At 52.6% G+C, this 57,188-nt stretch carries 57 protein-coding genes (1 of these 57 running past the window's edge); 21 read left to right on the top strand and 36 right to left on the bottom strand.

Annotation, left to right across the window (positions count from 1 at the left end; all coding sequences use genetic code 11):
* The 10 genes from dgoD to dnaA form a co-directional block, all read right to left on the bottom strand.
* Positions 1–1,054, bottom strand: partial view of a galactonate dehydratase gene (dgoD, locus tag MUA00_RS02215; protein ID WP_271121474.1) — the 5' portion only. 95 nt of this gene lie to the left of the window's left edge; 1,054 of the gene's 1,149 nt are visible here — the first part of the coding sequence; the start codon lies at positions 1,052–1,054; its stop codon lies beyond the left edge, outside the window.
* Positions 1,051–1,671 (bottom strand): 2-dehydro-3-deoxy-6-phosphogalactonate aldolase, encoded by a 621-nt coding sequence (locus MUA00_RS02210; RefSeq protein WP_271121475.1) that lies wholly within the window; start codon positions 1,669–1,671, stop codon positions 1,051–1,053. Before MUA00_RS02210 ends, dgoD begins: the two co-directional genes overlap by 4 nt.
* Positions 1,655–2,539 (bottom strand): 2-dehydro-3-deoxygalactonokinase, encoded by an 885-nt coding sequence (locus MUA00_RS02205; protein ID WP_271121476.1) that lies wholly within the window; start codon positions 2,537–2,539, stop codon positions 1,655–1,657. The genes MUA00_RS02210 and MUA00_RS02205 overlap by 17 nt, the downstream gene beginning before the upstream one ends.
* On the bottom strand, positions 2,536–3,219 hold the full coding sequence (gene dgoR, locus MUA00_RS02200; protein WP_271121477.1) for a D-galactonate utilization transcriptional regulator DgoR: 684 nt from the start codon (positions 3,217–3,219) through the stop codon (positions 2,536–2,538). Before dgoR ends, MUA00_RS02205 begins: the two co-directional genes overlap by 4 nt.
* 225 nt (positions 3,220–3,444) lie before the next feature.
* The gene (yidA, locus tag MUA00_RS02195; protein WP_271121478.1) at positions 3,445–4,257 is read right to left on the bottom strand and encodes a sugar-phosphatase; all 813 of its coding nucleotides are present in this window, start codon (positions 4,255–4,257) and stop codon (positions 3,445–3,447) included.
* A 124-nt stretch (positions 4,258–4,381) separates the two neighbouring features.
* Complete coding sequence (locus MUA00_RS02190; RefSeq protein WP_271121479.1) at positions 4,382–4,774, bottom strand: YidB family protein; 393 nt, start codon at positions 4,772–4,774, stop codon at positions 4,382–4,384.
* A 231-nt stretch (positions 4,775–5,005) separates the two neighbouring features.
* Positions 5,006–7,420, bottom strand: coding sequence for a DNA topoisomerase (ATP-hydrolyzing) subunit B (gene gyrB, locus MUA00_RS02185; RefSeq protein WP_271121480.1), 2,415 nt, complete (start codon positions 7,418–7,420; stop codon positions 5,006–5,008).
* 28 nt (positions 7,421–7,448) lie between these two features.
* Complete coding sequence (gene recF, locus MUA00_RS02180; RefSeq protein ID WP_271121481.1) at positions 7,449–8,522, bottom strand: DNA replication/repair protein RecF; 1,074 nt, start codon at positions 8,520–8,522, stop codon at positions 7,449–7,451.
* Positions 8,523–9,623 (bottom strand): DNA polymerase III subunit beta, encoded by a 1,101-nt coding sequence (gene dnaN, locus MUA00_RS02175; protein WP_271121482.1) that lies wholly within the window; start codon positions 9,621–9,623, stop codon positions 8,523–8,525.
* Positions 9,624–9,627: 4 nt separating this feature from the next.
* Complete coding sequence (dnaA, locus tag MUA00_RS02170; protein WP_271121483.1) at positions 9,628–11,013, bottom strand: chromosomal replication initiator protein DnaA; 1,386 nt, start codon at positions 11,011–11,013, stop codon at positions 9,628–9,630.
* A gap of 626 nt (positions 11,014–11,639) precedes the next feature.
* Here dnaA and rpmH point away from each other — a divergent pair.
* The 7 genes from rpmH (at position 11,640) to MUA00_RS02135 (ending at position 17,051) form a co-directional block, all read left to right on the top strand.
* A complete protein-coding gene (rpmH, locus tag MUA00_RS02165) occupies positions 11,640–11,780 on the top strand; it encodes a 50S ribosomal protein L34 (protein ID WP_003849659.1) in 141 nt (46 codons plus the stop codon).
* Positions 11,781–11,797: 17 nt separating this feature from the next.
* The gene (gene rnpA, locus MUA00_RS02160; RefSeq protein WP_121267533.1) at positions 11,798–12,157 is read left to right on the top strand and encodes a ribonuclease P protein component; all 360 of its coding nucleotides are present in this window, start codon (positions 11,798–11,800) and stop codon (positions 12,155–12,157) included.
* Positions 12,121–12,378: a membrane protein insertion efficiency factor YidD gene (gene yidD, locus MUA00_RS02155; RefSeq protein ID WP_074388504.1), complete on the top strand. Its 258-nt coding sequence runs from the start codon at positions 12,121–12,123 to the stop codon at positions 12,376–12,378. The genes rnpA and yidD overlap by 37 nt, the downstream gene beginning before the upstream one ends.
* 2 nt (positions 12,379–12,380) lie before the next feature.
* Positions 12,381–14,027 (top strand): membrane protein insertase YidC, encoded by a 1,647-nt coding sequence (gene yidC, locus MUA00_RS02150; RefSeq protein WP_271121484.1) that lies wholly within the window; start codon positions 12,381–12,383, stop codon positions 14,025–14,027.
* Positions 14,028–14,139: 112 nt separating this feature from the next.
* Positions 14,140–15,504, top strand: coding sequence for a tRNA uridine-5-carboxymethylaminomethyl(34) synthesis GTPase MnmE (mnmE, locus tag MUA00_RS02145; RefSeq protein ID WP_271121485.1), 1,365 nt, complete (start codon positions 14,140–14,142; stop codon positions 15,502–15,504).
* A 221-nt stretch (positions 15,505–15,725) separates the two neighbouring features.
* Positions 15,726–16,451 (top strand): 4'-phosphopantetheinyl transferase family protein, encoded by a 726-nt coding sequence (locus tag MUA00_RS02140; protein WP_271121486.1) that lies wholly within the window; start codon positions 15,726–15,728, stop codon positions 16,449–16,451.
* Between the two features lie 33 nt (positions 16,452–16,484).
* Positions 16,485–17,051: an NADPH-dependent FMN reductase gene (locus MUA00_RS02135; RefSeq protein ID WP_271121487.1), complete on the top strand. Its 567-nt coding sequence runs from the start codon at positions 16,485–16,487 to the stop codon at positions 17,049–17,051.
* A gap of 96 nt (positions 17,052–17,147) precedes the next feature.
* On the opposite strand, the gene MUA00_RS02130 is transcribed toward MUA00_RS02135, so the two are convergent.
* Positions 17,148–18,479: an NCS2 family permease gene (locus tag MUA00_RS02130; protein ID WP_271121488.1), complete on the bottom strand. Its 1,332-nt coding sequence runs from the start codon at positions 18,477–18,479 to the stop codon at positions 17,148–17,150.
* 180 nt (positions 18,480–18,659) lie between these two features.
* Here MUA00_RS02130 and yieH point away from each other — a divergent pair, with 180 nt between their 5' ends.
* A complete protein-coding gene (yieH, locus tag MUA00_RS02125; RefSeq protein ID WP_271121489.1) occupies positions 18,660–19,325 on the top strand; it encodes a 6-phosphogluconate phosphatase in 666 nt (221 codons plus the stop codon).
* Between the two features lie 48 nt (positions 19,326–19,373).
* Here yieH and MUA00_RS02120 read toward each other — a convergent pair whose 3' ends face one another.
* A complete protein-coding gene (locus MUA00_RS02120) occupies positions 19,374–20,402 on the bottom strand; it encodes a LacI family DNA-binding transcriptional regulator (protein ID WP_271121490.1) in 1,029 nt (342 codons plus the stop codon).
* Positions 20,403–20,674: 272 nt separating this feature from the next.
* Between MUA00_RS02120 and MUA00_RS02115 the strand changes: the two genes are divergently transcribed.
* The 3 genes from MUA00_RS02115 to MUA00_RS02105 are packed head-to-tail and all read left to right on the top strand — an operon-like array spanning position 20,675 to position 22,724.
* Positions 20,675–21,118 (top strand): PTS sugar transporter subunit IIA, encoded by a 444-nt coding sequence (locus MUA00_RS02115; protein WP_271121491.1) that lies wholly within the window; start codon positions 20,675–20,677, stop codon positions 21,116–21,118.
* A gap of 49 nt (positions 21,119–21,167) precedes the next feature.
* Positions 21,168–21,455 (top strand): PTS sugar transporter subunit IIB, encoded by a 288-nt coding sequence (locus MUA00_RS02110; RefSeq protein WP_271121492.1) that lies wholly within the window; start codon positions 21,168–21,170, stop codon positions 21,453–21,455.
* A 12-nt stretch (positions 21,456–21,467) separates the two neighbouring features.
* Positions 21,468–22,724 carry a PTS ascorbate transporter subunit IIC gene (locus MUA00_RS02105; RefSeq protein WP_271121493.1) on the top strand — a complete coding sequence of 419 codons (1,257 nt, stop codon included), beginning with the start codon at positions 21,468–21,470 and terminating at the stop codon, positions 22,722–22,724.
* A gap of 58 nt (positions 22,725–22,782) precedes the next feature.
* On the opposite strand, the gene phoU is transcribed toward MUA00_RS02105, so the two are convergent.
* The 7 genes from phoU to glmU form a co-directional block, all read right to left on the bottom strand.
* Positions 22,783–23,508 (bottom strand): phosphate signaling complex protein PhoU, encoded by a 726-nt coding sequence (phoU, locus tag MUA00_RS02100; RefSeq protein WP_271121494.1) that lies wholly within the window; start codon positions 23,506–23,508, stop codon positions 22,783–22,785.
* Positions 23,509–23,521: 13 nt separating this feature from the next.
* Positions 23,522–24,295: a phosphate ABC transporter ATP-binding protein PstB gene (pstB, locus tag MUA00_RS02095; protein WP_121267545.1), complete on the bottom strand. Its 774-nt coding sequence runs from the start codon at positions 24,293–24,295 to the stop codon at positions 23,522–23,524.
* A 47-nt stretch (positions 24,296–24,342) separates the two neighbouring features.
* Positions 24,343–25,233, bottom strand: coding sequence for a phosphate ABC transporter permease PstA (gene pstA / locus MUA00_RS02090; RefSeq protein WP_271121495.1), 891 nt, complete (start codon positions 25,231–25,233; stop codon positions 24,343–24,345).
* Positions 25,230–26,192, bottom strand: a complete 963-nt coding sequence (gene pstC / locus MUA00_RS02085) for a phosphate ABC transporter permease PstC (protein WP_271121496.1) — start codon at positions 26,190–26,192, stop codon at positions 25,230–25,232. The genes pstA and pstC overlap by 4 nt, the downstream gene beginning before the upstream one ends.
* A 127-nt stretch (positions 26,193–26,319) precedes the next feature.
* Positions 26,320–27,360: a phosphate ABC transporter substrate-binding protein PstS gene (gene pstS / locus MUA00_RS02080; protein WP_271121497.1), complete on the bottom strand. Its 1,041-nt coding sequence runs from the start codon at positions 27,358–27,360 to the stop codon at positions 26,320–26,322.
* A 241-nt stretch (positions 27,361–27,601) separates the two neighbouring features.
* On the bottom strand, positions 27,602–29,431 hold the full coding sequence (gene glmS, locus MUA00_RS02075) for a glutamine--fructose-6-phosphate transaminase (isomerizing) (protein ID WP_271121498.1): 1,830 nt from the start codon (positions 29,429–29,431) through the stop codon (positions 27,602–27,604).
* A gap of 239 nt (positions 29,432–29,670) precedes the next feature.
* On the bottom strand, positions 29,671–31,041 hold the full coding sequence (gene glmU, locus MUA00_RS02070; protein WP_271121499.1) for a bifunctional UDP-N-acetylglucosamine diphosphorylase/glucosamine-1-phosphate N-acetyltransferase GlmU: 1,371 nt from the start codon (positions 31,039–31,041) through the stop codon (positions 29,671–29,673).
* A 337-nt stretch (positions 31,042–31,378) separates the two neighbouring features.
* Here glmU and MUA00_RS02065 point away from each other — a divergent pair, with 337 nt between their 5' ends.
* A complete protein-coding gene (locus tag MUA00_RS02065; RefSeq protein WP_271121500.1) occupies positions 31,379–31,825 on the top strand; it encodes a type VI secretion system amidase effector protein Tae4 in 447 nt (148 codons plus the stop codon).
* A complete protein-coding gene (locus tag MUA00_RS02060) occupies positions 31,810–32,163 on the top strand; it encodes a T6SS amidase immunity protein Tai4 family protein (RefSeq protein WP_271121501.1) in 354 nt (117 codons plus the stop codon). The genes MUA00_RS02065 and MUA00_RS02060 overlap by 16 nt, the downstream gene beginning before the upstream one ends.
* 107 nt (positions 32,164–32,270) lie before the next feature.
* On the opposite strand, the gene MUA00_RS02055 is transcribed toward MUA00_RS02060, so the two are convergent.
* From MUA00_RS02055 to asnC, 13 genes are all read right to left on the bottom strand, one after another.
* Complete coding sequence (locus MUA00_RS02055) at positions 32,271–32,690, bottom strand: F0F1 ATP synthase subunit epsilon (RefSeq protein ID WP_271121502.1); 420 nt, start codon at positions 32,688–32,690, stop codon at positions 32,271–32,273.
* A gap of 20 nt (positions 32,691–32,710) precedes the next feature.
* Entirely contained in the window at positions 32,711–34,093 is a 1,383-nt protein-coding gene (gene atpD / locus MUA00_RS02050; protein ID WP_271121503.1) for a F0F1 ATP synthase subunit beta, read from the bottom strand.
* Positions 34,094–34,252: 159 nt separating this feature from the next.
* On the bottom strand, positions 34,253–35,116 hold the full coding sequence (gene atpG / locus MUA00_RS02045; RefSeq protein ID WP_271121504.1) for a F0F1 ATP synthase subunit gamma: 864 nt from the start codon (positions 35,114–35,116) through the stop codon (positions 34,253–34,255).
* Positions 35,117–35,166: 50 nt separating this feature from the next.
* Complete coding sequence (gene atpA, locus MUA00_RS02040; protein WP_121263712.1) at positions 35,167–36,708, bottom strand: F0F1 ATP synthase subunit alpha; 1,542 nt, start codon at positions 36,706–36,708, stop codon at positions 35,167–35,169.
* 12 nt (positions 36,709–36,720) lie between these two features.
* Positions 36,721–37,254: a F0F1 ATP synthase subunit delta gene (gene atpH / locus MUA00_RS02035; protein ID WP_271121505.1), complete on the bottom strand. Its 534-nt coding sequence runs from the start codon at positions 37,252–37,254 to the stop codon at positions 36,721–36,723.
* Positions 37,255–37,268: 14 nt separating this feature from the next.
* Positions 37,269–37,739, bottom strand: coding sequence for a F0F1 ATP synthase subunit B (atpF, locus tag MUA00_RS02030; RefSeq protein WP_271121506.1), 471 nt, complete (start codon positions 37,737–37,739; stop codon positions 37,269–37,271).
* A gap of 61 nt (positions 37,740–37,800) precedes the next feature.
* The gene (atpE, locus tag MUA00_RS02025) at positions 37,801–38,040 is read right to left on the bottom strand and encodes a F0F1 ATP synthase subunit C (protein ID WP_000429386.1); all 240 of its coding nucleotides are present in this window, start codon (positions 38,038–38,040) and stop codon (positions 37,801–37,803) included.
* 48 nt (positions 38,041–38,088) lie between these two features.
* A complete protein-coding gene (atpB, locus tag MUA00_RS02020) occupies positions 38,089–38,907 on the bottom strand; it encodes a F0F1 ATP synthase subunit A (protein ID WP_271121507.1) in 819 nt (272 codons plus the stop codon).
* Positions 38,908–38,915: 8 nt separating this feature from the next.
* Positions 38,916–39,296, bottom strand: coding sequence for a F0F1 ATP synthase subunit I (gene atpI, locus MUA00_RS02015; protein ID WP_271121508.1), 381 nt, complete (start codon positions 39,294–39,296; stop codon positions 38,916–38,918).
* 618 nt (positions 39,297–39,914) lie between these two features.
* Positions 39,915–40,538 (bottom strand): 16S rRNA (guanine(527)-N(7))-methyltransferase RsmG, encoded by a 624-nt coding sequence (rsmG, locus tag MUA00_RS02010; RefSeq protein WP_271121509.1) that lies wholly within the window; start codon positions 40,536–40,538, stop codon positions 39,915–39,917.
* Positions 40,539–40,595: 57 nt separating this feature from the next.
* Entirely contained in the window at positions 40,596–42,485 is a 1,890-nt protein-coding gene (gene mnmG, locus MUA00_RS02005; protein ID WP_271121510.1) for a tRNA uridine-5-carboxymethylaminomethyl(34) synthesis enzyme MnmG, read from the bottom strand.
* Between the two features lie 369 nt (positions 42,486–42,854).
* On the bottom strand, positions 42,855–43,304 hold the full coding sequence (gene mioC / locus MUA00_RS02000; protein WP_271121511.1) for an FMN-binding protein MioC: 450 nt from the start codon (positions 43,302–43,304) through the stop codon (positions 42,855–42,857).
* Positions 43,305–43,410: 106 nt separating this feature from the next.
* Complete coding sequence (asnC, locus tag MUA00_RS01995) at positions 43,411–43,869, bottom strand: transcriptional regulator AsnC (protein WP_271121512.1); 459 nt, start codon at positions 43,867–43,869, stop codon at positions 43,411–43,413.
* 158 nt (positions 43,870–44,027) lie between these two features.
* Between asnC and asnA the strand changes: the two genes are divergently transcribed.
* Positions 44,028–45,020, top strand: coding sequence for an aspartate--ammonia ligase (gene asnA, locus MUA00_RS01990; protein ID WP_271121513.1), 993 nt, complete (start codon positions 44,028–44,030; stop codon positions 45,018–45,020).
* 3 nt (positions 45,021–45,023) lie between these two features.
* Here the strand turns inward: asnA and viaA are convergent, their stop codons facing one another.
* Together viaA and ravA are read right to left on the bottom strand one after the other, a co-directional pair.
* Complete coding sequence (gene viaA / locus MUA00_RS01985) at positions 45,024–46,475, bottom strand: ATPase RavA stimulator ViaA (protein ID WP_271121514.1); 1,452 nt, start codon at positions 46,473–46,475, stop codon at positions 45,024–45,026.
* Positions 46,475–47,968, bottom strand: a complete 1,494-nt coding sequence (gene ravA, locus MUA00_RS01980) for an ATPase RavA (RefSeq protein ID WP_271121515.1) — start codon at positions 47,966–47,968, stop codon at positions 46,475–46,477. The genes viaA and ravA overlap by 1 nt, the downstream gene beginning before the upstream one ends.
* A 225-nt stretch (positions 47,969–48,193) precedes the next feature.
* Here ravA and kup point away from each other — a divergent pair, with 225 nt between their 5' ends.
* The 7 genes from kup (at position 48,194) to rbsR (ending at position 56,175) form a co-directional block, all read left to right on the top strand.
* Positions 48,194–50,062 (top strand): low affinity potassium transporter Kup, encoded by a 1,869-nt coding sequence (gene kup, locus MUA00_RS01975; RefSeq protein ID WP_271121516.1) that lies wholly within the window; start codon positions 48,194–48,196, stop codon positions 50,060–50,062.
* A gap of 295 nt (positions 50,063–50,357) precedes the next feature.
* On the top strand, positions 50,358–50,777 hold the full coding sequence (rbsD, locus tag MUA00_RS01970; protein WP_271121517.1) for a D-ribose pyranase: 420 nt from the start codon (positions 50,358–50,360) through the stop codon (positions 50,775–50,777).
* Positions 50,778–50,784: 7 nt separating this feature from the next.
* Positions 50,785–52,296, top strand: coding sequence for a ribose ABC transporter ATP-binding protein RbsA (gene rbsA, locus MUA00_RS01965; protein WP_271121518.1), 1,512 nt, complete (start codon positions 50,785–50,787; stop codon positions 52,294–52,296).
* Positions 52,297–53,262 carry a ribose ABC transporter permease gene (gene rbsC, locus MUA00_RS01960; protein WP_271121519.1) on the top strand — a complete coding sequence of 322 codons (966 nt, stop codon included), beginning with the start codon at positions 52,297–52,299 and terminating at the stop codon, positions 53,260–53,262.
* A gap of 28 nt (positions 53,263–53,290) precedes the next feature.
* Positions 53,291–54,178 (top strand): ribose ABC transporter substrate-binding protein RbsB, encoded by an 888-nt coding sequence (gene rbsB, locus MUA00_RS01955; protein WP_271121520.1) that lies wholly within the window; start codon positions 53,291–53,293, stop codon positions 54,176–54,178.
* Positions 54,179–54,250: 72 nt separating this feature from the next.
* The gene (rbsK, locus tag MUA00_RS01950; protein ID WP_271121521.1) at positions 54,251–55,180 is read left to right on the top strand and encodes a ribokinase; all 930 of its coding nucleotides are present in this window, start codon (positions 54,251–54,253) and stop codon (positions 55,178–55,180) included.
* A 2-nt stretch (positions 55,181–55,182) separates the two neighbouring features.
* A complete protein-coding gene (gene rbsR, locus MUA00_RS01945) occupies positions 55,183–56,175 on the top strand; it encodes a ribose operon transcriptional repressor RbsR (protein ID WP_271121522.1) in 993 nt (330 codons plus the stop codon).
* Positions 56,176–56,188: 13 nt separating this feature from the next.
* Here rbsR and MUA00_RS01940 read toward each other — a convergent pair whose 3' ends face one another.
* Positions 56,189–56,896 carry a FadR/GntR family transcriptional regulator gene (locus tag MUA00_RS01940; RefSeq protein ID WP_271121523.1) on the bottom strand — a complete coding sequence of 236 codons (708 nt, stop codon included), beginning with the start codon at positions 56,894–56,896 and terminating at the stop codon, positions 56,189–56,191.
* A gap of 96 nt (positions 56,897–56,992) precedes the next feature.
* A partial coding sequence (locus MUA00_RS01935; protein WP_271121524.1) for a hypothetical protein occupies positions 56,993–57,188 on the bottom strand: 196 nt, incomplete at its 5' end.

Raw genomic sequence — 57,188 nt, 5'->3', positions numbered from 1 at the left:
TTTCCACGCCGAGCCCCGGCTTCATTAATGGCATAAAGTGACCGCCATCCATTTTGAAATCGTCCTTATTTTTTACAAAATCGAGCAGTTCTGCGCCTTTATTATAATGAATGCCCATGCTCTGCTCCTGGAATACGGCGTTGCGGGACACAAAGTCAATATGCAAGCAGGCAGCAAGCGCAATCGGTCCTAACGGGCAGTGCGGCGCCAGCGCGACGTCATAAGCTTCTGCCATTCCGGCAATTTTGTAGCATTCAGTGATCCCGCCCGCGTGGGACAGGTCGGGTTGCAGAATCGCCAGTCCGCCTGCTTCCAGCACGCGTTTAAACTCAAAGCGTGAGAACATGCGCTCACCGGCGGCGATAGGAATATGAGTCTGAGCGGCCAGGCGAGGATAATATTCCGCCTGCTCTGCCAGCACCGGCTCTTCAATAAACAAAGGGCGATATTGTTCCAGCTCTTTAATCAGCACTTTCGCCATCGGGGCGCTGACGCGGCCGTGGAAATCCAGGCCAAACTCGATCTCATTGCCAAACGCTTCGCGGATCTGGGCAACAGTATTTACGGCGGCGTCAACTTTGCGGGAGTTATCAATAACCCCCATTTCTTCGCAGCCATTTAATTTAAAGGTATCAAAGCCAATCTGGCGCAACGATTTAATACCATCGATTACTTCAGCCGGGCGATCGCCGCCGACCCAACTGTAGGCCTTGATTTTATCGCGAACTAAACCACCCATTAATTGCCAGACAGGGGCGTTTAATACTTTACCTTTAATATCCCATAGCGCCTGGTCGATGCCGGAAATGGCGCTCATTAATATTGGTCCGCCGCGATAAAAACCGCCACGATACATCACCTGCCATAAATCATTAATACGCGCCGGCTCCTGACCAATTAATAACTCACCTAATTCATGTACAGCCGCTTCAACGCTTTTCGCTCGTCCTTCGATCACCGGCTCCCCCCAGCCGACAATTCCTTCATCGGTTTCGATTTTCAGGAACATCCAGCGCGGGGGTAAACGGTAGGTGGTCAGTTTAGTAATTTTCATGATTGCACAGCCTCTTGATACGCTTTAACAAATGCTTTCGCTTTCTCAATGGTGCGGGCTACGGGTTGTCCGGCACGGTATAAATCGCTGCCAAGCCCGGCGCCGGCACAACCGGCTTTTAGCCAGAGCGCCAGGTTTTCCGGCGTGACGCCCCCGACGGCGAAGACGGGTACATCCGGCGGGAGTACTGCTTTTAACGCTTTGATGTAGTCCGGGCCGAAAGAGGAAGAGGGGAATATTTTCAGCGCCTGAGCGCCCGCATCCAGTGCGGTAAAAGCTTCTGAGGCTGTGGCGCAGCCCGCGCATACGGTCATACCATTCGCGACCGCACGACGAATAACGTCCGGCTGCGTGTTCGGCGTCACCACCAGCTTGCCGCCCATTCTGGCAAGCTCATCCACCTGCGCGGGCTTAAGCACGGTGCCGGCGCCGATCAACGCCTGATGTCCAAAAGCTTCAACCATCGCCGGGATACTTCTTTGCCACTCTGGCGAGTTGAGCGGAATTTCAATCGCGTCGAATCCCGCGTCCAGCAACGCTGCAACATGAGCATGCGCTTCATCCGGAGTGATTCCGCGTAAAATAGCGATGAGCGGAAGATTAGTTTGCCACTGCATTTGCAATACTCCTTATTCCTGCCTGAAATGCTTCGTCGCCGTCCAGTACTTTCGTCCGGAAGCCCAGCAGCGACAGCGCGGTAACATAGCGCCGGCTAAGTGATGGGTTAGCAACGAGGGTGACGGGTTGCTGATTGTCCAACGCATAATGGCGGGTCATTGCCGCCGCTTCGTTGCCAATCAGCAGCCCGGAAAGAAACTCACTGACTTCTTCGCGAGGAAGTCCGCCAAGAACATGGGCGGCCCGTACTTCAAACAGGCGAGGCAGCAAGTCGCGGTCGTTGATGCCGCGTTCCAGTCCAGCGTTAAAAGCGCTAAAACTTTCTTTTTGTTCCGGCAGGCCTGCACCGATCAGCGAATAATTCAGCAGGAGGTGGTGCAGCTCGCCGGTCATTACGGTGCGAAAGTCCTGCACCGTGCGCTCATCGGCATGTACCCATTTGCAGTGGGTTCCCGGCATGATGTAAAGCGGCGCCGGACTTAAGGTTTTAGCGCCCAGCAGTTGGGTTTCTTCGCCGCGCATCACGTTGCAGTTATCATCATGCTGCACGCTCAGGCCGGGAATAATCCAGACTTTGTCCAGTACTGGCGTAAGCTGCTGGCTAAGGCTTGCGAATGGTGCCGGGCAAGGCAGATAAGGGGCGATTTTCCAGCCCGCGTTGCTGCCGACCATACCGGCCATCAGAACCGGCGTGTCCTGCTCGCGCCAGCCATGGGTGACTTCATCGAACACCGCCTGCGGGGATTTGCCGTTCAGCCGGGTGACCCCAGCCGCGGTTTGTCGGCTGTCAACGCAAACGCCGTCCCGGTAGTGCCAGGCGCGGAGGTTGGTCGATCCCCAGTCAATAGCGATGTAGCCTGATGTCATGTGATGTCCTTTAGTCGTTTGGTGGAGCTTGCGATCATGGTGAGCGCCGCCTGCTCCGCGGCCTGGCTGTCCTGGTGCCGTATCGCATCAAACAGCGCTTTATGTTCCTGCAGCGTTTTTGGCATGTTGGCCTCATCGCCCATCCAGGTACGCTCGAAGACGGCACGCTGTAGCGAACTTATCGCCACGCTTAGCTGCTGGAGCACCGGGTTATGCACCGATTCCAGCACCGCTTCGTGGTAGCGAATATCCGCTTCGTTAAAAGCATCCCGATCCTGGTTATGCGCCACCATGTCGTTGAGCGCGGCTTCAATTTTTGCCAGGTCGCTCGACGTGGCGCGTTCCGCAGCCCAGCGGGCAATGGCCGGTTCGACCAGGTTGCGCACCTCGCTCATCGCGCTAATCAGGCGTGGGTCATAGTCATTTTCCAACACCCACTGCAACACCTCGGTATCGAGGTAGTTCCACTGATTACGCGGCGAGACAAAAGCCCCGCGGTAACGCTTCATCTCGATAAGCCTTTTCGCCATCAGCGAGCGATATACTTCGCGGATGATGTTGCGCGAAGTCTCGAACTCTTCGCAAAGCTCAGCCTCTGCCGGTAACGCGGCGCCCGGCGTGTACTTGCCTTCAATAATTTGCTTACCCAGCGTCACGATAATGCGGTCTGTCTTGGTCATGGTTAATCCTGTTATCAAAGGGGAAATAACCACTACTTTACCGTGAGCGTCGAAAATCGCCGCTATTTTGAAGTACAAATGTGAAGCACATACTCTTGTCTATGCGCACAATGTAGTACAACAAACATATGTTGTACTACAATTTGGATCACAAAACAGACAATTCACTTTATAAAAGGCAAAAAAAACCCCGGCGTGGGCCAGGGCTTTCTCATTACCGGGAAATCAGTTCAGCACAAACTTCTCAATGGCGTACGCTACGCCGTCTTCAAGGTTGGATTTGGTGACGAAGTTGCTCACTTCTTTCACTTTGTCGATAGCGTTGCCCATCGCAACGCCCATGCCAGCATATTCCAGCATGGCGATATCGTTTTCCTGATCGCCAAGCGTCATGATTTCTTCCTGCTTAATGCCCAGCGCTTCTGCCAGCGCCTTCACGCCCGTGCCTTTATTCACGCGCTTATCGAGGATTTCCAGGAAGTAAGGCGAACTTTTAAGCAGCGTGTAGCGTTCCCGGGCTTCATCCGGGATTTTGGCGATGGCTTTATCCAGCACGACCGGATCGTCGATCATCATCACCTTGAGGAATTCGCCGTTTTTATCCATATTCTCCGCTTCGCAGAACACCAGTGGGATATTGGCGATAAAGGATTCATGGACGGTGTAATAGCTGATATCGCGGTTAGCGGTATAAAGCGTGTAGCGATCGAGGGCATGGAAGTGAGAGCCCACCTCGCGGGAAAGCTGCTCCAGGTAACGGTAGTCATCGTAATTCAGCGCGGTTTGCGCAACGCTGCTGCCGTCGTGCGCTTTCTGCACCAGCGCGCCGTTGTAGGTGATGCAGTAGTCGTTCGGTTTATCCATATGCAGCTCTTTGAGGTAGTTCTCAACGCCAGCAAAAGGGCGGCCGGTGCACAGCACTACGTTTACGCCGCGTTCGCGAGCGGCTGCAATGGCATTTTTAACCGCAGGAGAAATGGTGTGATCCGGCAGCAGGAGAGTGCCATCCATATCGATCGCAATAAGTTTTATAGGCATGGTATTTTCTGAGGTGATGAGTTTATTTCATGCTAACGCGATTCCGCGCACAAAAATAGAGCTACGTTTCGTTTGAAACAGGTCCCTTTTTATAAGAAACGCCGCCCGCAGGCGGCGTTATTGATTAGCTGAAGAATTTATCACGCAGGATGTGATAACCCCTGGTCAGCAGATCCTCTTCGTCATGCTTAACTTCGCCATCGGGCGAAAGCGCATCGACAATTTTCGGAAATTGCTCTGACAACAGAATTGCGGCACTTCCCACATCAATACCGAGTTTTTCAGCAAGGTTGCTGATTGCCGGCGTGCCCAGCACGTCCTGTATCTGTTCAGGATTAACGCTCTGGTTGTGCGCGCCGCTCAACCACGAGGTGACGACTTCTCCAAAGCCCTTTTGCCGGAACTGCTCAAGTATTGCCTGTATGCCGCCCTGCTCATTTATCCAGTTGAGGATGACTTTGAATTTCCCTGCATCGCCACCTCCCAACATGCCGGTAACCTGATCGAATAGACCCATGATTCTGTCCTCTTGCGATTACGACGTGTGCTTTAAAAGTGTAGTCACTTCCGGCCGTTACCGTCTTTTTAATCAGGCTGTTCAAGGGAGGGCAAAACGATTTTCCCGAAGGCGGGTTGATCGGGAGAATATCTATCAAACCCATGCGCTATGGGCACATTCGCGGCATATGCCGTTAAAGGTCGACATGCTGGTGAGTAAATTCCCCGCCAGCATGTCGCTGACTAACGATTAGATATCGATGTTCGCCGCTTTCAGGGCATTTTCTTCGATAAAGGCGCGACGCGGCTCAACGGCGTCACCCATCAGGGTGGTGAATAGCTGATCGGCTGCAATCGCATCTTTTACGGTAACGCGCAGCATGCGGCGGCTTTCCGGATCCATGGTGGTTTCCCAAAGCTGATCCGGGTTCATTTCGCCCAGACCTTTGTAGCGCTGAATAGAAAGACCGCGACGGGATTCTTTCACCAGCCACTCCAGCGCCTGTTCGAAGCTGGCAATCGGCTGTCGACGCTCGCCACGTTCGATAAACGCATCTTCTTCGATAAGACCGCGCAGCTTCTCGCCGAGCGCGCACAGACGGCGGTATTCGCCACCCACAACAAACTCGTGCTCCAGCGGGTAATCGGTATCGACACCGTGGGTACGCACGCGAATGATCGGCTCGAAAAGGTTCAGCTCGCGGTTTTCACGCACGATGGAGTTCCAGGTGCTGCCGTGCTGCTCTTTTTCGTTAAGTTGGGTAACCAGCGCGGAAACCCAGTCTGCCACTTTGCTTTCGTCTGCCAGATCGGCTTCCGCAAGCGTTGGATGATAAACCAGGTTATTCAGCAGATTGCGCGGATAACGACGCTCCATGCGGCCAATCATTTTCTGGGATGCGTTATATTCAGAGACCAGTTTTTCCAACGCTTCGCCTGCCAGGGCAGGAGCGTGGGCATTGGCATGCAGCGTTGCGCCATCCAGAGCGATAGAGATCTGATACTGATCCATCGCTTCGTCATCTTTGATGTACTGCTCCTGCTTGCCTTTCTTCACTTTGTAAAGCGGCGGCTGGGCGATGTACACGTGACCGCGCTCAACGATTTCCGGCATCTGACGGTAGAAGAAGGTCAGCAGCAGGGTACGGATGTGAGAACCATCGACGTCCGCATCCGTCATGATGATGATGCTGTGGTAGCGCAGCTTGTCCGGGTTGTATTCGTCACGGCCGATGCCGCAGCCCAGCGCGGTGATAAGCGTTGCCACTTCCTGAGAGGCGAGCATTTTGTCAAAGCGCGCTTTCTCAACGTTGAGGATTTTACCTTTCAGCGGCAGGATCGCCTGGTTCTTACGGTTACGCCCCTGTTTTGCAGAGCCGCCCGCAGAGTCCCCTTCCACAAGGTACAGTTCGGAGTGAGCCGGGTCGCGTTCCTGACAGTCCGCCAGTTTGCCCGGCAGGCCAGCCAGGTCCAGCGCGCCTTTACGGCGAGTCATTTCACGTGCGCGACGCGCCGCTTCACGGGCACGAGCCGCATCGATAATTTTGCCGACGACGATTTTCGCGTCGCTTGGGTTTTCCAGCAGGTATTCAGCCAGCAGTTCGTTCATCTGCTGTTCAACCGCAGATTTCACTTCTGAAGAAACCAGCTTGTCTTTGGTCTGAGAAGAGAATTTCGGATCCGGCACTTTTACAGAAACCACGGCAATCAGGCCTTCACGGGCATCGTCGCCGGTGGCGCTGACTTTCGCTTTCTTGCTGTAGCCTTCTTTATCCATGTACGCGTTCAGAGTACGCGTCATCGCCGCGCGGAAACCGGCCAGGTGAGTACCACCGTCGCGCTGCGGGATATTGTTGGTAAAGCAGTAGATGTTTTCCTGGAAACCGTCGTTCCACTGTAGCGCCACTTCCACGCCGATACCGTCTTTTTCAGTGCTGAAATAGAACACGGTTGGGTGGATTGGGGTTTTGTTTTTGTTGAGATACTCAACAAACGCGCGTATGCCGCCTTCGTAATGGAAGTGGTCCTGACGGCCGTCGCGTTTGTCGATCAGGCGGATAGACACGCCGGAGTTCAGGAAAGACAGCTCGCGCAGGCGTTTTGCCAGGATATCGTATTCAAACTCGATAACGTTGGTGAAGGTTTCGTGGCTTGGCCAGAAACGCACCTGCGTGCCGGTGACATCAGTATCGCCAGTAACCGCCAGCGGCGCCTGCGGCACGCCGTGCACGTAGGTCTGCTGATGGATTTTGCCTTCGCGGCGAATCAGCAGTTCCAGTTTCTGGGACAGGGCGTTAACTACCGATACGCCTACGCCGTGCAGACCACCGGAAACTTTATAGGAGTTATCGTCAAATTTACCGCCTGCGTGCAGCACGGTCATGATGACTTCGGCCGCAGATACGCCCTCTTCCGGGTGAATACCGGTAGGGATACCACGGCCATCATCCGTTACGGAAACGGAGTTATCAGCATGGATGGTGACAACGATATCTTTACAGTGGCCAGCAAGAGCTTCGTCGATAGCGTTATCCACGACCTCAAATACCATGTGGTGCAGACCGGTGCCGTCGTCCGTATCGCCGATATACATGCCCGGGCGCTTACGTACCGCATCCAGCCCCTTAAGGACTTTGATACTGGAGGAGTCATAAGAATTCGACATCAACGTTTCTCGCTCATTTATTCTTGGGTTAATCCGCTATTTTACCCTGATCCACGGCGAACATCTTTGAATTTTTGTCCGCCATATCCATCACATGCTCAGCGCTTATCGCGCTGACGAAAACCTGTGATTCCGTGGCCTTTAACCGGCTGGCTAATAGACCACGACGTGCATCATCAAGTTCAGAGGCAAAATCATCTATCAGATACAGGCAACGCCGCCCGTTCTGTCGGGTGAGAAACTCACCCTGCGCCAGTCTTAAGGCGCACATCAGTAATTTAAGCTGTCCGCGAGACAGCGTGTCCTCGACGGGCGCGCCATCGGCACGAATCCGAAAATCAGCTTTGTGAGGGCCATGAGCGGTATAGGTCAGCATGCGATCGCGTTCGAAGCTGCGTTCCAGTACCTCACTGTAATCGCTCTCTTTTTCCCAGCCGCGCTGGAAAGAGAAGCTCAGTGAAAACTCCGGCAAAAATTGCGCGCAGGTATCGGCCATGTCATCCGCAATGGCGGCGCTGTACTCAGCGCGCCAGCGGCTGATTTGTTCCGCCAGAGGAATAAGTTCTTTATCCCACGGTCGCAACTGCGCGTAACGTGTCACCTGCCGCAACGCGGCGTTGCGTTGCTTAAGCAGGCGTTTGAGGTTGCTCCAGGCGACAAAAAAGCCCGGTTCGTTATGAAAACAGCCCCAGTCGAGGAAAGCTCTACGGTATTTGGGGCCGCCATTGAGCAAAGTAAACCCCTCCGGGGTAATTAGCTGCATCGGCATTAGCAGGGCCAGTTCCGCTACTTTATGACCATCGCTGCCGTCGATGCGTACTTTGCTGTCGCCCGCACGGTCTTTTGTCAGGCCGACGGAGGATTCTCTTTCGCCATCCTGTAACCGGCCGTGCAACACAAAAGAGTCCTGCTCGTGGCGAATAACGCGCTCAATCTTCACGCTGCGAAAAGCGCGGCCGTGCCCAAGGGTATAAATCGCCTCAAGCACGCTGGTTTTACCGCTACCGTTGGCGCCGACCAGGAAATTAAAACCAGGGCAGAGCGCCAGATCTGCGTTTTCAATATTACGAAAATCTTTAATTAACAGCCGGGTGAGCGACATCTACAGTCTCATTGGCATCACAACGTAGGCAGCCGCCTGAGAAGCCGCATCTTCAATCTGCACGCTGGAAACGGAGTCGGTCAGCAGGATGCGAACATTTTCGCACTTCAGCGCGTTAAGCACATCCAGCACGTAACTGACGTTAAAGCCGATTTCCAAATCAGAACCGTCGTAGGAGACATCCAGAATTTCTTCTGCTTCTTCCTGCTCCGGGTTATTAGCGGTGATTTTTATCTGATTCTGGCTAACATACAGGCGCACGCCGCGGAACTTCTCGTTGGAGAGAATCGCCGCACGGGCAAATGCCTGTTTAAGCAGATCGCAGCCAGCATCAAGATGTTTATCAGGATTCTTCGGCAATACGCGGCGATAATCCGGGAAACGACCGTCAACCAGCTTCGAGGTGAAGATAAAATCGCCGACGTGCGCACGGATATTGTTGCTGCCGATTTGCACGCGCAGAGGGTTTTCGCCGCCGTCCAGCATACGCATCAGTTCAATCACGCCTTTACGCGGCACGATCACCGAATGGTTTGGCAGCGCCTGGCCAATCGGCATCGAGCAAACGGCAAGACGATGCCCGTCGGTGGCAACGGTGCGCAGCTCTTCCCCTTCGGTTTCAAACAGCATGCCGTTGAGGTAATAACGCACGTCCTGATGGGCCATAGAAAACTGCGTGGCTTCGATCAGGCGTTTCATCGTCGCCTGGGGGAGCGTGAATTCAACTTCGCTCTGCCAGTCGTCAAGGTTCGGGAAATCGGTCGCCGGCAATGTGGACAGCGAGAAACGGCTGCGGCCGGAGCGCACCAGCATGCGGTCACCCTCAAGCTGCACGGCGATTTCAGCCCCTTCCGGCAGGCCACGGCAAATATCGAAGAATTTGCGGGCAGGCACGGTGGTTGCGCCCGGCTCATGCGGTTGTACCAGCGCCACGCGCGCGACCATCTCCATTTCCAGATCGGTCCCGGTTAAAGAGAGCGCACCCTCCGCGACTTGCAACAGCAGGTTGCCGAGAATCGGTAACGTCGGACGGCCACCAAGCGGGCCACTCACCTGTTGCAGCGGTTTTAATAAAGTTTCACGTTCAACGGTAAATTTCATAGCGTCACGAAGATAATGTTCTGATTAGGTTGGAGAAATCTTCTTTGATGTCGTGGCTTTCTTCACGCAACTGCTCGATTTTACGGCAGGCGTGCAGCACGGTGGTATGGTCGCGGCCACCAAATGCATCGCCGATTTCCGGCAAGCTATGGTTCGTCAGTTCTTTCGCCAGCGCCATCGCCATTTGACGCGGGCGGGCGACGGATCGGGAACGACGTTTGGACAGCAGGTCAGCAACCTTAATTTTATAATACTCGGCCACCGTTTTTTGAATATTGTCGATGGTGACGAGCTTCTCCTGCAGCGCCAGCAAATCACGCAGCGCTTCACGCACGAAGTCGATGGTAATCGCGCGTCCGGTAAAGTTGGCGTTAGCGATTACGCGGTTCAGCGCCCCTTCCAGCTCACGCACGTTGGAGCGAAGGCGCTTGGCAATAAAGAAGGCGACTTCGCCCGGCAGGCGAATATCATTCTCGTCGGCTTTTTTCATCAGGATCGCCACGCGAGTTTCTAACTCAGGCGGTTCGATCGCAACGGTCAACCCCCAGCCGAAGCGGGATTTCAGACGATCCTCAACGCCGTTGATCTCTTTTGGATAACGATCTGAGGTGAGAATGATCTGCTGATTGCCTTCCAGCAACGCGTTGAAGGTATGGAAAAATTCTTCCTGTGAACGCTCTTTATTGGCAAAAAACTGAATGTCATCGATAAGCAGCGCATCAACCGAGCGGTAATAGCGTTTGAACTCTTCAATCGCATTGTTCTGCAGGGCTTTGACCATGTCCTGAACGAAGCGCTCGGAATGCATATACACCACTTTGGCATTGGGTTTGCGGGCAATAATGCCGTTACCCACCGCGTGCAACAGGTGAGTTTTACCTAAGCCGGTTCCGCCATACAGGAAGAGAGGGTTATACGCGCCGCCCGGGTTATCGGCCACCTGACGTGCCGCCGCGCGTGCAAGCTGGTTCGACTTACCTTCAACGAAGTTATCGAAGGTGTGCTTCAGGTTAACGTTAGAACGATAAGACTGCTCCGCGGGCGCCGGGAGGTTGTCCCAGCTCGGGCGCATGGGTGCTGCCGCCCGTACAGTTTGCGCGGGGGCCGCTGTAGCAACGGTTTGCTGATTGAGGTTCTGGCTAACGGGTTTACTGCCTACTTCAAAACGCAGTAATGGCGCGTCGTTGCCGCAAAAATCATTGAGCAATCCGTTGATATTATTTAGGTACTTATCCCTTACCCAATCGAGCACAAACCGGTTTGGCGCATAAAGGGCCAGCGTGTTATCACTCAGTTCCGCCTGTAGGGGGCGTATCCACATACTGAATTCTGTGGCTGGTAACTCATCCTGCAATCGGGCAAGACACTGCTGCCAAAGCGAAAGTGACACGGCGGACTCCACTCGAACAAAGTCGATAAAAAGACGAAGACTGAAAGTTTTACATTCATGATTGTTGACACACGCCGACTCTCCCGCAAGGGATCCCGGTACGGGAAGCGTGCGAACCGCTATCTGCGGTTTACCCTCAATGTGAACGATCTTGGATCACGATCGGGACCGCGGATCATAGCCTAAAGCGCGCCAGAGATCTTCTGTTTCTCACAGTTTCTTCCCGATTTATCCACAGGGCAGTTTTGAACCGTCTAAGTGTAAACGATCCTGTCGGGCATGCTGCCGTTTACGCTCGCATATTGGAAAATTTAATGACCGCCGCGCAAAATTGATTTAAGAGATCTAACGAAGATCCCCGACGATCCTTGCGCTTTCATCGGGAGGCCGTATAATTCCCCACCCGTCGCGTATCGTCACTGTGTTTGACTTGCCAGATCCTGGGTAATTTTAGGGTCGGAAGAGGGATTCAGGCGCGGGAATTAAGGAAAGAGAATTGACTCCGGAGTGTACAATTATTACAATCCGGCCTCTTTAATCAGCCACACTGAGGCGTAAGTCCGGCACTTTCTGCGAGACGTTATGCTAACCCAGTGAAATTTATCCAAGTTTAGGTAGAAATCGCCATGAAACGCACTTTTCAACCGTCCGTACTGAAGCGCAACCGTTCACACGGCTTCCGTGCTCGTATGGCAACTAAAAATGGTCGTCAGGTTCTGGCACGTCGTCGTGCTAAAGGCCGTTCTCGTCTGACCGTTTCTAAGTAATAAAAGCTAACCCCTGAGTGGTTAAGCTCGCATTTCCCAGGGAGTTACGTTTGTTAACTCCCACTCATTTCACTTTCGTCTTCCAGCAACCTCAAAGAGCCGGCACGCCGCAAATCACCATCCTCGGCCGCCTGAATTCGCTGGGGCATCCCCGCATCGGTCTTACAGTCGCTAAGAAAAACGTCAAACGCGCGCATGAACGCAATCGGATTAAACGTCTGACGCGTGAAAGCTTTCGTTTACGTCAGCACGAACTGCCTCCAATGGATTTCGTGGTAGTGGCTAAGAAAGGGGTGGGTGACCTGGATAACCGGGCTTTATCGGAAGCATTGGAAAAATTATGGCGCCGTCACTGTCGCCTGTCTCACGGCTCCTGATTGGCCTGATAAAGGTCTATCAGCGCCTGATAAGCCCACTTCTTGGGCCGCATTGCCGTTTCACGCCGACCTGTTCTCACTACGGAATTGAGGCATTGCGCAGGTTTGGGGTGTTAAAAGGCAGTTGGTTGACGGTGAAACGCGTATTAAAATGCCACCCTTTAAACCCCGGTGGAGACGATCCCGTCCCACCTGGACCATTTGATACCAGAGAACACTAACGATGGATTCGCAACGCAATCTCTTTCTCATCGCTTTGTTGTTCGTGTCTTTCATGATCTGGCAAGCCTGGGAGCAGGACCACGCTCCTCAACCTCAGGTGCAGCAGACCACGCAGACTACGACTACCGCCACGGGTAATGCAGCAAGCCAGGGCGTGCCGGCCAGTGGCCAGGGAAAAATCATCACGGTTAAAACTGACGTCCTCGAACTTTCCATCAACACCCGTGGTGGTGATGTTGAGCAGGCGCTGCTGTTAACCTATCCGAAAGAGCTCAAATCAACTGAGCCATTCCAGTTACTGGAAACAACGCCGCAGTTTATCTATCAGGCGCAAAGCGGCCTGACGGGTCGTGACGGACCGGATAATCCGGCTAACGGCGCTCGCCCGCTGTATAACACAGATAAAGATACCTTTGTGATGGCCGACGGCCAGAACGAACTGGTTATTCCAATGACCTATACCGATGCGGCTGGCAACGCCTTCACCAAGTCCTTCACCCTCAAACGCGGCGAGTTCGCGGTGAGCGTGGATTACAACGTGAAGAACGCCGGTGAGAAACCGCTGGAGCTTGCGACCTTCGGTCAGTTGAAGCAGTCCATCAACCTGCCGTCTCATCGTGATACCGGAAGCAATAACTTTGCGTTGCATACCTTCCGCGGCGCTGCGTACTCCACGCCAGATGCGAAATACGAAAAATATAAATTCGATACCATCGCAGACGGTGAGAACCTGAGCGTCAACGCCAGCAATGGCTGGGTGGCGATGCTGCAGCAGTATTTCGCAACGGCATGGGTTCCGCGTAACGAAGGCACCAACAACTTCTACACCACCAAACTGAACAACGACGTGGCGGCTATCGGTTATAAATCCGCACCGCAACTGGTTCAGCCTGGTCAAACCGCGCAACTGGGCAGCACCCTGTGGGTTGGTCCGGAAATTCAGGACAAAATGGCGGCCGTAGCGCCTCATCTTGACCTGACTGTGGATTACGGTTGGTTGTGGTTTATCTCTCAGCCGTTGTTCAAGCTGCTGAAATTTATCCACAGCTTCATCGGTAACTGGGGCTTCTCCATTATCGTTATCACCTTTATCGTTCGTGGCATCATGTACCCGCTGACCAAAGCGCAGTACACCTCCATGGCGAAAATGCGTATGTTGCAGCCAAAACTGGCGGCCATGCGTGAGCGTATCGGTGACGATAAGCAGCGTCAGAGCCAGGAAATGATGGCGCTGTACAAAGCTGAGAAGGTTAACCCGCTGGGTGGTTGTCTGCCGCTGGTTATCCAGATGCCAATCTTCCTGGCGTTGTACTACATGCTGATGGGCTCTGTTGAACTGCGTCATGCGCCGTTCGCACTGTGGATCCATGACCTGTCCGCACAAGACCCGTACTACATCCTGCCGATCCTGATGGGTATTACGATGTTCTTCATTCAGAAGATGTCGCCTACCACCGTGACCGACCCGATGCAGCAGAAGATCATGACCTTTATGCCGGTCATCTTCACGGTGTTCTTCCTGTGGTTCCCGTCAGGCCTGGTGCTGTACTATATCGTCAGTAACCTGGTGACCATCATTCAGCAGCAGCTAATTTATCGCGGTCTGGAAAAACGTGGCTTACACAGCCGCGACAAGAAAAAGACCTGATAGCGTTTAAATTAAGTTAATGCACACGGAAGGCGGTCAATTGACCGCCTTCTTTTTTTCGTAGGGTGGATAAGCGAAGCGTCATCCACCAGCCATCTCGAAAGGGAAAATAATGAGCCATAACGAGACAATCGTTGCCCAGGCGACGCCGCCGGGACGTGGCGGGGTCGGTATCCTGCGCGTTTCCGGCCTCCATGCTCGCGACGTTGCACAGGCTATTCTGGGCAAGCTTCCAAAACCACGTTACGCCGATTATCTGCCGTTTCGCGATAGTGATGGGGCCACGCTTGATCAGGGCATTGCGCTGTGGTTCCCCGGCCCAAACTCTTTTACCGGCGAGGACGTTCTGGAACTGCAGGGTCACGGCGGCCCGGTCATTCTCGACCTGCTGTTAAAGCGCATTCTGGCTATTCCCGGCGTGCGCATCGCAAGGCCCGGCGAATTCTCAGAACGAGCATTCCTTAACGATAAGCTGGATCTGGCGCAGGCTGAGGCCATCGCCGATTTGATTGACGCAAGCTCAGAGCAGGCCGCCCGTTCGGCGCTTAACTCGCTGCAGGGCGTGTTTTCCGCCCGCGTAAATCATCTGGTGGAAGCGCTGACCCACCTGCGAATTTACGTTGAGGCCGCCATTGATTTTCCGGATGAAGAAATCGATTTTCTGTCTGACGGCAAAATCGAAGCACAGCTTAATCAGGTCATTAACGATCTGGACGCCGTGCGTGCGGAAGCACGCCAGGGGAGCCTGCTGCGCGAAGGGATGAAGGTGGTTATCGCCGGGCGACCAAACGCCGGTAAATCGAGCCTGCTAAACGCTCTTGCAGGGCGTGAAGCCGCAATCGTCACCGATATCGCCGGAACAACCCGCGATGTATTGCGCGAGCATATTCATATCGACGGCATGCCGCTGCATATCATCGATACCGCAGGTCTTCGTGAAGCAAGCGATGAAGTTGAACGTATTGGTATTGAGCGCGCGTGGAACGAGATTGAACAGGCCGACCGCGTGCTCTTTATGGTCGACGGTACGACAACCGATGCCACCGACCCGGCGGCAATCTGGCCGGACTTTATAGCCCGTCTGCCGGAACGTTTGCCGATTACCGTGGTGCGCAACAAAGCAGATGTCACAGGCGAGACGCTGGGTCTCAGCAATGTGAATGGTCACTCACTTGTGCGCCTCTCCGCGCGTACAGGTGAAGGCGTAGATGTGCTGCGCGATCACCTGAAACAAAGCATGGGTTTTGAAACCAACATGGAAGGGGGTTTCCTCGCGCGTCGCCGTCACCTGCAGGCGCTGGAACAGGCGGCCACGCATCTGCAGCAGGGCAAAGCCCAACTGTTAGGCGCATGGGCCGGGGAATTACTGGCAGAAGAGCTGCGTCTTTCTCAGCAGAGCCTGAGTGAAATCACCGGGGAATTTACCTCTGATGATTTACTGGGCAGGATTTTCTCTAGCTTCTGCATCGGTAAGTAATCGCTGAAAGTGAGCACACGCTGACTCTGATATCATCCCGCAATGCCGCCGCGTTGCGGGATTTTTTTTACCAGATAAACCGCACGGAAGCATAAGCATTCACTATACAAACAGAAGGATCATCCTTTGACGCACTTTTACAGCCTCAGGCCGTGCGTTTAAGGGGTAAAAATCCTACAATCGACCCTACAGTCCCTTTGACCATTATCATGGAGCGAAAAATGGCAACGCATTTTGCACGATGGACAATCAATTCAAGCTACCCGTCTTCATCGCGTCTGGACCCTGAGTGTTTTAGCTACGCACGGACCCTTCCGGAACGCCGCCGCGCAAGGTTTCTGGCCTCGCGTACGCTGCTGGCCGAACTGCTCTTTATGCTTTACGGCATAAAAAAGCTGCCAAAAATCATCACCACCGTGGCAGGAAGACCGCATTTTGCCGATCACACATTTACGGATTTCAGTATCGCTTATGCAGGGAATAGCGTGGGTGTTCTGGTGACGACGGAGGGGCGATGTGGTCTCGATATGGAACTACCGCGTTCGTTTGGCGCCATTCCTTCCTCTCTTCCCACTCCCGCTTTCAGCAGTAATGAATCCACCTGGATAAACAACCAAAACGATCCTACTGAAGCCCGTTCGCAGTTGCGCACGCTGCGCCAGAGCGTATTTAAAGTTACCGGCAGCGATGAAGCGCTACAGTTGATCCCGGGAGCTGGACGTTTACGTGTCATGAACCAGTCGCATATTGAAGCAATAAGCGATGTGGAAGACATACTGGTCTGGTCATGTACCGTTTCACCCGCGATTGAGAAGCTAAGCTTGTGGGAGTTTGACGGGCAGGGCTGGATGAGCCTGAAAGATGTGCCCTCTCGCCGTAGCGATCCGGACGGGCGCATTATACGTTTTACCAGTCAGCCCTATGAGAAAGCCTTATTTCCAAACTGATCTTTCCTGAACGTCCCGACAAAAGGAGTGTTTATGTCCGACACGTTAAAGATAGTTACGTTACTGGGGAGCCTGCGTAAAGGCTCATTCAACGCCATGGTCGCCCGTACGCTGCCGAAAATCGCCCCGGCAGGCATGAGCATTGATGCGCTGCCGTCCATCGCGGATATTCCTCTGTACGACGCGGACATGCAGCAGGAAGAGGGTTTCCCGCAGACGGTTGAAGCTATTGCCGAACAAATCCGCAGCGCGGACGGCGTCGTTATCGTCACGCCAGAATACAACTATTCGGTGCCGGGCGGTCTGAAGAACGCCATCGACTGGTTATCACGCCTTCCTGAACAGCCGCTGGCGGGCAAGCCCGTGCTGATTCAGACCAGCTCAATGGGCGCGATTGGCGGCGCTCGCTGCCAGTATCATCTGCGTCAAATTCTGGTGTTCCTGGATGCGATGGTAATGAACAAGCCTGAGTTTATGGGCGGAGTCATTCAGAACAAAGTGGATACGCAGACGGGTGAAGTTGTCGATCAAAGCACGCTTGATCATCTTACCGGCCAGTTGACGGCTTTTGGCGACTATATTAAGCGGGTAAAAAACTAAGGCAGCGCATTTTGCTGTAGGGTGGATAAGCGCAAGCGCCATCCACCATTCCATACGGCGGATGGCGCGTTGCTTACCCGCCCTACAAATTATCGATCAGTCGATAAACGCAATCTTCAGTATGAAAAGTAGCGCCACAACAATTACGCATGGGCTGAGCTCACGCCAGCGGCCAGTCCCCAGTTTCATCACGCAATAAGAGATAAAGCCAAGCGCGATACCTTCGGTTATTGAGAAGCTAAACGGCATCATAACGGCGGTAACAAACGCAGGTACGGCTTCGGTCAGGTCTTCCCACTTCACACGCGAAAGGCTGGACGTCATCAGCACGCCGACATAAATCAGCGCGCCTGCTGCAGCGTAACCCGGCACCATTCCGGCCAGCGGCGACAGGAAGATAACCAGCAGGAACAGCAGGCCAACGATGACCGCCGTCAGGCCGGTGCGGCCGCCCACGGAAACGCCGGAAGAGCTTTCAATATAAGCGGTAACGGAAGAGGTGCCGATGAAAGAACCCGCCACGGAAGAGATGCTGTCTACGTACAGCGCCTGCTTCATGCGTGGGAATTTGCCTTTTTCATCGGTCAGCCCGGCTTTGTCAGTTACACCAATCAGCGTGCCGGAGGAGTCGAACAGGTTGACCAGCATGAACGAGAAAATCACGCCCGCCAGCCCAATATTCAGCGAACCGGCTAAATCTACCTGACCCACAACGGACATTACGCTCGGCGGCGTTGAAACAATGCCGTTGTACTGTACATCGCCCAGCATCCAGCCCAGCAGCGTGGTGACAACGATAGAAACCAGCACGGCGGCATGAATGTTACGGGAAGCCAGAATCGCGATGATAAAGAAACCCAGCGCGCCCAGCAGAACGCTGTGCGAAGTCAGATTGCCAATGCTCACCAGGGTGTCTTTGTTCGCCACGATAATACCGGCGTTCTTCAGACCCATCATGCCGATAAACAGACCGATGCCGCTGGTGATGCCCACGCGCAGGCTCACCGGGATGTTAGCAATCATCCAGTAGCGCACGCGGAAAATGGTCAGCAGCAGAAGGCCAACGGCGCCCCAGAAGATAGCGCCCATGCCTACTTGCCAGGACAGACCCATTGCGCCAACAACCACAAAGGCGAAGAAAGCATTCAGCCCCATTGCTGGCGCGAGCGCCACCGGCAGATTGGCGAAAATCCCCATCAGGATGCTCCCCAATGCGGCAATTAAACAGGTGGTGACGAATACGGCCTGGGTATCCATACCCGCGGCGCCAAGGATCTGCGGGTTAACAAAGACGATATACACCATCGTCAGGAAGGTTGTAAGACCGGCGATCACTTCGGTGCGTGCCGTGGTGCCGTGCTCACGCAGTTTAAACACGCGCTCGAGCAGCCCCGGATTTGCAGCCGGAGTAGATTGTGGTTGGCTCATTAGTCTTGTTTCCGAACATGAGAGGGAAAAATCCGTCGTTATCCTATACCAAAATGCCGAAATGTTGATGGTCGATGTGGACTTTTTTTCATTCAATTTGTTTATACGGCAACGATTGCGTACCGCATTAATTGCGTAAATTGGGTAAAATGTTTTTTCACTTTTATAAAAGGAAGCGGCATGTCCCGGATAGATGCGGTGTTCTTCGACTGCGATGGCACGCTGGTCGACAGCGAAGTAATTTGCTCCAGAGCCTACGTACACATGTTTGCGCAATACGGCATCGAACTTGCGCTCGAAGAGGTTCACAAGACCTTTAAAGGCATCAAGCTTTACGAAATTATCGATACCATAAGCCAACAATATGACGTGGTCCTGTCCAAAACCGAGCTAGAGCCAATTTATCGCGCCGAGGTCGCAAGGCTCTTCGACAGCGAGCTACAGGAAATTTTGGGCGCAGCGGCGCTGATTGAACGAATAAAAGTCCCGATGTGTATCGTTTCCAACGGGCCGGTCGGCAAAATGCAGCACTCGCTGGGCAAAACCGGCATGCTCGCATATTTCCCGGATAAGCTGTTTAGCGGCTACGATATCCAGTGCTGGAAGCCGGACCCTGCGCTCATGTTGCACGCTGCCGATAAGATGCAGGTTGATGTGAAAAACTGCGTGCTGGTGGACGATTCAATGGCGGGCGCGCAATCGGGTATTGCGGCAGGCATGGAGGTGTTTTATTTCTGCGCCGATCCGCATAACAAACCTATCGACCATCCGAAGGTCACGACCTTTACCGATCTGGCGCAGTTGCCCGAACTGTGGCGGGCGCGTGGCTGGGATATTACTCGTTAAAATTAACGCCAGCGCTGTGCTGGCGTTTTTGTTTATAAACCTGCGCAGTCAGGTGCTTTGCCGTAGTTCAATCTGGTAGCTGAACAGCTCAATGCGCGGCTCATCCTCATCCCTTTCTTCATTTAACAGTTCAATCAGCAGCTTACCGGCCTCTTTGCCCATTTTTTTATAATCTATGCGCACCGAGGTCAGCGTGGGATGCGTCTGGTCGCAGCTATCCGAACCGTCAAGGCAGGCTATCGCTATGTTGCCGGGAATTTTCAGCAGCCTTCTCTGGCATTCAAACATGATGCCCAGCGCAATTTCTTCGTGGCTGCAAATCACCGCATCCAGCTCCGGCTGGCGTAATAACATTTCCGTCAGCGCATAGCGTCCGAACTGCAGACTGGCCGCTTCCGGCGTGGTGATTATCTGATCTGAATTCTGGTAGCGGCTGAGCATCGCCTTGTGCCAGCCGTTAAGCTCCTGCCGCTGGAGGCGATTGTCCATATGCGCGCCGATAAAACCGATATGCTTATAGCCCTGATTCAGCAGATGATCGGTCAGTTTATGCGCCGCCTCAAAGAACGAGGCCTCAAGGGTAATGTCCACTTGGCTGAAAGGTGAGCCCACGACGTTTATCGTTGGGATATCCACCTTTTCAAGGATCTGATGCGTTTTTTCTGCCAGTTGCGAGCCAAAGATCACCAGCGCCGCCGGATTACTTTGCAGCAGAGTCATTAAAATTTCGGCTTCTTTGTGTTGATTATGCTCATGGCAGCCCAGCAGCAACTGGAATTCGTTTTTATTAAGCACCTGCTGTAGAGACTGCATAAAGCTCGAACTGGCTTTGTCCGTCAGGGAAGGAATCAACACGGCAACGGTGTTGCTGTGACCGGACGCCAGCGCCCCCGCCGTTCGGTTGGGTATGTAGCCAAGCTCTTCAACCGCCTGTTCAATCTTCTCTCGCAGCTTGTCTGAAACCTGTTCTGGCGTTCTGAGCGCACGTGAGACCGTCATGGTTCCCACGCCCGCAAAGTTGGCGACCTCCTGCAGGGTCACTCGGCCGGTACTGCGGCGCTTACGCGTTTTTTCCATCCTGGCTCCCGGGACAGCTACAACGGACTGTTTTCATTATTGTTATCTCACCCTATGCCTGTATACCCCCGCCGCGACGGTGGCAATTATCCTCTCGCATTGTATATGCGCAGGCCGGATATAGCCAAAGCCTGGCGGGATAGAAATGATAGCGCTATCACATTGCTTGATAGCGCTATCAGGTAGCGCTATCAAATGCGACAACCGTCACATTAATCAAAACGCAAAATATCTACTCTCCGTGTTAATCACCATCGGGAGTCATCAATCACATGTTAAAAGCACTCTTAACCCCAGAGGTCGTTCAGATTGTAGAGCAGGCAAAAGACTGGCGGGACGCAGTGGCGATTTCATGTCGTCCGCTGATTGAAAATGGGTCGATTGAGCCTCGTTACGTCAAGGCTATCTACCGCTCTCATGAAGCTATAGGCCCTTACTACGTGGTGGGCCCGGGCATTGCGATGCCGCACGCCAGGCCAGAAGAAGGCGCAAATAAACTGGCAATGGCGCTAACCCTTATCGCCGACGGCGTGAACTTTGATGCAGACGAGAACGATCCGGTGAAATTACTGATCGTGCTGGCGGCAACCGACAGCACCAGCCACATCGAGGCGATTTCACAACTCGCCCGGCTCTTCGATAACGAGCAGGACACTCGGGCCATTTTGCAGGCCAAAACAACGCAAGACATTTTATCCGTCATTGCGCGCTACTAGCCCGGCGGCGTCTGGCTTAACGTCGGGAATTACACTCCAGGAAAATATTATGAAAATTACAGTGGTTTGCGGTAACGGTTTAGGCACCAGCCTGATGATGGAAATGAGCATCAAAAACATTCTGAAAGAGCTGTCCGTAAATGCGGATGTCGATCATGTCGATCTCGGCTCCGCCAAAGGTACGCCAGCCGATATTTTCGTTGGTACGAAAGACATCGCCGAGCAGCTTGTCGCCCAGTCGGTGGCCGGTAAAATCGTCGCGCTGGACAACATGATTGATAAAAAAGCCATGAAAGAGCGTTTGTCCGTGGCATTAACCGAATTAGGCGCGCTGTAAGCGGAGGCTGATATGGATTTCTTTCGTTTTTTGATGAGCGATGTGCTTTCCGAACCGGCGGTGCTGGTCGGTTTAATCGCGCTGATAGGGCTGATCGCCCAGAAAAAACCGGTCACCGAATGCATTAAAGGCACCGTCAAAACCATTATGGGTTTTGTGATTTTAGGCGCCGGTGCGGGTCTGGTTGTCTCATCGCTGGGTGATTTCGCCAATATTTTCCAGCACGCCTTTGGTATTCAGGGCGTCGTGCCGAACAACGAAGCCATTGTCTCCGTGGCGCAGAAAAGCTTCGGTAAAGAAATGGCGATGATTATGTTCTTCGCTATGGTTATCAACATCCTGATTGCCCGCTTTACACCGTGGAAGTTCATCTTCCTGACCGGCCACCACACGTTATTTATGTCGATGATGGTAGCGGTGATTCTGGCAACCGCAGGCATGAGCGGCGTGACGCTGATTGCCGTAGGCTCGCTGGTGGTAGGCGTGGCGATGGTCTTCTTCCCGGCTATTGCACACCCTTATATGAAGAGGGTGACCGGCTCTGACGATGTCGCCATTGGCCATTTCTCGACGTTATCCTACGTGCTCGCAGGTTTTATCGGCAGCAAGTTCGGTAACAAAGAGCATTCGACCGAAGACATGAACGTGCCGAAAAGCCTGCTGTTCCTGCGCGACACGCCGGTGGCAATATCCTTTACCATGAGCATTATCTTCCTGGTCACCTGCCTGTTCGCCGGTGCTGACGTGGTGAAAGAGCTGAGCGGCGGCAAAAACTGGTTCATGTTCTCCATCATGCAGTCCATTACCTTCGCGGCGGGCGTGTATATCATCCTGCAAGGCGTGCGCATGGTGATTGCGGAAATCGTTCCGGCGTTTAAAGGCATCTCCGATAAGCTGGTGCCAAACGCTAAGCCAGCGCTTGATTGCCCGGTTGTCTTCCCTTATGCACCAAACGCCGTGCTGGTGGGCTTTCTGAGCAGCTTTGCCGCAGGTTTGATCGGAATGTTTGCATTATACCTGCTGGATATGACGGTGATTATTCCAGGCGTGGTGCCGCATTTCTTCGTCGGCGCGGCGGCTGGCGTGTTCGGTAACGCTACCGGCGGACGTCGCGGGGCTATGCTCGGGGCGTTCGCTCAGGGTTTGCTGATTACCTTCCTGCCGGTGTTCCTGCTGCCGGTACTGGGCGATATTGGTTTCGCCAATACGACGTTCAGCGATGCTGACTTTGGCGTGGTGGGAATTCTGTTAGGGATTATCGTTCGTTAATCCTGCGCCAGACGTAAAAACGCCAGCGTTTAGCTGGCGTTTTTTTAGCGAAATTTTATCACTCTTTCGGATCTTTACCCGCCAGCAGCTTATCCAGCTCGTCGCCGCCCACGTGTCGGAAATCCTGTCCTTTCACGAAGTAGAAAATAAATTCGCAGATATTCTGGCAGCGGTCGCCGATTCGCTCGATAGAACGCGCGCAGAACAGCGCTGTCAGCACGCTTGGAATGGTGCGCGAATCTTCCATCATATAAGTCATCAACTGGCGCACGATGCCTTCATATTCCTGGTCAACTTTTTTATCTTCACGGTAAATACGCACCGCTTCATCCAGATCCATACGCGCAAACGCATCCAGCACGTCGTGCAGCATTTGCACCGTGTGGCGACCAAGCGATTCCAGGCTTACCAGCAGCGGCTGATGCTGCTGGGAGAATTTCTCCAGCGCCGTACGGCAGATTTTATCCGCCACGTCACCGATACGTTCCAGCTCGGAAATGGTCTTGATGATCGCCATCACCAGGCGTAGGTCGCTGGCTGTTGGCTGGCGTTTGGCGATGATGCGCACGCAGGCTTCATCAATGGCCACTTCCATCATGTTGACCTTCTGGTCGCCTTCAATGACGCGTTTCGCCAGCTCGCTATCCTGGTTATGCATCGCCGTGATGGCGTCGGAAAGCTGCTGTTCCACCAGCCCGCCCATGGTCATCACCTGAGTACGAATGTATTCCAGCTCAGCGTTAAACTGGCCTGAAATGTGTTTGTTGAGATTGAGGCTATCCATCGTGTTCTCCAAATCAACCGTAGCGGCCAGTAATGTAATCTTCAGTCTGCTTCTTGGCAGGAGTGGTAAACAGCGTGTCGGTTTCGCTAAATTCAATCAGCTCGCCTAAGTACATAAACGCTGTATGGTCGGAACAACGCGCCGCCTGCTGCATATTGTGGGTAACAATCACCACGGTGTAATCCTGTTTCAGCTCGGTAATCAGCTCTTCAATACGCCCGGTAGAAATCGGGTCAAGGGCTGAACACGGCTCATCAAGCAGCAACACGTCAGGGCGAATAGCAATGCCGCGCGCGATACACAGACGCTGCTGCTGGCCGCCGGAGAGACTGTATCCGCTCTGGTGCAATTTATCTTTGGTTTCATTCCACAATGCGGCTTTGGTCAATGCCCACTGCACGCGCTCGTCCATATCGCTGCGCGAGAGCTTTTCAAACAGGCGCACGCCAAAGGCGATGTTGTCGTAAATCGACATCGGGAACGGGGTTGGCTTCTGGAACACCATGCCCACTTTGGCACGCAGCAGCGCGATGTCCTGGCTGTGGGTGAGGATGTTCTCACCGTCCAGCAGGATTTCGCCTTCGGCGCGCTGCTCCGGGTAGAGCGAGTACATTTTGTTAAAGGTGCGCAGCAGGGTGGATTTACCACAGCCCGACGGCCCAATGAACGCGGTAACCTGGTTCTTCGCGATATCCAGATTGATGTTTTTCAGGGCATGGAACTTCCCATAGAAGAAGTTCAAATCGCGAACCTGAATTTTGCCCGGGGCAGTATCAACCATACTCATCTGTTTCTTTATCTCCATCCGGCGCCGCCTGTGCCGCGCCGTAAAATTTAACCGTGTTTACTCTTCGAGAAAATCACACGCGCCAGAATGTTCAACAGCAGAACGCACAGGGTAATAATCAGCACCCCGGCCCAGGCCAACTGTTGCCACTCGGCAAACGGGCTCATGGCAAATTTGAAAATCGTCACCGGCAGGTTAGCCAGCGGCTGCATCATATCCGTGCTCCAGAACTGGTTGGAGAGCGACGTGAACAGCAGCGGGGCGGTTTCGCCCGCAATACGCGCAATCGCCAGCAGAACCCCGGTGATAATCCCGGACACAGAGGCTTTGAGCGTAATCGCAGAAATCATTTTCCACTTTGGGGTGCCCAGCGCGTAGGCCGCTTCTCGCAGGCTGTCCGGCACCAGTTTCATCATGTTTTCAGTGGTACGAATCACTATCGGGATTTGCAGCAGCGCCAGTGCAATCACCCCGGCCCAGCCGGAGAAGTGCTGCATCTTCGCCACCACCACGGTATAAACAAACAGGCCAACCACAATCGATGGCGCGGAAAGCAGAATGTCATTAATAAAACGAATAACTTCCGCCAGCCACGACTTACGTCCGTACTCCGCCAGATAAATGCCGGCCATAATGCCAAGCGGCGTTCCGAAAACTGTTGCCCATAAAATTAACAGGCCGCTGCCCGCAAGGGCGTTCGCCAGACCGCCACCGGCCGTATTCGGCGGCGGCGTCATTTCGGTGAACAGCGCAATCGACATGCCGTCGATGCCGCGGGTAATCGTCGAAAACAATATCCATACCAGCCAGAACAGGCCGAACGCCATGGTGCCCATAGAAAGCGTCAGGGCGACGCGGTTCTTCATGCGGCGACGCGCCTGCATTTTGCGGCGAGATTCTGCCAACTGCGCGTTAGATTGCATTTCCATCGTGGTCATGTACGCGTCCCCTCGTTCTTCGCCAGGCGCATAATCATGAACTTAGAGATCGCCAGAACAATAAAGGTGATAACAAACAGAATCAGGCCAAGCTCCATCAGCGCTGCGGTATGCAGGCCGGATTCCGCTTCGGCAAATTCGTTCGCCAGCGCGGAGGTGATGCTGTTACCCGGCATGTACAGCGAGGCGCTGTCAAGCTGGTAGGTGTTGCCGATAATAAAGGTCACCGCCATGGTTTCACCGAGCGCGCGGCCAAGCCCGAGCATCACGCCACCAATCACGCCGTTTTTGGTGAACGGCAGAACGATGCGCCAGATAACTTCCCAGGTGGTGCAGCCGATACCATAGGCCGACTCTTTCATCATTACCGGGGTTTGTTCGAAGACATCGCGCATTACGGAGGCGATGTACGGAATGATCATGATGGCCAGTATCACGCCTGCGGCGAGAATACCGATGCCGAAAGCCGGGCCGGAGAACAGCGCGCCCACAATAGGTACTGAAGAAAGAACGTTGCCCACCGGCTCCTGGAAGTAGGTCGCAAACAGTGGCGCAAAGATAAACAGGCCCCACATGCCGTAAACGATACTTGGAATAGCGGCTAAAAGCTCAATGGCGATGCCTAACGGGCGGCGTAACCAGCCGGGCGCCAGCTCAGTTAAGAACAGCGCGATACCAAAGCTCACCGGAACGGCAATCAGTAGCGCAATGAACGAGGTGACCAGCGTGCCGTAAATCGGCACCAGCGCGCCGTAAATGTCATTAGGGGCGTCCCACTCTTTGGTCCACAGGAATGCGAAACCAAATTTCTGAATGCTCGGCCAGGAGGAAATAATCAGGGAGATGATAATGCCGCCCAGCAGAAATAGCACAATCAGCGCAGCCAGTTTTACCAGCACGCTGAAAATGATATCGCCTTGTTTGCCAGGGGCTTTGAACCTCGGCTTACTTACCGCCATAAATTACTCTTTTAGTTAAACATGTTTACGAAATCGCCGGATGGCGCCTGCGCTTATCCGGCCTACAGTCAGAGCCGTAGGGCGGGTAAGCCTAAGCGTTACCCGCCATTTTCGTCAGAAGGCTAAATTAATACAATGCCTTACCGGAGCTATCTTTCACATTGGTCTTCCATTCGGCGCGAACCTGCTCAACCACGGCATCCGGCAGGGAAGCGTAATCCAGGTCGTTAGCCTGTTTCGCGCCCTCTTTGTATGCCCAGTCGAAGAACTTCAGCACTTCAGCGCCCTGCTCAGGGTTCTTCTGCTCTTTATGCACCAGAATGAAGGTAGTGGAGGTGATTGGCCACGCATCCGCACCTTGCTGGTTAGTCAGATCCTGAGCGAAGGTTTTGCTCCAGTCCGCGCCCTTAGCCGCGTTAGCAAAGTTTTCTTCTGAAGGCGCTACCGGTTTGCCATCGGCAGAAACCAGCCTGGTGTAAGCCAGGTTGTTCTGCTTAGCGTAAGCATACTCAACGTAGCCAATTGAGCCAGGCAGACGCTGAACGAAAGCAGCGATGCCGTCGTTACCCTTGCCGCCCAGGCCGGTTGGCCAGTTGACGGTTGAGCCCGCACCGATTTTGGATTTCCACTCTTCGTTTACTTTCGCCAGGTAGCTGGTGAAGACGAAGGAAGTACCGGAACCGTCAGCGCGACGCACAACGGCGATATTCTGCTGTGGCAGCTTCATGCCAGGGTTGAGTTTAGCGATAGCTTCGTCATCCCATTTTTTGATTTTGCCCAGGTAGATGTCACCCAGAGTTTTACCGTCGAGCACCAGCTCGCCGGATTTCACGCCCGGCAGGTTGACTGCCAGAACCACACCGCCGATAACGGTCGGGAACTGGAACAGGCCTTCCTGCGCCAGTTTGTCATCCGCCAGAGGGGCGTCAGACGCACCGAAATCCACGGTGTTAGCAATAATTTGTTTAACGCCACCGGAGGAGCCGATACCCTGGTAGTTAACTTTGTTACCAGTTGATTTTTGGTAGGTATCTGCCCATTTGGCATACACCGGCGCAGGGAAGGTCGCACCGGCGCCGGTCAGGCTTGCGGCAGCATTTACGCCGAAAGCGCTCAGGGATAAGGTCGCGGCGACAACAGTTGCGACGGTGGTACGCATAACTTTCATAATGTCTCCTGCAGAGGTGTTGAACGTAATTCGTTGTTTAGTGGATGCAGGATAGAAAATAGGACAGTTTGGTGACAGTTAAATGTACGAAGTATGACAGTTTTATGACAACCACTTTCGCGTCTATCACTTAAGTGAAATAATCATATTTAAATATGATAAATCAACGAGTTGTTATTTTTACGCAGGCAATAAAAAAGCTGCCCGCAGGCAGCTTTTACAAAATGCCGAGGATAAAAATTTACTCGACGGTAACCGATTTTGCGAGGTTGCGCGGCTGATCCACGTCAGTGCCTTTAATTAGCGCCACGTGATAAGACAGCAGTTGCAACGGCACGGTATAGAAAATAGGCGCAATGACTTCTTCCACATGCGGCATTTCGATAATGTGCATGTTATCGCTGCTGCTAAAGCCTGCATCCCGATCGGCGAAGACATACAGTTGACCGCCGCGAGCGCGCACTTCTTCGATGTTGGATTTCAGCTTTTCCAGCAGTTCGTTGTTTGGCGCCACGACGATAACCGGCATATCCGCATCGATCAGCGCCAGCGGGCCGTGTTTCAGCTCGCCTGCCGCATAGGCTTCCGCGTGGATATAAGAAATCTCTTTGAGCTTCAACGCGCCTTCCATCGCGATCGGATACTGATCGCCACGGCCTAAGAACAGCGCATGATGTTTGTCGGAAAAATCTTCAGCCAGCGCTTCTATGCGTTTGTCCTGAGAAAGCATCTGCTCAATACGACTTGGCAGAGCCTGCAGGCCATGTACGATATCGTGTTCAATCTGCGCATCCGCACCTTTCAGGCGGCTCAGCTTAGCCACCAGCATCAGCAGAACGGTCAACTGAGTGGTGAAGGCTTTGGTGGAAGCCACGCCGATTTCGGTACCTGCGTTGGTCATCAGCGCCAGATCGGATTCGCGTACCAGGGAAGAACCCGGCACGTTACAAATCGCAAGCGACCCCAGATAGCCCAACTCTTTGGAAAGACGCAGCGCCGCCAGGGTATCTGCCGTTTCGCCTGACTGGGAAAGCGTAATCATCAGGCTGTTACGACGCACCGCAGATTTGCGGTAGCGGAATTCAGAGGCGATTTCCACATCGCAAGGCACGCCAGCTAACGCTTCAAACCAGTAGCGGGAAACCATTCCGGAGTTATAGGAAGTACCGCACGCTACAATCTGAATGTGCTCAACCTGAGACAACATTTCGTTGGCTTTTGGACCAAGCTCGGTCAAATCCACTTCGCCGTGGCTGATACGTCCGGCCAGCGTGTTCTTGATTGCGTTAGGCTGCTCGTAGATCTCTTTTTGCATATAGTGACGATAAAGGCCTTTGTCGCCCGCGTCATATTGCAGATTAGATTCGATGTCCGGACGCTGAACCTGTTCGCCGTTGGTGTCGAACACGGTGACGGAACGACGGGTCACTTCAGCGATATCGCCTTCTTCCAGAAAGATAAAGCGACGTGTCACCGGCAACAGCGCCAGTTGATCGGAAGCAATAAAGTTTTCACCCATGCCCAGCCCGATAACCATTGGGCTACCGGAGCGCGCCGCCAGCAGAACGCCCGGATTACGGGTATCCATAATTACCGTGCCATACGCACCGCGCAGTTGGGGAATAGCGCGCAGTACGGCTTCACGCAGCGTACCGCCCTGTTCCAACTCCCAGTGCACTAAGTGAGCAATGACTTCGGTATCGGTCTGTGAGACAAATTTATAGCCGCGCGCCTGTAACGCTTCGCGCAGCGGTTCGTGGTTTTCGATAATGCCGTTGTGAACGACCACGATATGATCGGACACATGTGGATGTGCGTTAACTTCAGAAGGTTCACCGTGAGTCGCCCAACGAGTGTGGGCAATACCGGTGCCGCCGTGCAGCGCGGTTTCCTCTGCGGCTTCAGCCAGTTTCTGTACTTTCCCCAGACGACGCAGACGGGTCATATGGCCCTTTTCGTCTACAACCGTCAGACCCGCGGAATCATAGCCACGGTATTCCAGACGACGTAATCCTTCGAGAAGGATTTCAGCAATATCACGTTGCGCGACCGCGCCAACAATTCCACACATAGTAGTTTATTCCTGATAATGGCGTTCCCGCCATGTGTTGTCGCTGACCTGTATTTCCCGGTTATCCGGGGCCCCGAGCCTTGTAGAGAGTGGGGTTATAGTTTTGTACTACATTGGGCGGAGGAATTATGGTTTCCCCTCGCCAAATTTTCACCCAGGCAACCGGGTGGCGCTGCGCTTACCCGACCTGCGCTGGTTTTGTAGGGTGGGTAAGCAAAGCGCCACCCACCATAGTGCAATTACTTTTTCTTCACCGGACGCCGCCAGCCCTGAATATGGGTCTGTTTTACGCGGCTGACGACTAATTCATTTTCTGCAACGTTGCGCGTTACCGTCGTGCCCGCGCCAATGGTGACGCCGTTCGCAACGGTGACCGGAGCCACCAGTTGGGTGTCGGAACCCACAAACACATCATTACCGATGATGGTTTTGTGCTTGTTCGCTCCGTCATAGTTGCAGGTAATGGTGCCCGCGCCGATATTGACGTTATCGCCAATTTCGGCATCGCCCAGGTAGCTCAAATGACCCGCTTTCGAGCCTTTACCCAGACGCGCTTTTTTCATTTCGACGAAGTTACCGACATGCGCCCCTTCAGCTAACTCAGCGCCCGGACGCAGGCGCGCAAACGGACCAATGGTGCAGGCAGCCGCAAGCGAGGAATCTTCCACGACGGAATAGGGGCTGATTTCGCTGTCGTCGCCGATAACACAGTTTTTAAGCACGCAACCGGCGCCGATTTTGACGCGATGGCCCAGCGTTACGTTACCTTCAATAATCACATTAGTATCGATTTCTACATCACGCCCGTGTTGCAGGACGCCGCGCAGGTCGAAACGTTCAGGATCGCGCAGCATGACGCCGGCCAGCAGCAGTTTGTCCGCCTGTTCGGTCTGATAGACGCGTTCGAGACGAGAGAGTTGCAGGCGATTATTCACGCCTTCCACTTCACTTAATCTGTCTGGATGCACCGCCGTGATGTCATGACCTTCCTGATGCGCCAGAGCGATGATATCGGTGATATAGAACTCGCCCTGAGCATTGTTATTATCCAGCTTGCCCAGCCAGCGTTTCAGATCCGCCCCGTTGGCAATCAGGATCCCGGTATTGATTTCATTGATTTTCCGCTGTTCTTCCGTCGCGTCTTTGTGTTCAACAATCCCGACAACGGCACCATTTTCACGTGCAATGCGGCCATAACCGGTCGGATCGTCCAGCTTTACCGTAAGCAGACCAATACCGCCCTGCGGTTTGGCCTCACGCAGGCGTTGCAATGTTTCAACGGAAATCAGCGGTACGTCGCCGTATAACATCAGGATGTCTTCGTCGTCAGCAAAGAACGGCGCTGCCTGCTGCATTGCGTGACCAGTGCCCAACTGCTCGGCCTGTAAGACCCAGTTCAGCGAATCGTCGCTAAGGGTTTGTTTGAGCAGAGAGCCGCCGTGACCGTAAACCAGATGCACGCGCTGAGCGCCTAAATTATTAGCCGCATCAATAACATGTTGCACCATCGGTTTCCCGGCAAGGGTATGCAGCACCTTCGGGAGGTCGGAATACATGCGGGTCCCTTTGCCTGCGGCAAGGATAACCACGCTCATCGCACTGTTTGACATACGCGTCCTGACTTTAATTTGTGAGAGAAGTAAAACGATTTGGTATTGAAAATACTACATATTTTTCGACAAAAAATGTACTGGATAAAATGTATCCATCATTAAGCCATTTTAATCTTTTCAGGCAGCAGGGAGGGGCTCAAGAGAAGATATTTTCCCTAATTTTTATAAATTAATGGCAAAAAACAACCTATCCGCCTGTTTTAAATATTATTTTTAATTGAAAAATAAAAACAGGGCAAGAATCCCAAATATTCTGTAGTAAGACGTATCGTCAGATAATTCCAGGCTCTCGTGATTATAATGATTTTGTATTAATACATAAATGGAACTTATTATGACAATCAGACCCAGTTTTATCAGCATGTGGCAACATTTCTCAACAGTTAATCAAAATGTCCCTGCGGTTGGGAAAATAATTGGCGGTAAAGTCGAAGAAAACATAAATAGTCACATATTTGAAAATGCCTGTGCAATCCGTATGAGTTACGCCCTCAGTTATTCAGGGATCAATATTCCCAGAAGTAATAGATGGAGTACATCATCCGGTAAAGATAAGAAATGGTACATATATAGAGTTAGTGATATGATCAAGTTTCTTACATTTCGGTTCGGAAACGCCGATATAACCAGTAATTTTTCCGATGCAAAAGGAATATTGCTCTTTAATGTTACTGGTTGGAGTGATGCAACAGGACACCTTACTCTCTGGGACGGTAACAGCTGCTCTGATAAATGTTACTTTCCTCAATCAAGCGGAGTGCAACTATGGACGTTAAAGTAGCTCTCATGATATCGCTGCTTGCTTTCCCTGCTCTGGCAAAAGAAAGCAACAACAATAGTCAAAACTACAATTTAGAAAATTTTGCACTGAGTATGTGCCTTGCCAAAGGATTTTCAGATAACGAAGTGAAAAAAGATGCCTTTTCTGCCGTAAATGCTTATGTTGAACTTGGATCATATCCTGCGGAAGCTTACGAGGAAGCAGATAATCTTATTAAAGAATTCCTTGCGAAAAAATATGTGGGTAAAAATAGGAACTCAGAGTTTATAGTAATGAAGTGCATTGATGCATCAAGAAGCAAAGAGCTTAAAAAAATCGAGCAAAAATACGCATATTGAGCATCAAGGTACGCAAAACAAGAAATGTTGTCTGTATTTTAACTCAATCTCTTCAATAAAAAGCCAGTCTGGGATACAGACTGGCTTTTGTACTTTCAAGCAGGTAGTTACATCGCTTTTCTGGTTAACTCGATAACGCGCAGTTTCGCGATCGCTTTAGCCAGTTCAGCAGAAGCCTGAGCGTAGTCCACATCACCGTGGGAGCTGTGGATGTGCTCTTCCGCTTTACGTTTCGCTTCCAGGGCTCGCGCTTCGTCGAGATCCTGGCCGCGAATTGCGGTATCAGCCAGCACGGTAACCGTGCCTGGCTGCACTTCCAACACACCACCGGACAAATAGATGTACTCTTCATGTCCGTGCTGTTTCACGATGCGGATCATACCAGGCTTAATGGCGGTGAGCAGCGGGGCGTGGCCTGGGTAAATACCCAGTTCACCTTCACTACCCGTTACCTGGATCTTCTCGACCAGACCGGAGAACATTTGAAGCTCCGCGCTGACGACGTCCAGGTGGTAAGTCATTGCCATATCACCCTCCGATTAAGGCGTTAAAGTTTTTTAGCTTTCTCAACGGCTTCGTCGATAGAGCCAACCATGTAGAACGCCTGCTCTGGCAGATGGTCGTATTCGCCGTCCATGATGCCTTTAAAGCCACGGATGGTGTCTTTCAGCGACACATATTTGCCTGGAGAACCGGTAAAGACTTCCGCTACGAAGAATGGCTGAGACAGGAAGCGCTGGATCTTACGCGCACGTGCTACAACCAATTTATCTTCTTCAGAGAGTTCGTCCATACCGAGGATGGCGATGATGTCTTTCAGTTCCTGGTAACGCTGCAGAATAGACTGCACGCCACGCGCGGTGTCGTAGTGTTCCTGACCCACAACCAGTGGATCCAGCTGACGGCTGGTGGAATCCAGCGGGTCTACTGCCGGGTAGATACCCAGAGAAGCGATCTGACGGCTCAGTACCACGGTTGCATCTAAGTGAGCAAAGGTGGTGGCTGGGGATGGGTCAGTCAAGTCATCCGCAGGTACGTATACCGCCTGAACGGAAGTGATGGAGCCGGTTTTGGTGGAGGTAATACGTTCCTGCAAAACGCCCATCTCTTCTGCCAGAGTTGGCTGATAACCTACCGCAGACGGCATACGACCCAGCAGTGCAGATACTTCGGTACCGGCCAGGGTATAACGGTAGATGTTATCAACGAACAGCAGAACGTCACGACCTTCGTCACGGAATTTCTCCGCCATGGTCAGACCGGTCAGAGCAACACGCAGACGGTTACCTGGTGGCTCGTTCATCTGGCCATACACGAGGGATACTTTGTCCAGAACGTTGGAGTCGGTCATTTCGTGGTAGAAGTCGTTACCCTCACGAGTACGTTCACCTACGCCTGCAAACACAGAGTAACCGGAGTGCTCGATCGCGATGTTACGGATAAGCTCCATCATGTTTACAGTTTTACCTACGCCCGCACCGCCGAACAGACCAACTTTACCGCCCTTAGCGAACGGACACATCAGGTCGATAACTTTGATGCCGGTTTCCAGCAGATCCTGAGAACTTGCCAGCTCTTCATAGCTTGGTGCAGCGCGATGGATAGCCCAACGCTCTTCTTCACCGATATCGCCTTTCATGTCGATTGGGTCACCCAATACGTTCATGATACGGCCCAGAGTCGCTTTACCTACCGGTACTTCAATTGGGTGATCGAGGTTGGTTACTACCAGACCGCGACGCAGGCCGTCAGAAGAACCCATGGCGATGGTACGAACCACGCCACCACCGAGCTGTTGCTGAACTTCCAGCACCAGGCGGTCATTACCGTTTGTAACCTCGAGGGCGTCGTACACTTTTGGTACGGCATCCTGAGGGAACTCGACGTCCACCACGGCGCCGATTACCTGGATAATCTTTCCAGTAGCCATCTTGTTGAATCCTCTACGTAATTCGTTTACCCGTCATATTTCGACTTGCAGATGCGTTGACTGCCTTCCCTCACCTCAGTCACTTACCAGAGTAAGCTCCTGAGGACTCGCTCAGTTGCCGCCTTTCTGCAAACCGAACTATTTAGGGTAACCACCTGGTTATACCGCGGACGCGCCACCGACGATTTCGGTGAGTTCCTGAGTAATGCTGGCCTGACGAGCTTTGTTGTATACCAACTGCAGCTCTTTAATCAGGCTGCCGCCATTGTCGGTAGCGGCTTTCATCGCCACCATTCGTGCGGCCTGCTCGCTGGCCAGGTTTTCTACGACGCCCTGATAAACCTGAGATTCCACATAACGACGCAGCAGGGTATCCAGCAGCGCTTTAGGATCAGGTTCATACAGATAATCCCAGGATTTCTTTTTCAATTCGCCGTCTTCTGCTGGCGGTAACGGCAGCAGTTGGGTGATTGTCGGAACCTGGGACATAGTGTTTATAAATTTGTTGCTGACAACATACAGCTTGTCCAGACGGCCTTCATCGTAGGCCTGCAACATCACTTTCACCGGGCCAATCAACTCGGACAGGGAAGGGTTATCGCCCATACCGGTCACCTGAGCAACAACATTGCCGCCCACAGAGTTGAAGAAAGAGACGCCTTTGGAGCCGATCATCGCGATTTCGCTCTGAACGCCTTTATCGGACCACTCTTTCATGTCAGCCAGCAGCTTTTTGAACAGGTTAATGTTCAAGCCACCGCACAGACCACGGTCAGTGGACACCACCAGGTAGCCCACGCGTTTAACTTCGCGTTCATCCAGGTATGGGTGTTTGTATTCAAGATTACCCAGAGCAAGGTGACCAATCACTTTACGCATGGTGTCTGCGTAAGGACGGCTGGCTGCCATGCGTTCCTGCGATTTACGCATTTTGGACGCGGCGACCATTTCCATTGCTTTGGTGATCTTCTGCGTGTTCTGGACGCTTGCGATCTTACTACGTATCTCTTTTGCGCCGGCCATGAGCTTCTCCTCAATGCCTTGCGGCTTGCCCTAAGACAAGCCGCCAGACTTTACCAGGACTGAGTTGCTTTGAAGGAATCGAGGATGCCTTTCAGCTTGCCTTCGATTTCGTCGTTATAGCCACCAGATTGGTTGATTTCTTGCATCAGCGGAGCATGGTCACGGTCAACGTACGCCATCAGAGCGGCTTCGAAGCTACCGATTTTAGCCAGTTCCACATCTTCGAGGTAACCGCGTTCAGCAGCGAACAGAACCAGAGACTGCTGCGCAACCGACATAGGCGCATACTGTTTCTGTTTCAGAAGCTCGGTCACTTTCTGACCGTGGCTCAATTGCTTACGGGTCGCATCGTCAAGATCTGATGCAAACTGAGAGAACGCAGCCAGTTCACGATACTGTGCCAGAGCGGTACGAATACCACCGGACAGTTTTTTCATGATCTTGGTCTGAGCAGCGCCACCAACACGGGATACGGAGATACCCGGGTTAACCGCAGGACGAATACCGGCGTTAAACAGGTTAGATTCCAGGAAGATCTGACCATCGGTAATGGAAATTACGTTGGTCGGAACGAACGCGGAAACGTCACCAGCTTGCGTTTCGATAATCGGCAGCGCGGTCAGAGAACCGGTTTTCCCTTTAACTTCACCTTTGGTGAAGGCTTCAACGTATTCGGCGTTAACACGCGCAGCACGCTCCAGCAGACGGGAGTGGAGGTAGAATACGTCGCCCGGGAATGCTTCACGACCTGGCGGACGACGAAGCAGCAGGGAAATCTGGCGGTAAGCAACGGCCTGTTTGGACAGGTCATCGTATACAATCAGCGCATCTTCACCACGGTCACGGAAGTATTCGCCCATTGCGCAACCGGCATATGGCGCCAGGTATTGCAGTGCTGCGGATTCAGAAGCAGTAGCCACAACCACGATGGTGTTAGCCAGTGCGCCGTGCTCTTCCAGCTTGCGAACCACGTTAGCGATGGTTGACGCTTTCTGGCCGATAGCAACATAGATACATTTGATGCCGGAATCACGCTGGTTGATGATGGCATCGATCGCCAGCGCGGTTTTACCGGTCTGACGGTCACCGATGACCAGCTCACGCTGACCACGGCCGATTGGAATCATGGCGTCAACAGACTTATAACCGGTCTGAACCGGCTGGTCTACGGACTGACGCTCGATTACGCCCGGTGCAATCGCTTCAACGGCTGAGAAACCGTCATGCTCAAGCGGACCTTTACCGTCGATTGGCGCACCCAGGGTGTTCACCACGCGGCCCAACAGGCCACGACCGACAGGAACTTCAAGGATACGGCCAGTACACTTAACTTTCATGCCTTCAGCAAGGTCAGCGTACGGACCCATTACTACCGCACCTACAGAGTCGCGCTCGAGGTTCAGTGCAATGGCGTAACGGTTACCCGGCAGGGAAATCATCTCACCCTGCATGACATCGGCCAGGCCGTGTACGCGGATGATACCGTCACTTACGGAAACAATAGTACCTTCGTTGTGAGCTTCGCTCACTACATTGAACTGAGCAATGCGCTGCTTGATCAGTTCGCTGATTTCGGTGGAATTCAGTTGCATGCTCCAGTCCCCTTAAGACTGCAAGACGTCTGTCAGGCGATCAAGACGGCCGCGTACGCTACCATCAATGACCATATCACCCGCACGGATGACGACACCTGCCATTACAGACTTATCAATTTTGCAATTCAGCTTCACTTTGCGTGACAGACGTTTTTCCATCGCGGCGCTGATTTTCGAGAGCTGTGCTTCACTCAGTGCGCTGGCGGAAGTCACTTCGACTTCAACCGTGGCCTCCTGGGCTGCACGCAGTTGCACGAATTGCTCAAGAACATCAGGAAGAACCTTCAGACGCCCATTTTCAGCCATCACCCGAATCAGGTTCTGGCCGTTAGCGTCGAGTTGGTCACCACAGATAGTAATAAACGACTCAGAGAGCGTTTCCGGAGCCATAGCCCCGGAGAGAAGCTCTGCCATTTCTTCGTTTTTAGACACCTCGGCGGCGAAGGCCAGCATATTCTGCCAGTTATCAACGCTCTGGTGTTCGACGGCAAAGTCAAAAGCTGCTTTGGCGTAGGGGCGAGCTACAGTAACAAATTCAGACATCAGCCCCTCCCTCCTTACAGTTCAGCGACCAGTTTATCAACGATGTCGCTGTTAGCAGCTCCATCCACGGAACGTTCGATAATCTTCTCGGCACCGGCGATAGCCAGCAGAGCGACCTGCTTACGCAGTTCTTCGCGAGCGCGTTTACGCTCTGCGTCGATTTCTGCCTGAGCCTGTGCGACGATTTTGTTGCGTTCCTGCTCTGCCTCGGTTTTAGCTTCTTCAACGATTTGAGCGCGGCGTTTGTTCGCCTGCTCAATAATCACCTGAGCTTCTGCTTTGGCTTTTTTCAGCTGGTCGGTCGCGTTGGCCTGTGCAAGGTCAAGGTCCTTCTGAGCACGTTCTGCAGAAGCGAGGCCGTCAGCAATTTCTTTTTGACGTTTCTCGATGGCGGCCATTAACGGCGGCCATACATACTTCATGCAGAACAGAACAAACAGGACAAACGCGATGGCCTGGCCGAGGATTGTTGCGTTAAGATTCACAGCACAATGCCTCTTTGTTAGTTAACGTTCTGATATTGCTTGGTATCTTAAGCAACGCTCACTACGCGACGGCGAACATCACGTACAGACCCAGACCAACAGCGATCATCGGGATTGCATCTACCAGACCCATAACGATAAAGAACTGAGTACGCAGCAGAGGAATCAGATCAGGTTGACGCGCAGCGCCTTCCAGGAATTTGCCCCCGAGGATGCCGATACCGATCGCAGCACCGATTGCCGCCAGACCCATCATCACAGCGGCAGCCATGTACAGCAGATCCATATTCAGGTTTTCCATGACAGTCTCCAGTTTGTTTCAGTTAAAACGCAGTAGTGGTAAGTAAAATCAATGCTCTTCAGACGCCATCGACAGATAGACAATCGTCAGAACCATGAAAATGAAGGCTTGCAGCGTAATGATCAGGATGTGGAAAATGGCCCAAGGCACATTCAGGAGCCACTGTGACCACCACGGCAACAGACCAGCAATCAGAATGAAAATCAGCTCACCGGCATACATGTTGCCGAACAGTCGCAGACCAAGTGATACAGGCTTGGACAGCAGGCTTACCCCTTCAAGGATTAAGTTGACAGGAATAAATGCCCAGTGATTGAACGGCTGCAGCGTCAGCTCTTTCGTGAAGCCGCCAATGCCTTTCATTTTGATGCTGTAGAAAATAATCAGGATGAATACGCCAAGCGCCATGGACAGAGTGATGTTCACGTCCGCAGACGGTACCACGCGCAGAGCTGGCAGGCCGAAGATATGCTCGCCGATATACGGCAGCAGATCGATTGGCAGCAAGTCCATCAGGTTCATCAGGAATACCCAGACGAAAACCGTCAGGGCCAGGGGAGCGATAACTTTGCTTTTGCCATGGTACATGTCTTTCACGCTGCCATGCACAAAGCCGATAATCAGCTCAACTGCAGTCTGTAATTTACCCGGTACGCCGCTGGTGGCGTTTTTCGCTACCTTGCGGAAAATAACCAGGAACAAGAGACCCAGGGCCACTGAGAAGAACATGGAGTCAATGTTGAGCGTCCAGAAGGTGGCCGGGGGGTTATGCGGATCCACCAGCGAGAAAGTACGCAGGTCCAACTGAAGGTTGTTCAGATGGTGGCCTATATACTCCTGCGGTGTAGAGATTTCTCCTGCAGACATGATGCCTCTTACCCTTTGTTGTTAATTACAGCTGGTGCGAGTATCTGCACAACCAGCACCGAAACCCACGTCACTATCAGCGGTAAAACCACCGCCTTAAAGCCTACCAGCGCCACCACCAGAATGATAAAACTCGCAACCACCTTTAACACTTCACCAATGGCGAAAGTCCAGGCAACACGGCCTTTAGCGGGTGTATGCGCCTGATGACGCCAGGCAAAAATCATAAATAATACGTTCGGCAGCCAGGCTGCCAGACCTCCACCAAAAGCAGAAGCGCCCCATGAGGGGTCTTTGAGGCAAAACAGCAATCCGATTGCTAATACTGCCAGAAGCTGGATGAACAGTAACTTACGGGCCATGTTCCAACTTAACAGCGACACTGACATGACGTTTCTTTCTCCTGCTCCCTTAGAGGTATGTCGCGTGTCGTATAAAACTGTCTTTGCGGCCCAGAGTCAAGCCTCAAAAAGCGAGCAAATTATACGGTGCGGCCCCGTGATTTCAAACATTAAGTAGCAAAAAGGTGAACAAATGTTTAAATAATTTTCTGCACGCTTATTTTTCAACTTTTCATCAAAGCCGGGCATTTTCTGAAAAAGTGCAAATAAGCCGTTTTGCCCCACAACAAAGCGTGCCCCGGATCACATATTAGACATCTCACATCCGCTATACCTATGTCTGTCTCTTAAAGTGCTAATCTCAGATGACTGATAAATAAGCTGATTATGGCGCACTCTTTTGAAAATAAAGCGCAACACCATAAAAACCTTTTATTGACATTCTTGTTAAGCGTTTAACATCTTCCTATTTCATTCTGCAGGTGGATATTTAGCAGGTTTATATTTTCGTGGTTGACTATTTGTCCTGTTAGAAATGCGACCACGGTTAAAAATCAGAAAAAGCCTTGTTGCTATTTAGTTAAATGTAACTAACGGTGTCGGTAAACAACCCCTGTATATTTAACGTTGGCGAAACATCTCTTTTTTCACTTTTTTTGATAAATATTAATTTCTGTTTGGCTTAATAACCACCAGATGTCGCTCGCCATCCAGCGCCGGGACCTGCAAACGAACGATCTCTTCTACGCTAAATTCCGCTGGCAGCACCGAGATTTCATCATCCGGGCGCAATCCTTTGAGCGCGTAGAAACGGCCATTTTCCGCAGGAAGATGATGACACCAGCTCACCATATCCGTCAGCGAAGCGAACGCACGGCTAATGACTCCATCAAACGGGGGTTCGGCCGGGAATGCTTCCACACGACTTTGAACCGGCGTGATGTTCTCAAGACGCAGCTCATGTTGAACCTGACGCAGGAAGCGCACACGCTTACCTAAGCTATCGAGCAGAGTGAAATGAGCATCCGGGCGAATGATAGCAAGTGGAATACCCGGCAAGCCGGGGCCTGTGCCGACATCGATAAACCGAGTTCCTTCCAGATGCGGCTCAACGACGATGCTGTCGAGAATATGTCTAACCAGCATTTCGTCAGGATCGCGTACCGATGTCAGGTTATACGCTTTGTTCCATTTGTGGAGCAGCTCAACGTAACCCACTAGCTGTTGCTTCTGGTTTTCCGGAAGCGTAATGCCTGCGTTATCCAGCAGACGATTCAGTTTGTTTAGCACGGTTTTGTACCCATTAAAAAAAGGGGCCAGGATAACCTGGCCCTGTTTAACGCATTATCAGGCGCTGCGGCGCAGCAACCCTTGTTTTTTTAGCCAGACAAGCAAAATGGAAATCGCCGCAGGTGTTATCCCTGAAATACGCGAGGCTTGCCCGATAGACACAGGTTTATGATCGTTGAGTTTTGCAATTACTTCGTTAGAGAGCCCGCTAACCTGCCGGTAATCCAGCGTAGCCGGCAGTACGGTGTTCTCATTGCGCAGTTGCTTATCGATCTCATCCTGTTGACGAGCGATATAGCCTTCGTATTTAACCTGAATCTCTACCTGTTCCGCAGACTGCCGATCTTCAAGGCCTGGCGCAAATACCGAAAGTTGCATCATGTCAGCGTAGGTCATTTCAGGACGACGCAGCAGATCTTCGCCGTTCGCTTCCCGCGACAAAGGCGCGCTCAGTTTCGCATTAACTTCTTCGACCTGTGCCGAATGCGGATGCAGCCAGATATCTTTCAGGCGCTGGCGTTCAAGCTCAATATTTTCCAGCTTCTCGTTGAAGCGCGCCCAGCGTTCATCATCCACCAGACCCATTTCACGGCCGGCAGCGGTTAAACGCAGATCCGCGTTATCTTCACGCAGCATCAGACGATATTCAGCACGCGAGGTAAACATGCGGTACGGCTCTTTAGTACCGAGAGTGCAAAGATCGTCCACCAGCACGCCAAGGTATGCCTGATCGCGACGCGGCGCCCAGCCCTCTTTCTCGGCAGAGTAACGCCCTGCGTTCAGACCGGCCAGCAGGCCTTGTGCCGCGGCTTCTTCGTAACCGGTCGTGCCGTTGATTTGGCCAGCGAAGAACAGACCCTGAATATATTTACTTTCAAGCGTTGGTTTCAGATCGCGAGGATCGAAGAAGTCGTACTCAATGGCGTAGCCTGGACGAACGATCTTCGCGTTTTCCATGCCCTGCATGGAACGGACGATCTGCATTTGCACGTCAAACGGCAGGCTGGTGGAGATACCGTTTGGATAAATTTCGTTGCTGGTCAGCCCTTCAGGCTCAAGGAAAATCTGATGCTGATTGCGATCGGCAAAACGCATCACTTTATCTTCGATTGAAGGACAGTAACGAGGACCAATGCCTTCGATAACGCCTGCATACATTGGGCTGCGATCGAGGTTATTACGAATCACATCGTGCGTTTTTTCGTTGGTATAGGTGATATAGCACGGTACCTGCGCTGGGTGCTGGTTCACATTTCCCATGAACGAAAATACCGGCATCGGGGTATCACCGTTTTGTTGCGCAAGTACACTGAAATCGATAGTGCGTGCGTCGATACGCGGAGGCGTACCTGTTTTCAGGCGGTTCACACGTAGCGGTAGTTCACGCAGACGACGAGAAAGCGAAATGGATGGCGGATCGCCTGCACGGCCACCGCTGTAGTTATCCAGTCCGATATGAATTTTGCCATCGAGGAAAGTCCCGACCGTCAGCACCACGGCTTTCGCACGGAACTTCAGCCCCATCTGGGTCACGGCCCCGACTACACGATCGTTTTCCACAATCAGATCTTCAACGGCCTGTTGGAATATCATCAGGTTGGGCTGGTTTTCCAGCGCGGTACGAACGGCCTGGCGATATAACACACGGTCAGCCTGAGCACGGGTAGCCCGCACCGCAGGGCCTTTGCTGGCGTTTAGTATCCTAAACTGAATACCAGCCTGATCGATCGCTTTTGCCATCAATCCGCCCAGCGCGTCCACTTCCTTAACCAGATGTCCCTTGCCAATACCGCCGATCGCCGGGTTACAGGACATCTGTCCCAGCGTGTCGATATTGTGTGTCAGAAGAAGGGTCTGTTGACCCATTCGGGCTGCGGCCATAGCGGCCTCGGTGCCTGCATGACCCCCGCCAATGATGATGACGTCAAAAGGATCTGGATAAAACATGGTGACTGCCTCGTGGTTAAACGGGAGGGTGACTGATTCCCGGGATGGCGATTCTACTCAACTTTAGTCGATGGAGAAAGTACCGGGATCCTCACTAATTAAAAGAAGATCTTTTTTATTTAAAGATCTCTTTATTATGATCTGTTATTAGGATCGACCTGTGCTGTGGATAACCGATTTTAAGCTAAAGAGATCAAACGATTGGGATAGATCGTTTGCTGTGTACTTCCGGTGATCCCACGCCGTATAAGCTGGGATCAAAAGCGAGGGTTATGCACAACTCAAAAAGTGAACAGCAGTTGTTCTTTGGATAACTACCGCTTATTACGAGCTTTTAAGCATAGTTATACACAAAAAAAAGTCCGATCTTTACAAATCCTGGAGTAAATCCTTCCAGGATCCGACCCAGACTTCGGCTGGATCTTCAGGAATGTCATGATCGAGGATGTTCACTTTCAATAAAGCGCCCACTCGTTTTGCTCCGCAGTCGCAAAGCAAGGCATCGATTTTTTCAATGGCGCCACAAAAAGTGTCATATTCACGGCTGCCAATGCCCACTGCGCCATAACGAACATTGCTCAGATCCGGGTGCTCTTCCTTTATTGCATCGTAAAGGGGTTGCAGGTTATCCGGCAGATCTCCTGCGCCATGCGTAGAGGAGACAATAAGCCAGACCCCGCTGGTCGGCAGATCTTCAAGCAGCGGTCCGTGCAGCGTTTCGGTGGAAAAACCTGCTTCATCGAGCTTCTCAGCTAAATGTTCAGCCACATATTCGGCACTGCCAAGCGTACTGCCACTAATCAGAGTAATGTCTGCCATTGCGATCCCACCTTACTTTTCTCAGGGCAACTGAAGTCGTGGCGTATTGTACGCTGTGTAAGGCCTGCGATCTACCTGTGGATAATATGGGTATTACCTTTAAGCCTCAGGGCTTGATCGTCCGCATAATGGGGTTCTGCAGGGAGATCAGCGTTTCGGTGGACTGAATTTCATCGATTGTTTGGATCTTGTTGATAAGTACCTGTTGCAGGGCGTCTATGGAACGGCACATGACCTTAATAAAGATGCTGTAGTGACCGGTGGTGTAGTAGGCCTCGGTGACTTCTTCGAGGCTCTCCAGTTTTGCCAGCGCGGAAGGATAGTCTTTAGCGCTCTTTAAAATAATGCCGATGAAGCAACAAACGTCATAACCCAGTTGCTTAGGGTTTACGTCGATGCGTGCGCCGGTGATTATCCCGGCCTGCTTCATCTTCTCTACGCGGACATGAATGGTGCCGGGGCTTACGCCAAATTGTTTGGCCAGTTCCGCATATGCTGTACGCGCATTTGCCATTAACGCGTCAAGGATGCCGCGATCCAGATTGTCGATTTGATAATTATCCATCACTTTTTCCTATGATTAATCACGAATAGCTAATTTTTATAGCCTTAAATTAGTCGATTAAAAAGGGTAAGGGCTTTTTTATTATTGATTATTGAATGTGATGTGCTTTTTGTTGCTTAATCACCGGTACTGAAACAACACAACGAAAGAGAAGCGCCATGAAAACCGCCTATATCGCTAAACAACGCCAGATAAGCTTTGTGAAATCCCATTTCTCCCGCCAGCTTGAAGACAAATTGGGTCTGATTGAAGTTCAGGCACCGATTCTCAGCCGCGTAGGCGATGGTACACAAGACAATCTCTCTGGCTGTGAAAAAGCGGTGCAGGTAAAGGTGAAAACCTTACCTGAGGCACAGTTTGAAGTGGTGCATTCGCTGGCTAAATGGAAAAGAAAAACGCTCGGCCAGCATGACTTCAGCGCGGGTGAAGGGCTTTACACGCACATGAAAGCCCTGCGCCCCGATGAAGACCGCCTGACGCCAATCCACTCCGTCTATGTAGATCAGTGGGACTGGGAACGTGTGATGGGCGACGGCGAACGCCATTTAGGCACGCTGAAACAAACGGTAGAAAGCATCTGGGCTGCAATGAAAGCAACGGAAGCCGCAGTTGAAGAACAGTATGGCCTGGCGGCTTTTCTGCCGGAGCAAATCCATTTTGTCCACAGCGAAGAACTGCAGCAGCGTTTCCCTGGTCTGGATGCAAAAGGCCGTGAACGCGCTATCGCCAAAGAGCTGGGGGCAGTATTCCTGATTGGTATCGGCGGTAAACTGGCTGACGGTAAACGCCATGACGTTCGTGCCCCGGACTACGATGACTGGTCAACCCGCAGTGAAGGCGGTTTCTCTGGCCTGAACGGCGATATTCTGGTGTGGAACCCGGTGCTGGAAGACGTGTTTGAGCTTTCTTCTATGGGCATCCGTGTGGACGCTGAAACCCTGAAGCGCCAGCTTGCGGTGACCGGCGATGAAGATCGTTTGCAGCTCGAATGGCACCAGTCCTTACTGAAAGGTGAAATGCCGCAGACAATCGGCGGTGGAATTGGGCAGTCACGTCTGACCATGCTGCTTTTGCAACAGCCTCATATCGGCCAGGTTCAGTGCGGCGTATGGCCCGCTGAAGTTCAGGCTAAAGTCGACTCTCTGCTGTAAGCCCTAGCGCTGCCAGCGCCGCAGCAGGCGGCTACGCATCCCGGTATCAAAGCGCCAGATATGATCGAAAATGCGCATGATGCCGGGTTTGCCATGACCCGACATCGCCACCGCATGAAAACGATGCTGGTGCGCCAGTTGTAGCCCCTTCACCTTATTCACCACCTCATCCGGCAAGCGCTGGGCGATAAAATCTGAAATTACCACCGCGTCGGCATCAAACCATTCGCTGCCCTGCATCTTTTCGACGATCGCGCGAAAACAACTGGCCAGATCGGTACCGCCGCGAAAGCGCTGGCTGAGGAAACGAATGGCCTGCTCAATGCCGTCCTGGCCGCAAACTTCGTAGCGCACCACTTCGCTTGAGAACAGCATAATGAAGCAGCGGCGGTTATCCGCAAGCGCAATACGCATCAGCGCCAGGCAAAATGCCTTCGCGCACTGTTCATTAAAGCCTCCCATCGAGCCTGAAGTATCTACGCAGACAATAAACGGGCCGCGCGGCTGTTCGTCGAAATCCTGATGGACGACCGGGCGCTCAACAACTTTTTCCCGCCATGAATCGCCATGCAGGCGATAGGTCAGCAACTGTTTTTCCACCAGCCGCCGATAGAATTCGAACTCCAGTTCGGTGATGCCTAGCGTTGCCAGCTCTGGCGGCAATAAACGCAGGATATCGTCGCTGCGTTGCAGGCCGTCTACCTGTTCAGGCACCGTGGCGGGCTCGCGCACCATCATGCGCCAGGTTTCCATAGGGGAATCTTTTCTCGGCACGGCTTTCGCCTCTTTCGAGCGGCCAAGCTGTTCGGCAAGCTTCATCAATTCAGGCTGGCTGGCGAGAAACTCGCCGTACTGCACGATTAACTGATAATCGCCGCGCTTAAGCGCCCCGGCGCTCATATCCCACAGTCGCCCGGCCGCATTATCGTTTTCTGACAACACGGGTTCCAGTTGCCCGCTCAACGCCAGGCGAGCCTGAACCTCCGCCAGCAATTGATCGCGCTCCTCTTCGAGTAATTGCTGATTCAGCGAGGTGGCCTGAACCACCAGGCTCAGCCGCCAGCGCTGCAGAAACAGCGTTTGCTGCGCCGGGGTAAAATGGGGATGTTGCGCCACCAGCGCCTGTGCTTGCACACAAAAGGGAGAGTTGACACTCTTTAACAGGGCCAGTATTTCTGGCTGTTTGACGATAAGCTGACTGGTGCTGAGCAGTTGGCTTTCCTGATAGCACAGCACTTCGCTTGCCAGCTCCGGCGGCACCTTCGTGTCATGGATCCTGGCTTTAAGCAGCTCTCGCCAGCGCGGAATATCCTGCGTGACAGCATTTTTAAGCCGTGGGAATTTTTCAAAGAAGATGGCCAGTTGGGGAGCCGCCAGCAAAGTCAGTATTATCTCTTCTATCAATTCTCCTTCACTGATAGCCAGAATAACATCGAGCGTCTCAAGGCTCAGCATTATTGCCGGGCCTCTTTGATCTGCGCGGCGACATCCTGCAGGCTGGCTTCGATTTTGCCCAGCCAGTCATTATGGATAAACAGGCATTTTTGCTGATCGTTAAAACGCTCATGCTGCTGGTGGAGCATGGCTTCGAGATCGTCGAATTGCTGTTTGATCTCATCCGGTACGCCCTGTTGTTGTTTGCCCGGCATCACCAGCCGTGTTCCTTGCAGGCTGACATCACGGATAACCAGATGCTGTGTGGCATCCACTTCCAGATTCAGCGACTGGGCAAAACCAATGCCGTTGAGTTTCCCGCGAATTTCCCCGCCTTTTACCAGCCACTGCGCCAGCGTTTCACGGCCTATCGCAATGTGGATAACTTCGATGTCGTGCAATTTCAGCGGCTGCTGAAGCAGCAAAGTCAGGGTTTCACCCGTAAGATAATCGGGAAGCTGATATTGCGGACGACGACTGAACATGCCGCCTTGCTTGCTCACGGTAATGGCTTCCCGGTCGCTGTGTTGTTGCTGGAGCTGAATGCGGCGCTGCACGATAGCCCCCAGTTTGCTGAGCATCGCGTGCTGCTGCCAGGCCTGCCCGGTCATCAATATTTCTAACTGCTGCTGCATCAGATTCATCGCCGCGGTGTCATGCCACAGACAGTCTTTAAGCAGAATAAGATCGATAGGGGCGACGGCGGCGCGGCCACTGAAGAAGGCGCTCGCTTGCAATAAGCGAATGGCCTTTTTCCAGCGTCGGTCTGAAACGTACGGGGCGCCGGAAATCTCATCAAGCTGCTGGCGCAGGGAGAAAATCAGTTCAAAGACATTATCGGGAAGTTGAACGGTGCCAATCTCCTTCTGCCAGCTAAAATATTCTTCATCGCTTACCTGCAGGCTTTCCGCCACCGGGTTTTCGTTTTCATCATGCTGACTGACGAGCATGGAGCGGAAGCTGCTTTTCTCCTGCACTTTATCCAGCCACAGACGAATCAGCATTCGGTCGTATAAAGCTTCAAGGCTGCTGTCGGCCTCAGGAAGTTCGTTGGACGCGGCCACCAGCAGGCGCATCGGGATTTTCTCTTCACTGGCTCCGTTCCTGAAGCGGCGTTCATTTATGGCGGTAAGTAATGTATTCAGGATGGCAGGGCCCGCCTTCCAGATCTCATCCAGAAAGACGATTTCCGCTTCCGGCAAATACCCAGCGGTGAGGCGCTCGTAGCGCCCTTCGTCTTTCAACGCCTGAATAGACAGCGGCCCGAAGACTTCTTCCGGGGTGGAAAAGCGCGTCATCAGATATTCAAATGCTCGGGCATTTTTGAAGGCAAATTTAAGACGGCGAGCAATCAGGCTTTTTGCTATCCCCGGCGGCCCTAATAAAAAGACGCTTTCCCCGCTCAGCGCTGCCAGCAGACAAAGCCGAATGGCGTGTTGACGTTCAAAAAGTCCTTTTTCAAGCGATGAGCTGAGCCGTGAAATTCTTTCAGCCAATAAATGTGATTGAGCCATAATTAGCTTTGCATCCTTACGCGGTTATCGCTGTGCGGGAAGGCGAGTATATCGTTTCTGTATAAGCTCGTTAATGAATTGATGAACTGACCTTTTTTCTCTGACCTAAGCTAAGCCAATTGCATTTAGGGATACGATTTCCTTGATTATCGTGCATACTGTGCGCCTTTTTGTGGGCCAAGGGATTAAGCACACGCTTTCAGGATTCCAACAAAAGATTAGTCTATGAGCGCTGATAATAAACAATCATTGCCCGCGGTTACGCTCGCGGCAATTGGGGTGGTGTACGGTGATATCGGCACCAGCCCGCTTTACACCCTACGTGAATGTCTGTCCGGTCAGTTTGGTTTTGGCGTAGAACGTGAAGCCGTTTTCGGCTTTTTATCTTTAATTTTCTGGCTGTTAATCTTAGTCGTCTCCGTTAAATATCTCACTTTTGTCATGAAGGCGGATAACGCCGGTGAAGGCGGTATTTTAACGCTGATGTCTCTGGCAGGGCGCAACACTTCAGCAAAAATGACCTCGGTGCTGGTGATCATGGGGTTGATCGGCGGCAGCTTCTTTTATGGCGAGGTGGTGATAACCCCGGCGATATCGGTTATGTCGGCCATTGAGGGACTTGAGATTGCCGCCCCGCAGCTAGACGCCTATATCGTTCCGCTCTCGATAATTGTCCTGACGCTGTTGTTCATGATCCAGAAGCACGGCACGGGCATGGTGGGCAAACTTTTTGCTCCTGTGATGTTGCTCTGGTTCCTGGTTCTGGCCGTGCTGGGCGCACGCAGTATTATCGCTAATCCGGAAGTGCTGCAGGCGCTTAACCCGGCATGGGCGGTGCATTTCTTCCTGGAATATAAATCGGTCTCATTCTTTGCGCTCGGTGCTGTCGTGCTTTCGATTACCGGCGTGGAGGCGCTGTATGCGGATATGGGTCACTTTGGTAAGTTCCCGATTCGTATTGCATGGTTTACCGTGGTGCTGCCGTCGCTGGTGCTGAACTACTTCGGCCAGGGCGCGCTGCTGCTGAAAACGCCGGAAGCAATTAAAAACCCGTTCTTCCTGCTGGCTCCCGACTGGGCGCTGATTCCTTTGATGATTCTGGCTACGCTCGCCACGGTTATCGCCTCCCAGGCGGTCATTTCCGGCGTCTTTTCTTTGACTCGCCAGGCCGTGCGTCTGGGCTATTTGTCGCCAATGCGCATCATCCACACCTCAGAGATGGAATCCGGCCAGATTTACGTTCCGGCTATTAACTGGATCCTTTATATCTCCGTGGTGATTGTGATTGTCAGCTTCGAGCATTCCAGCAATCTGGCTGCGGCCTATGGGATTGCCGTAACCGGCACCATGGTGCTGACCTCCATCCTTTTGTGCACCGTGGCGCGTAAAAACTGGCACTGGAACAAGATTGCCGTTCTGCTGATGGGCGTAGGCTTCCTGTGCATTGATGTTCCGCTGTTCTCGGCAAACGTCGTCAAAATTTTCTCCGGCGGCTGGCTCCCGCTCTGCCTGGCTCTGGTGATGTTTATCATCATGACTACCTGGAAGAGCGAGCGTTTCCGCCTGCTCAGGCGCATGCATGAACACGGTAATTCTCTGGAAGCAATGATTGCCTCGCTGGAGAAATCGCCGCCGGTACGCGTACCGGGTACGGCGGTATATATGTCCCGTGCGCTGAACGTTATTCCTTTCGCGATGCTTCATAACCTGAAGCACAACAAGGTACTGCATGAGCGAGTTGTGCTGCTGACGCTGCGAACAGAAGATGCGCCCTATGTTCATAATGTGAAGCGCGTTTCTATCGAGCAACTCTCGCCAACCTTCTGGCGCGTAGTGGCAAGCTACGGCTGGCGTGAAACGCCAAACGTGGAAGAGGTATTCCATCGCTGCGGGCTGGAAGGGCTGAGCTGTCGAATGATGGAGACATCGTTCTTTATGTCCCATGAATCGCTGATCATCGGCAAACGCCCGTGGTATCTGCGCCTGCGCGGCAAGCTATTCCTCGCGCTTCAGCGTAACGCCCTGCGAGCGCCGGATCAGTTTGAAATCCCGCCTAACAGGGTTATCGAATTGGGCACCCAGGTCGAGATTTAACGCCAACGCCTCTTCATTAGAAGGGGCGTAATGGTGAAAAAGCCAGAAAAGTGGGGTTTTCTGGCTTTTTTGCTTAACACCCTAAAAATCAGCAAATCGCTTTTGCCAAAAATATATCTTCCTTTTTGAATCCTGATTCCATTTTAGCGCTGAACGCGCTCTCATTTTGTTGTGTTGAACGTTCTTGGCGAAACGTTTCGATAGCGATCACATTTTCATAACCTGGTGGTTGTTTTGTCACCGCTATCTTTTCTACACTCTCATCAGCGAAACGTTTCGCTAGTGGAGCAAGAAAATGAAGAAAGGCACCGTTCTCAACGCTGATATCTCGTCCGTTATTTCCCGTCTTGGTCACACCGACTCGCTGGTGATTGCCGATGCCGGATTGCCAATTCCGCGTACCACGCAGCGAATTGATTTGGCTCTGACTCACGGCGTTCCTGGTTTTATGCAGGTCGTCGATGTCGTAACGCAAGAGATGCAGGTTGAAACAGCGATCCTTGCTCAGGAAATTAAACAACATAATCCGCAGCTCCACGAAACGTTGCTCACGCATATCGAGCAACTGCAACAACACCAGGGAAACACCATTTTAGTTCGCTATATCAGTCATGAGCAGTTCAAAAAGCACACCGCTGATGCACATGCGGTTATTCGCAGCGGGGAGTGTTCCCCGTATGCGAATATCATTCTCTGCGCTGGCGTAACTTTCTGAGGCCGGCATGGAACCCTTACTGCAATTAAAAGGGATCGATAAATCGTTCCCTGGCGTAAAAGCCCTTTCTGGCGCTGCGCTGAACGTTTATCCGGGGCGCGTTATGGCGCTGGTGGGTGAAAACGGCGCGGGCAAATCCACCATGATGAAAGTATTAACCGGCATTTATCAACGCGATGCCGGTTCGTTGTTATGGCTGGGTCAGGAAACCACCTTCAGCGGCCCGAAATCTTCTCAGGAAGCGGGCATCGGCATTATTCACCAGGAACTTAACCTGATCCCGCAGCTCAGCATTGCGGAGAACATCTTCCTCGGGCGCGAATTTGTGAACCGCTTCGGCAAGATCGAATGGAAGAAGATGTATGCCGAGGCGGATAAACTGCTGGCGAAGCTTAACCTGCGTTTTAAGAGCCAAAAGCTGGTGGGCGATCTGTCGATCGGCGATCAGCAAATGGTTGAGATAGCCAAGGTGCTGAGCTTTGAATCGAAAGTCATCATCATGGATGAGCCTACCGATGCGCTGACCGATACCGAAACCGAATCTCTGTTTCGCGTTATCCGCGAGCTAAAAGCCCAGGGACGCGGCATTGTTTATATCTCCCACCGCATGAAAGAGATTTTCGAAGTTTGCGATGACGTGACGGTCTTTCGCGACGGGCAGTTTATTGCCGAGCGCGAAGTGGCAACGCTCACCGAAGACTCGCTGATTGAAATGATGGTAGGGCGCAAGCTCGAAGACCAGTATCCGCGTCTGAATAAAGAGCCGGGTGAAGTTCGTCTGCGCGTTGATAACCTCTCCGGACCTGGCGTGCATGACGTCAGCTTCACTTTGCGCAAAGGTGAAATTCTTGGCGTTGCCGGGCTGATGGGCGCAGGTCGTACCGAATTAATGAAGGTGCTTTACGGTGCGCTGCCGCGTAGCGGCGGTTATGTCGCGCTGGATGGCCGTGAGGTTGTGACGCGTTCACCGCAGGATGGCCTGGCAAACGGCATCGTTTACATTTCGGAAGACCGTAAGCGCGACGGGTTGGTGCTTGGCATGTCAGTCAAAGAGAACATGTCGCTGACCGCGTTGCGCTATTTCAGCCATAACATCGGCAGCCTGAAGCATAAAGATGAGCAGCAGGCGGTGCAGGACTTTGTTCGCCTGTTCAACGTTAAGACTCCTTCAATAGAACAGCCAATCGGCCTGCTTTCCGGCGGCAATCAGCAAAAGGTCGCGATCGCGCGCGGGCTGATGACGCGTCCGAAAGTGCTGATTCTCGATGAACCAACCCGCGGCGTTGACGTTGGGGCTAAAAAAGAAATTTATCAGTTAATTAACCAGTTTAAAGCCGATGGGTTAAGCATCATCCTCGTTTCGTCAGAAATGCCGGAAGTGTTGGGTATGAGCGATCGCATCATGGTGATGCATGAAGGGCATCTGGGCGGGGTATTCACCCGCGAAGAAGCAACCCAGGAAGCGTTGATGGCGGCGGCCGTCGGAAAGCTAAATCGCGTGAATCAGGAGTCTGTATAAATGAGCACCCAGTCTGTTTCTTCCCGTCGCTGGTTCACAAAAGCGTGGCTGTTGGATCAAAAATCGCTGATTGCCCTGCTGGTGCTGATTGCGATTGTTTCGAGCCTGAGCCCGAACTTCTTCACCGTAAATAACCTGTTTAACATCCTGCAGCAAACCTCTGTAAACGCCATTATGGCGGTGGGAATGACGCTGGTGATTCTTACTTCCGGGATCGACCTGTCCGTCGGTTCTTTACTGGCGCTAACCGGAGCGGTGGCCGCCTCGATTGTTGGCTTAGAAGTGAATGCGCTGGTAGCGGTTGCCGCGGCGCTGGCGTTGGGCGCTGCAATCGGGGCCGTGACTGGCGTTATTGTTGCGAAGGGACGCGTACAGGCGTTTATCGCAACGCTGGTGATGATGCTGTTGCTGCGCGGCGTGACCATGGTTTACACCAACGGAAGCCCGGTAAATACCGGCTTTTCGGATAATGCCGACGTCTTTGGCTGGTTTGGTATCGGTCGCCCGTTGGGTATTCCTACGCCGGTGTGGATTATGGGGATTGTCTTCCTGGCCGCCTGGTACATGCTGCATCACACTCGCCTGGGCCGTTATATTTATGCGCTTGGCGGTAACGAAGCGGCGACGCGCCTTTCCGGCATTAGCGTTAATAAAGTAAAAATTATCGTTTATTCACTCTGCGGCCTGCTGGCTTCGCTGGCGGGGATCATTGAGGTGGCGCGTCTTTCTTCCGCGCAGCCAACGGCGGGCACCGGCTACGAGCTGGACGCTATCGCCGCCGTTGTGCTGGGCGGTACAAGCCTTGCGGGCGGGAAAGGGCGTATTGTCGGGACGCTAATCGGTGCGCTTATCTTAGGCTTTTTGAACAACGGGCTGAATTTATTAGGTGTTTCTTCTTATTACCAGATGATCGTCAAAGCAGTGGTTATTTTACTGGCGGTGCTGGTGGACAACAAAAAGCAGTAACAATCAAAACCCTACAGGACATCTGACTATGAATATGAAAAAGCTGGCTACTCTGGTTTCCGCTGTCGCACTGAGCGCCACCGTTAGCGCAAACGCCATGGCAAAAGACACCATCGCACTGGTTGTTTCCACGCTTAATAACCCGTTCTTCGTTTCCTTAAAAGACGGCGCGCAGAAAGAAGCAGACAAACTGGGTTACAACCTGGTAGTGCTGGATTCCCAGAATAACCCGGCTAAAGAGCTGGCGAACGTGCAGGACCTGACCGTTCGTGGCACCAAACTGATGCTGATTAACCCAACGGATTCGGATGCCGTAGGCAACGCGGTAAAAATGGCGAACCAGGCTAAAATCCCTGTGATTACCCTCGACCGTATGGCGAACCAGGGTACCGTAGTCAGCCACATCGCTTCTGACAACGTAGCCGGCGGTAAAATGGCGGGCGACTTTATTGCGAAAAAACTGGGCGACGGTGCGAAAGTTATCGAACTGCAAGGTATCGCTGGGGCCTCTGCGGCCCGCGAACGCGGTGAAGGCTTCAAACAGGCTACCGCCGAGCATAAATTTACCGTTCTGGCGAGCCAGCCGGCAGACTTCGACCGCACCAAGGGTCTGAACGTTATGCAAAACCTGCTCACCGCGCATCCGGATGTGCAGGCCGTATTTGCTCAGAACGATGAAATGGCGCTGGGCGCGTTGCGTGCGTTGCAAACCGCAGGCAAATCTGACGTGCTGGTTGTTGGCTTTGACGGCACCGACGACGGCGTAAAAGCGGTTGAAGGCGGTAAACTTGGCGCAACGGTGGCGCAGATGGCCGATCAGATTGGCGTTATCGGCGTTGAAACGGCTGATAAGGTCCTGAAAGGCGAGAAAGTCGAATCGAAAATCCCGGTTGATTTGAAACTGGTCACCAAATAAGACGACAAACGGAAAAGCAGGTCTCGCGCCGCCTTATAAGTTTAGGGCGGCGCACTTAACTGGACAGAAAAAATGAAAACGAAAGGCAGTCTCGTCGTCCTCGGCAGTATCAACGCTGACCATATCCTCAACCTCGAACATTTTCCAACGCCGGGTGAAACGGTTACCGGGCAGGAGTATCAGGTGGCGTTCGGCGGGAAGGGCGCCAATCAGGCCGTGGCTGCCGGACGCAGCGGCGCCGATATTGCCTTTATTGCCTGTGTGGGTGGCGATGACACCGGCAGCCGCGTTTGTAAGCAACTGGTGTGCGATAAAATAGATACTTCTCCCATCAGCACTATTAAAGAAGCGGCTACCGGTGTTGCGCTGATCTTTGTTAACGGCGCCGGGGAAAACGTTATTGGTATTCATGCTGGCGCGAACGGTGCTTTAACGCCTGAGCTGGTAGCAAAACAGCAGCAAAAAATCGCTGACGCCAGCGCACTTCTGATGCAGCTTGAGTCACCGCTGGAAAGCGTACTGGCTGCGGCAAAAATCGCCCATCAACATCAAACCAAAGTTGTGTTAAATCCTGCGCCAGCTTGTGAACTGTCAGACGAATTGCTGGAGCTGGTGGATATGATCACCCCAAACGAAACCGAAGCCGAAAAGCTCACCGGTATTCGTGTCGAAAATGATGAAGACGCCGCCTGCGCCGCTCAGGTCTTGCATAATAAAGGTATTGAAACCGTCATTATTACGCTTGGCAGTCGCGGCGTCTGGCTGAGCGAGCAGGGTAAGGGCCAAAGAATTGCAGGCTTTAAAGTTAAAGCCGTGGATACTATTGCCGCCGGGGACACTTTTAACGGCGCGCTGGTTACGGCATTACTGGAAGATAAACCGATAAATGAGGCGATCCGCTTTGCCCATGCCGCTGCCGCCATCGCCGTAACACGTAAAGGTGCGCAACCTTCCGTGCCGTGGCGCCATGAAATCGACGAGTTCTTGCAGCAGCAGGGGTAATCATGGCTACCATGAAAGACGTCGCTCGCCTTGCGGGCGTCTCCACCTCGACGGTTTCACACGTCATTAATAACGACAGATTCGTGAGCGAGGCCATTCGCGAAAAGGTCGATGCCGCTATCAAAACGCTGAACTATGCGCCTTCCGCTCTGGCGCGTAGCCTCAAACTTAAGCAGACCCACACCATCGGCATGCTGATAACCGCCAGCAGCAACCCGTTTTATTCTGAGCTGGTGCGCGGCGTGGAGCGAAGCTGTTTTGAGCGTGGCTACAGCCTGGTGCTGTGCAATACCGAAGGCGATGAACAGCGCATGAACCGCAATCTGGAGACGCTGATGCAAAAGCGTGTCGACGGGCTGCTGCTGCTGTGCACCGAAACCCATTTGCCTTCGGCTGAGATCATGAATCGCTATCCTTCTATTCCTACGGTCATGATGGACTGGGCGCCTTTCGAGGGCGAAAGCGATGTGATTCAGGATAACTCCCTGCTGGGAGGCGAAATGGCTACGCAACATCTTATCGATAACGGTTATACCCGCATTGCCTGTATAGCCGGACCGCAGGATAAAACGCCTGCACGTTTGCGCCTGGAAGGCTACCGCAAGGCGATGAACAGCGCAGGGCTTGTCATTCAGCCGGGTTATGAAATTATCGGCGACTTCGAGTTTCAGGGCGGGTTCACCGCTATGAACTCGCTTCTGGCCCTGGAGCAACCGCCTCATGCGGTATTCACCGGTAACGATGCGATGGCGGTGGGCGCTTATCATGCGCTGTATCAGGCTGGTTTGAGCGTGCCGAAGGATATGGCCGTGGTGGGTTATGATGATATTGAGCTTGCGCGCTACATGACGCCGCCGCTCACAACCATCCATCAGCCAAAAGATGAACTGGGCGAGCTGGCCGTTGATGTGCTGATTCACCGTATGGCACAGCCCGCTCTGGCGCAACAACGACTGTTACTGACGCCGGAGCTGGTGGAACGCGGCTCCGTCTGAAGCATCACCTTAATTAGCCGTGTTGGCCGTGAACGAAGGGATCCTGTAATAGCGCCTGTCCCGCAGCTAAGGCGGCTTGGCTGTCCCCTTGGGTAATGGCATCAACGATTGCCTGGTGCAAATCGAGTTTGATGACTTCGTTATCGGTTATGGCGGTGAAGTAATTGTAATAAATAGAACGGAATAAATTAGCAAAAGAACAGAGGAAAGGATTACCGCTCATTGCATAGATGTGCTCGTGATAAGCCATATCAACTTCTATCCAGCGTTCACGGTCAAAAGTGGTTTTCAGTTTCACCATCTCTGTCATCATCTCTTTGAGATACGCTTTCTGTTCGCTATTACCATTTATAGCAGCGAGCGAGCAGGCCTGAGGTTCCAGGCTATTACGCATTACAAGAAAGTATTCCACGACCTCATTGAAGTTTTCTTCGGTCATCCACCAGGTAAGCAACTCCTTATCAAGGAAGTTCCAGTGGCTGCGTGGCATAACTCGGGTCCCGATGCGTGGACGAGGCAAAACCATTCCTTTCGCTGTTAATGTCTTTACTGCTTCTCTCACGGCGGTACGACTTACGCCGAATATCTCACCCAGCTCGATTTCGCCTGGCAGAATACTGCCCGCTTCGTACTCCCCTTTGAGGATGCGCTGGGCCAGCTTCTCTGCAAGAACATAAGAAAGGTTCTTTTGCGCCGCGAGTTGTTGTGCTGATAAAGACATAATTGCAATTCCTTTAGCTATATTTCTCTTTCTAGTATGCCATCTGGTATCTCTTTCTGATGCTTAAAACAGCAAATATCCCCCATCGCGGGCCTTTTATAGCCACATTGCCGAAAAAAAAGACGCTTGGTAATTAATTTGCAATAAACGCTTGTCAGCTTCCGGAAAATCCCTATACTGCGCCTCCACTGACACGGCACAACGGCTTACAAACCGGCCCGTCAGGCGGACGAAAGCGAAAATAAACGCTTGACTCTGCAGGAGGAAAGCGTAATATACGCCACCTCGCAAC

Source organism: Dryocola boscaweniae, assembly GCF_025215095.1.
In the GTDB taxonomy this organism is placed as follows: domain Bacteria; phylum Pseudomonadota; class Gammaproteobacteria; order Enterobacterales; family Enterobacteriaceae; genus Dryocola; species Dryocola boscaweniae.
Note: the sequence above shows the minus strand (reverse complement) of the source record. Positions and strands in the feature narration are given on the sequence as shown.

Excerpts from the sequence above, each read along its gene's own strand:
- yieH (WP_271121489.1), top strand. The coding sequence starts at position 18,660 with ATGTCCCGGATAGATGCGGTGTTCTTCGACTGCGATGGCACGCTGGTC.
- mnmG (WP_271121510.1), bottom strand. The coding sequence starts at position 42,485 with ATGTTTTATCCAGATCCTTTTGACGTCATCATCATTGGCGGGGGTCAT.
- MUA00_RS02065 (WP_271121500.1), top strand. The coding sequence starts at position 31,379 with ATGACAATCAGACCCAGTTTTATCAGCATGTGGCAACATTTCTCAACA.
- MUA00_RS02105 (WP_271121493.1), top strand. The coding sequence starts at position 21,468 with ATGGATTTCTTTCGTTTTTTGATGAGCGATGTGCTTTCCGAACCGGCG.
- mioC (WP_271121511.1), bottom strand. The coding sequence starts at position 43,304 with ATGGCAGACATTACTCTGATTAGTGGCAGTACGCTTGGCAGTGCCGAA.
- MUA00_RS02060 (WP_271121501.1), top strand. The coding sequence starts at position 31,810 with ATGGACGTTAAAGTAGCTCTCATGATATCGCTGCTTGCTTTCCCTGCT.
- MUA00_RS01940 (WP_271121523.1), bottom strand. The coding sequence starts at position 56,896 with ATGTCTTTATCAGCACAACAACTCGCGGCGCAAAAGAACCTTTCTTAT.
- atpA (WP_121263712.1), bottom strand. The coding sequence starts at position 36,708 with ATGCAACTGAATTCCACCGAAATCAGCGAACTGATCAAGCAGCGCATT.
- atpI (WP_271121508.1), bottom strand. The coding sequence starts at position 39,296 with ATGTCAGTGTCGCTGTTAAGTTGGAACATGGCCCGTAAGTTACTGTTC.
- pstC (WP_271121496.1), bottom strand. The coding sequence starts at position 26,192 with ATGGCGGTAAGTAAGCCGAGGTTCAAAGCCCCTGGCAAACAAGGCGAT.
- dgoR (WP_271121477.1), bottom strand. The coding sequence starts at position 3,219 with ATGACCAAGACAGACCGCATTATCGTGACGCTGGGTAAGCAAATTATT.
- yidD (WP_074388504.1), top strand. The coding sequence starts at position 12,121 with ATGGCGCCGTCACTGTCGCCTGTCTCACGGCTCCTGATTGGCCTGATA.
- kup (WP_271121516.1), top strand. The coding sequence starts at position 48,194 with ATGAGCGCTGATAATAAACAATCATTGCCCGCGGTTACGCTCGCGGCA.
- MUA00_RS02140 (WP_271121486.1), top strand. The coding sequence starts at position 15,726 with ATGGCAACGCATTTTGCACGATGGACAATCAATTCAAGCTACCCGTCT.
- ravA (WP_271121515.1), bottom strand. The coding sequence starts at position 47,968 with ATGGCTCAATCACATTTATTGGCTGAAAGAATTTCACGGCTCAGCTCA.
- mnmE (WP_271121485.1), top strand. The coding sequence starts at position 14,140 with ATGAGCCATAACGAGACAATCGTTGCCCAGGCGACGCCGCCGGGACGT.
- recF (WP_271121481.1), bottom strand. The coding sequence starts at position 8,522 with ATGTCGCTCACCCGGCTGTTAATTAAAGATTTTCGTAATATTGAAAAC.
- viaA (WP_271121514.1), bottom strand. The coding sequence starts at position 46,475 with ATGCTGAGCCTTGAGACGCTCGATGTTATTCTGGCTATCAGTGAAGGA.
- MUA00_RS02110 (WP_271121492.1), top strand. The coding sequence starts at position 21,168 with ATGAAAATTACAGTGGTTTGCGGTAACGGTTTAGGCACCAGCCTGATG.
- atpH (WP_271121505.1), bottom strand. The coding sequence starts at position 37,254 with ATGTCTGAATTTGTTACTGTAGCTCGCCCCTACGCCAAAGCAGCTTTT.
- glmU (WP_271121499.1), bottom strand. The coding sequence starts at position 31,041 with ATGTCAAACAGTGCGATGAGCGTGGTTATCCTTGCCGCAGGCAAAGGG.
- rbsB (WP_271121520.1), top strand. The coding sequence starts at position 53,291 with ATGAATATGAAAAAGCTGGCTACTCTGGTTTCCGCTGTCGCACTGAGC.
- yidA (WP_271121478.1), bottom strand. The coding sequence starts at position 4,257 with ATGCCTATAAAACTTATTGCGATCGATATGGATGGCACTCTCCTGCTG.
- atpG (WP_271121504.1), bottom strand. The coding sequence starts at position 35,116 with ATGGCCGGCGCAAAAGAGATACGTAGTAAGATCGCAAGCGTCCAGAAC.
- glmS (WP_271121498.1), bottom strand. The coding sequence starts at position 29,431 with ATGTGTGGAATTGTTGGCGCGGTCGCGCAACGTGATATTGCTGAAATC.
- asnC (WP_271121512.1), bottom strand. The coding sequence starts at position 43,869 with ATGGATAATTATCAAATCGACAATCTGGATCGCGGCATCCTTGACGCG.
- MUA00_RS02135 (WP_271121487.1), top strand. The coding sequence starts at position 16,485 with ATGTCCGACACGTTAAAGATAGTTACGTTACTGGGGAGCCTGCGTAAA.
- MUA00_RS02130 (WP_271121488.1), bottom strand. The coding sequence starts at position 18,479 with ATGAGCCAACCACAATCTACTCCGGCTGCAAATCCGGGGCTGCTCGAG.
- MUA00_RS02120 (WP_271121490.1), bottom strand. The coding sequence starts at position 20,402 with ATGGAAAAAACGCGTAAGCGCCGCAGTACCGGCCGAGTGACCCTGCAG.
- MUA00_RS02115 (WP_271121491.1), top strand. The coding sequence starts at position 20,675 with ATGTTAAAAGCACTCTTAACCCCAGAGGTCGTTCAGATTGTAGAGCAG.
- rbsR (WP_271121522.1), top strand. The coding sequence starts at position 55,183 with ATGGCTACCATGAAAGACGTCGCTCGCCTTGCGGGCGTCTCCACCTCG.
- MUA00_RS02190 (WP_271121479.1), bottom strand. The coding sequence starts at position 4,774 with ATGGGTCTATTCGATCAGGTTACCGGCATGTTGGGAGGTGGCGATGCA.
- asnA (WP_271121513.1), top strand. The coding sequence starts at position 44,028 with ATGAAAACCGCCTATATCGCTAAACAACGCCAGATAAGCTTTGTGAAA.
- rbsD (WP_271121517.1), top strand. The coding sequence starts at position 50,358 with ATGAAGAAAGGCACCGTTCTCAACGCTGATATCTCGTCCGTTATTTCC.
- atpE (WP_000429386.1), bottom strand. The coding sequence starts at position 38,040 with ATGGAAAACCTGAATATGGATCTGCTGTACATGGCTGCCGCTGTGATG.
- rbsC (WP_271121519.1), top strand. The coding sequence starts at position 52,297 with ATGAGCACCCAGTCTGTTTCTTCCCGTCGCTGGTTCACAAAAGCGTGG.
- pstA (WP_271121495.1), bottom strand. The coding sequence starts at position 25,233 with ATGACCACGATGGAAATGCAATCTAACGCGCAGTTGGCAGAATCTCGC.
- yidC (WP_271121484.1), top strand. The coding sequence starts at position 12,381 with ATGGATTCGCAACGCAATCTCTTTCTCATCGCTTTGTTGTTCGTGTCT.
- atpB (WP_271121507.1), bottom strand. The coding sequence starts at position 38,907 with ATGTCTGCAGGAGAAATCTCTACACCGCAGGAGTATATAGGCCACCAT.
- MUA00_RS02055 (WP_271121502.1), bottom strand. The coding sequence starts at position 32,690 with ATGGCAATGACTTACCACCTGGACGTCGTCAGCGCGGAGCTTCAAATG.
- phoU (WP_271121494.1), bottom strand. The coding sequence starts at position 23,508 with ATGGATAGCCTCAATCTCAACAAACACATTTCAGGCCAGTTTAACGCT.
- gyrB (WP_271121480.1), bottom strand. The coding sequence starts at position 7,420 with ATGTCGAATTCTTATGACTCCTCCAGTATCAAAGTCCTTAAGGGGCTG.
- pstB (WP_121267545.1), bottom strand. The coding sequence starts at position 24,295 with ATGAGTATGGTTGATACTGCCCCGGGCAAAATTCAGGTTCGCGATTTG.
- rpmH (WP_003849659.1), top strand. The coding sequence starts at position 11,640 with ATGAAACGCACTTTTCAACCGTCCGTACTGAAGCGCAACCGTTCACAC.
- pstS (WP_271121497.1), bottom strand. The coding sequence starts at position 27,360 with ATGAAAGTTATGCGTACCACCGTCGCAACTGTTGTCGCCGCGACCTTA.
- MUA00_RS02205 (WP_271121476.1), bottom strand. The coding sequence starts at position 2,539 with ATGACATCAGGCTACATCGCTATTGACTGGGGATCGACCAACCTCCGC.
- atpD (WP_271121503.1), bottom strand. The coding sequence starts at position 34,093 with ATGGCTACTGGAAAGATTATCCAGGTAATCGGCGCCGTGGTGGACGTC.
- MUA00_RS02210 (WP_271121475.1), bottom strand. The coding sequence starts at position 1,671 with ATGCAGTGGCAAACTAATCTTCCGCTCATCGCTATTTTACGCGGAATC.
- rbsA (WP_271121518.1), top strand. The coding sequence starts at position 50,785 with ATGGAACCCTTACTGCAATTAAAAGGGATCGATAAATCGTTCCCTGGC.
- rbsK (WP_271121521.1), top strand. The coding sequence starts at position 54,251 with ATGAAAACGAAAGGCAGTCTCGTCGTCCTCGGCAGTATCAACGCTGAC.
- dnaN (WP_271121482.1), bottom strand. The coding sequence starts at position 9,623 with ATGAAATTTACCGTTGAACGTGAAACTTTATTAAAACCGCTGCAACAG.